Genomic DNA, 57,121 nt, shown 5'->3' on the forward strand with positions numbered 1-57,121 from the left:
GCCGTGCCCCGCACCTCCCCGGCCGCGGCCGTCAGACCAGCCGGTCTGACGGCCGCGGCCGCCGAGTCCGGGCGTTGAGGTCGTTTTCTTGCCGGAGGACGGGTAACGCGGCGGTGTAGGGCTAGTCGTAGGCCCTGACTACTCCTGGAAGGACGCTCGATGCCCACCGCGCTCGCGCATCGTTCCCATCTGGTGCTGGACAGCCCCGTCGGTCCGCTCACGCTCGTCGCGACCGGCGGCGCCCTCTCCGGGCTCTATATGGAGCACCAGGCGTACCGGCCGGCGGAGGAGGTGTTCGGACGGCCGGCGGCCGATCCCGGGACCGCGCCGTTCGGCGCCGCGGCCGAGCAGCTCGCCGCCTACTTCAAGGGGCGGCTGACGAGCTTCGACCTGCCGCTGCTGCTGCACGGGACGCCGTTCCAGCGGCGGGTCTGGGCCGCGCTGCGGCGGATCCCCTACGGCGGGACCGTCACCTACGGACGGCTCGCCGCGCTGATCGGAAGCCCCACCGCCTCGCGGGCCGTCGGCCTGGCCAACGGACGCAACCCGATCGGTGTGATCGTCCCCTGCCATCGCGTCGTCGGCTCGTCCGGCGGCCTCATCGGCTACGGCGGCGGCCTCGACCGCAAGCGCTTCCTGCTCGACCACGAGTACGGGACGCTGGCGGGGAGCGCGGCCGCCGTGGAGCCGGAAGGGCTCTGTCTCTCATGGTGACCACGGATCGGAAGGCGCCGCCGGAGGATCCGGCGGCGGTGCGGGTGCTGTGCGCGCTGGAGGGCGGCCGGGTGCTGCCGGTCAGCGCGATCTCCGCGGACAGCGGGATCCCGGTCGCCGCCGTGCGGGGCCGGTTGCGTGAGCTGGGCGACGCGGGCCTGGTGACCGAGGTGCGGCACGGCGACTACCGCTACTACCGGCTGTCCGGGCCGGGCGCGGCGGCGCTCACCGGACGGCGGGCGGGGACGCCGCCGCCCGCGTCCCTGCGGGTCGGGACGCGGGCCTACGCGTTCCGGCAGGCGCGGAGCTGCTACGGCCATCTGGCGGGACGGCTCGGCTGCGCGCTGACCGGCTCCCTCATCGAGGCGGGTCACCTGGCCGGGCACGACGGGACGGTCGATCTGGAGCGGCTCGGCGCCGCCAGGACGGTCGCGGGCGCGCTCGACCCGATCGGGTACGCGCTGACCGCGTCGGGTGCCGCGCTGTTCCGGGGGCTCGGCGTCAGGCCGCCGGTCGACCGGGCGGTCCGGTGCTGTGTCGACTGGTCGGAGCAGCGGCACCATGTGGCCGGGAGCGTGGGGCGGCTGCTGCTGGCCCGGTTCGTGAACCTCGGCTGGCTGGTGCCCGGCGGGCCGCGCCGGGTGCTGGCGGTGACCGCGGAGGGGCGCCGGGCGTTCGCCTCCCGGTTCGGTGTCGAGACCCCGGTCGGGTGACGACGAGCGAGGGCCCGGCGGATCGGTGATCCGCCGGGCCCTCGTCGCGCTCAGGTGCCCGTGCTCAGGTGCCCGTGCTCAGGTGTCCACGGTGACGCCGTAGGTGTCGAGCCAGGCGTTGAGCGACAGCGGCACCTCCAGGTCGATGCGGGTGATCTGCGTGCTGTTCTGGGTGATGGGCCCCTCCAGCCGCCGCCGGACGCGGTCGGCGTCGAGCAGGGCCATCACCGGGCCGTCGGCGGCGACGACCTCCGCGAGCTTGTCGCGCAGGTTCTTCTCGTAGCCGGAGTCCTGCGTGCTGGGGTAGGGGGCCTTCACGCGCTCGACGATCGAGTTCGGCAGGACGTCCCTGGTGGCGGCGCGGAGCAGGCTCTTCTCCCGGCCGTCGAAGGTCTTCATCGCCCACGGCGCGTTGAAGACGTAGTCCACGAGCCTGTGGTCGCAGAACGGCACCCGCACCTCCAGGCCCGTCGCCATGCTCATGCGGTCCTTGCGGTCGAGCAGGGTGTTGAGGAAGCGGGTGAGGTTGAGGTAGCCGATCTCCCGCATCCGCCGCTCCAGGCCCGTCTCGCCCGGCAGGACCGGCACCTCGGCGAGCGCGTCGAAGTACGCGGCGCGCCGGTAGCCGGGGATGTCGAGGGTGTTCAGGAGGCCGCCGTCGAACAGCGGCGTCCCGTCGTAGAACGGGCCTGGGGTGGAGGTGAGCCAGGGGAAGGTCTCGGCCGTCAGCACCTCCGGGTCGTGGAACCAGCTGTAGCCGCCGAACAGCTCGTCGGCGGACTCGCCGGACAGCGCCACGGTCGAGCGCTCGCGGACGGCGCGGAAGAGCAGCAGCAGCGAGGGCCACAGGTCCCCGTACCAGACGGGCGGCAGGTCGGTGGCGGCGAGGACGGCCGCGCGCACGCTCGGGCGGCTCAGGTCGTCGCTGTCGAGAAGGATCTCGGAGTGGTCGGCCGCGACGTGCTCGGCCAGGTCGCGCACGAACGGCGCGTCGGGCGTGCTCCGCAGCGGGTCCGGGACGAAGCTCTCCGCGGCGCCGACGAAGTCGACCGAGAACGAGCGGACCGGTCCGGCCCCCTCGGCGGCCAGGGCCTTCGCGGCGAGCGCGGTGACGGCCGAGGAGTCCAGGCCGCCCGAGAGCAGGCTGCACAGCGGCACGTCGGAGATGAGCTGCCGGGTGACGATGTCCTCCAGCAGATCCCGGACGGTCCGGACCGTCTTGTCGAGGTCGTCGGTGTGCTCGCGGGCCTCCAGGGCCCAGTACCGGTGCTTGGTGAGCCCCTCGCGGCGAACCTTGACGAAGTGGCCGGGGCGGACCTCGTGCATTCCGGTGAAGATGGCGTGCTCGGGGGTCTTGACCATGTCGAGCAGCTCGCGCAGGCCATCGGTGTCGATCCGGCGGGGCACGAGCGGGTTGGCGATGATGCCCTTCGGCTCGGACGCGAAGATGACGCCGTCGCCCGTCTGGAAGTAGTAGAGCGGCTTGACGCCCATCCGGTCGCGGACGAGCAGCAGCTCCTCGCTGCGGAGGTCCCAGATCCCGAACGCGTACATGCCGTTCAGTTTCTCGACGAGGCCCTCACCCCATTCGAGATAGGCCCGGAGCACCACTTCGGTGTCGCTTTTCGTGTGGAAGGCGTGCCCGCGCGAGGCGAGTTCCGAGCGCAGCTCCCGGTAGTTGTAGACCTCGCCGCTGAAGGTCAGCACGGCCAGTTCCCGGCCGTCCTGCTCGGCGACCATCGGCTGCCGGCCGCCCTCCAGGTCGATGACCGACAGGCGGCGGTGCCCGACCCCGCCGTGCCGGTCGACCCATATCCCTTCGTCGTCGGGGCCACGGCAGTCCATGGTCCTGGTCATGAGTTGCAGGGTCGCACGCTCCAGCGTGAGATCCCGGTCGAATCCGGCCCAGCCCACGATGCCACACATGCGCGATCTCCTCTTCTGTTCCAGCAGGTCATGCGGCGGATGAATCGGGCACACGAAAGTGCCGATGATTTCGGATGATGTTCGTTGGAACGAATGGCCCCATGGCGCCGGGCCCCTTCGGAGACGGGCACCAAGCTAACCCATCGGTGCCCGCTCCGGCATCCGTGTGCTCACGCGTTCTCCGGCCATGGGACACGTTTCGCGAAGTGCATCCACACCGTGACGACCATAAGGACGGCGGCCATTCCGCCGAGCACCATGACGGTCGAGGGAGAGGTGTGGTCCACGGTTATGCCGCCGACCAGCGCACCCGTGGAGAGCGTCGCCTGGAACGAGGCCGTGAAGAGCACGGACGCCGCCTCAGGCGCGTGCGGCGCGGATTTGAGGAACCAGGTCTGCGAGCAGACCGGGATCGTTCCGTAGCCGATTCCCCAGATGACGAGCAGGACCAGGGCACCGGCGTCCCATCCGCCGAGGACGGGCAGCAGCAGGGTCGCGCAGGCGATCATCGCGGTGGCGGCGCCGAACGTGGCGCGCGGATAGCGGCCGACGATCGAGCCGCCCGCGAAGTTGCCGGCGATGCCGGCCACCCCGTACGTCAGCAGGAACACCGTGATCATGCTGGAACCGACGTGCGTGACCTGCTCCAGGAAGGGCGTGACGTAGGTGTAGGTCCCGAAGTGCGCCATCACCACCAGGAACGTCAGGAGGAGCCCGACCCTCGTGTTGGTGCTGCGGAACATGCCGCGCAGGACGCTCAGGCGGGTGACCTGCTCGGCCGGGAGCCTCGGGACGAACGCGACCGTCGCGGCGAGCACGGCCGAGGTCAGCGCGCCCATGACCACGAAGCTCACGCGCCATCCGGCGAGGTCGCCGATGAAGGTGCCGGCGGGCACGCCGAGCACCGATCCGAGCGGGACGGAGGAGAAGATCACCGCGGTCGCCCGGGTGACCGACTCGGGCGGCACCAGCCGCTCGGCGAGCCCGGCCGCGATCGACCAGAAGCCCCCGATGGTGATCCCGACCATCACCCGGGAGATCAGCATCACCCAGAAGGCGGGCGCGGCGGCGGCGAGGAAGTTCGCGGCGGCGAGCAGCACCATGAAGGCGCACAGCATCACGCGCCGGTCGAGTCTCGCGGTCGCGACCGTGAGCGTCGGCGCCGATACGGCGGCGAGATATCCCGGCATGGTCATCATCAGACCGGCCGTTCCGTCCGAGATCGTGAAACTGGATCCGATCGAGGTCAGCAGACCGATCGGAAGGATCTCGGTGGTGACGATCGAGAAGATTCCCATCATCACCGTGACGACGGCTAGCCAGCCTAGCAACGGCGATCGAGTCGATACGGCGGGGCCGCCGACTGTCGTGGTGGCTGTGGACATGGCATCCATTTCTGTCGTTGTCTCGTCACTGGCCGTACGCATCAGTAGAGCAGCCGCCGCGAAGGCATGTCTGGCAGGTTCGCGACACCAACATCGCGCCCGATCCAATGCGAAAAACGTTTCAGAGCATGGTTGGTCAGGCACTGTTCCCGGCTTCCGGAGAGCCTCTCCGGTCGATGGGCGAAGGCCGCGGGAGATTTCGGCCCTGAAGGGCGAGTGGGGATTTTCCTCAGTTGTTCGCGGCGCGTATGGCTCGCGCGGCGCCGCGTCCCTACTCGCTCGCGGCGTTCGCTTCCTCGCGCGGCGGGTCCGTGCGGCAGAAGTGCGCGAACGCCGCCGCCCGCCGGGTCAGCCGCGCCCCGGCGGCGCGCGCCAGCACGACGCGCATCGGCACGACGGGGTCGCCGATCGGCCGGACCTCCACCGGCAGCCCCTCGTAGCTGACGCCCACCCTCGGCCGCTGGATCAGCAGCGAGTACCCGGCGCCGCGGGCGACCAGGCTGCGCACCATCTCGAAGCTCGCCGTGCGGTGCCGGATCGCCGGGTCCACCCCCGCCCCGGCGAGCAGCCCGGTGAAGTAGTCCATGCTCGGCGGCACGTCCAGCATGACCATGTCGTGGCCGGCGAGGTCGGCCAGCGCGACCGTGTCCCGGCGGGCCAGCGGGTGCGCGGGCGGCAGCAGCACATGCGGGCTGGCCTCGTACAGGACGTCGTACTCGATGTCCTGCCGGATGCTCGTCTCATACAGCACCGCCAGTTCGCAGCGCCCGTCGAGCAGGAGCTCCTGGAGCTCGTCGAGCGACCCCTCGGCCAGGTCGACCGTCACGTCCGGGTGGACGGCGCGGAAGTCCTCCAGCAGGCGCGGCACCAGGAACGGCGCGATCGTGGTGAAGCAGCCGACCTTGAGCCGTCCGGCGAGGGTGCGGCCCACCGCGGCCATGCCCGCCCGCAGCTCGTCGGAGCAGGCCAGCAGCGCGCGGGCCTCGGGCAGCAGCAGCCGCCCGGCCTCGGTCAGCGTCAGCCCCTTGGCCTTGCGGCGGAGCACGAGCGCGACCCCGAGCTGCCGTTCCAGCTCCGATATCCCCATCGAGACCGCCGACTGCGAGACGTGCAGCCGGCCGGCCGCCGCCGTCATCGTGCCGGACTCGGCGGCGGTCACGAAATAGTCGAGCCGGCGCAGGCTGATCCGTTCTGTCATCACGGCCTCCGGCCCCCGCGGGGGCGGGTATTCGCATTACCGGGGTTCAATGGAACCATTATGCGCTTTTCGGCTCCCGACGGCTGAAACATACTGGCCCCATCGAGCCGAGGAGGGTTCTTCATGACGAGCGCCGAAACTGCCTCGTGTCCCGTACATCAGAACTTCGATCCGCTGGAGGAGACCTATCTGGCCGATCCGTATCCGACCATGTCCGCCGTACGGGCCGAGGTCCCGGTGTTCTATTCACCGGAGGTCGACATGTGGGTGGTGACCCGCTACGGCGATATCGAGTCCGTGTTCAAGGACCCCGGGTCCTACTCCGCGTCGATCGGGCAGCGGCCGGTCTTTCCGCTGACCGACGAGGCGCGGGAGATCGTGCGGGGCGGCTTCCACGCCACGCCGGTGATGTCGGACTGCGATCCGCCCCGGCACACGCGCATCCGCAAGCACAACATGAAGGGCTTCTCGGCCCGGCGCACCGCCGTGCTGGAGCCCAAGGTGTGGGCGAAGGCCACCGAGCTGGTCGACGCGATCGAGCCGGGCCGGGTGGACCTCGTCTCGGCGGTGACCTACCCGCTTCCCGCATACATGATCTTCACCTTCATCGGGTTCCCCGACGCGGACATGGACATGCTGAAGCGGTGGTGCGGCAACCGCATGCTGTTCAGCTGGGGGCGGCCGAGCCCCGAGGAGCAGAAGGACATCGCGGGCAACATGGTGCGCTACTGGCGCTACTGCGAGGAGTTCGTCGCGGACCGCGCGAAGAACCCGCGCGACGACTTCACGAGCGACCTGGTCCGGATCCACCGGGACGACCCGGAGGCCGTGTCGCTGGAGGAGATCGTCAACGTCGCCTACGGGCTGAGCTTCGCCGGGCACGAGACCACCACCAACTACACCAGCAACATCATCCGCAGGCTGCTCACCCACCGCTCCCAGTGGGAGGACGTCTGCGCCGACCGGGAACTGGTCACCGACGCCATCGAGGAGGGGCTGCGGTATGACAGCAGCATCATCGCGTGGCGGCGGATCACCACGCGCCCGGTCACGCTGGGCGGCGTGGACATCCCCGAGGGCGGGAAGATCATGCTGCTGCTCGGGGCTGCGAACCGCGACCCGGAGGTGTTCCACGCTCCGGAGAGCTTCGACATCCACCGCGACGACTCCCGGTCCCACCTCGCGTTCGGCAAGGGGATCCATTTCTGCCTGGGCGCCGCGCTCGCCCGCATGGAGGCGCGCATCGTGCTGGAACTGCTGGCCGAGCGCGCACCGGGGATGACGCTGGTGGAGGAGCAGGAGTACACCTTCCCGGCCAACATCTCCTTCCGGGGTCCCCGGCGCCTGCTGGTCGACTGGCCCGCCGCCACCTGACCGCCCGCGCCGCTCCGAGCACGCCCTCCCGCGCGTCCCACCCCCCGTGGCGCCGGGAGGGCGTCCCGCGTGTTCCCGACAATGGCCGCCGACCGGCCCCCGAAAAACGTGCGCTTTTGTTCAGGCCCAATCACCGGGGCCCAAAAGATTGGGCGCAGGTACACAAATCAAGAGGGCATGTATAAGCTTTGAATATGCCAACTGTCGCCCTGGCGATCACCGATCGTATTTCGCTGGTCGACGTCGCCGCGCCGTGCGAGATATTCGGCGTCGACCGGTCCGACCTCGCCGATCCCTGGTACGACTTCACCGTCTGCGGCCCCGCGGGCGCCCGGGTCGGCGACTGGTTCCACCCCGCCTCCCCCGCCTCGCTCGACGGGCTCGTGAGCGCCGACACCGTGATCGTCCCGGCGTCCCACCGGCTCCGCGAGAGCCCGCCGGCCGACCTCGTGGCGGCCGTGCGCGCGGCGTACGAGCGGGGGTCGCGCGTCGCCTCCATCTGCACCGGCGCGTTCGTCCTCGCCGCGGCCGGGCTGCTGGACGGGCGGCGCGCGACCACCCACTGGATGCACACGGCGGCGCTGGCGGCGCGGTGTCCGCGGGCGCGCGTCGACCCGGACGCGCTGTACGTCGACGAGGGCCGCGTCCTCACCTCGGCGGGCAAGTCGGCGGGGTTCGACCTGTGCCTGCACCTGGTGCGGCTCGACCACGGGGCGACGGCGGCGAACGACGTGGCCGGGCAGCTCGTCCTGCCGCCGCGCCCGGACGGCGGGCGGGCGCGGCCGATCCAGGCGGCCGGCGGGGAGGATCCCGTCCTGTCCGCCCTTGAGCCGTGGGTGGCCGCGCACCTGCACCGGCCGCTCACCGTCGGGGACCTGGCCCGCCAGGCGAACATGAGCACCCGCCACCTGACCCGGAAATTCAACGCGATCACCGGAATGACGCCGCTGCAATGGCTGCTGGCCCGGCGGATACGCCGGGCCAGGGAACTCCTCGAAACGACCGACGAGTGCGTCGAGCAGATCGCGGACCGGACGGGAATGGGCACGGCGGCCACCCTGCGACGCAATTTCAACCGCGCTGTCGGCGTGCCGCCCGACACCTATCGGCGCACGTTCCGCACCGGCCCTCAGGTCGCCCGGAGATTCGGGTGAGGTGACACGGGACGCCGGCTCCCCCGCGCCGGGTCGGTCCAGATCTCGGCCAGTGCCCCGGTCTCCAGCCGCCGCTCGGCCCGGCCGTGCTCGCCGGGGTCGAACGCCGCGGCCCCCGGTTCGGCCAGCAGGGCGAACGCCGCGGCCGGGGCGCCTTCCGCCGCCAGCCCGTCCGAGCCGATGATCAGCAGCTCCCCCACGACGGCCAGGTCCGACGCGATCGGCGACGGGTGCCGCGTGCGCGCCTCCGCCGGAGTCCCGAGCATCGCCTCGTAGAGCGCGACGGACCGCTCGAACGCGGCGCTCGGCGTGACCAGCCGCGCCATCAGCCGCACGCCGGTCGGGCGCGGTGCGGGCCCGCCGGGCGGCCGGGGGCGCTCCCCCGGCCTCGGCCGGTGCTCGACCAGCTCCGCGATCGCCCCGTCGGCGAACCGGACGCGCGCCCGCGCCCCGGGAACGATCGCCTCCCGCGGTTCCAGGACGATCCCGCCGTTCGCCCGGACGAGCCGGAGCGCGCCCGCGAGCGAGGGCACGATCAGCGAGTACGCCGTCCGCCGCTGCATCGGGGTGAACGGCCGCTCGCTGGCGATGAGCAGGAGGCCGCCCACCGCCGCGAGCTCCAGCCCGCCGAAGTCGGGGATGGGCATGCGCAGGTCGGCCCGCGCGCCGAGAAGGCGCTCGTAGCGGCCGATCCGGTCGTCGAGCGCGGCCGCGTCGATCAGCGATCGGGCGAGCAGCCTGGGCCTGTCCAGGACGGAGGAGTCGGGGCGGGTGCGGAACCAGCGTTCGGGGAGCGTCATCTCCGGTCCTCCTTCTCGCGGGGCGCCCGGCCGCCGGTCGGCACGCCGCCGAGCCATGGCTCCGCCCGCAGCCCCCACCTCGCGCACTCGTCCGTGACGAGGCGGTGCAGGGACGCGGCGTCGCCGAACCGGTCGGGCATCCCGGTCGCGGTCATGATCATCTGCCCGCCCGTGTCGAGCAGGCACAGCGAGGCGCGCAGCCTGGCCTTCCCGGGGACGATCCCCGGGACGTTCACGGTGCGCAGCGCGACGCCGTCCGCCCGCTGCCCCGCGAAGCGCGCGACGCCCTCGGGCGCGCGGCCGAAGTTGGAGGCGACCGCGTCGGTCTGCTGCGCGCCCGGGGCCTTGAGCCGGTCGGCGTACCGGCCGGGCAGCAGGTGCCACAGCGGTTCGGGGACGAGGGTCGCGCTGCGCTCCCCCGAGCCCTGGAGCAGGGTCCTGGTGTCGCGCCGCGTCCGCGTCAGGTCCCCGTGCCCCGGCTCACCGGCCGGGACGCTCAGCGGGACCACGACCAGGGCGTTCGCGCGGCCGTCGCCGTCCGGGCCGCGCAGGCTCATCGGGATCCCGATGTCGATGGACGAGCGGCCCCGGAGCGGGACCCGGGCGCGGACGAGGTTGGCGGCGATCTCCACGAACAGGCTGTTCACCGTGCCGCCGTGGGCGTGGGCGCGTTCCTGCCACTCCCCCGCGTCCATCGCGAGGATCGTGGTCGCGAAGTAGCGCGGCTCCGCGCCGCCGGCGGGGCACGGCGGCGCCGGGGAGCCGCCGCGCAGAGCGCTCATCACGCGGGCGCGCGCGGAACCGTCCGCCAGCAACCCGGCGCTCCATCGCGTGGACTCCACCGCTGCCCGGACCGCCAGCCCCAGCACGTCGCCGACGTCGCCGCCGCCGAGGCGCGCCGCCGGCGAACTCCGAGGAGCCGGGCCCGGGGGCGGGGCGGCCAGCGCGTTGAAGATGCCCAGCCCGTCCGAACGGAAATGCGGCACGGTCAGCGACACCAGGCCGCCGCCGCGGTACGGCGCCGCGGCGAGCCGCCACAGCGCGTCGGAGCCGGCGGGCAACGGCACCCGGGCCTGGGCGTCGATCCAGTCCATGACGTCGGCGTCCGCCAGCGGTCGCGGATGCGTCACCGGCTCCTCGGCGTTGTGCGCGTGCACCCACCTGCGGCGCGCCCCGGGGACGCGGGCCGGAACCGCCTTCCGGCTCAGCAGGCCCAGGTCGAGGCGGTCCCATTCGGCGCGCAGCGCGGAGCCGCTCACCTCGGCGGGGAACCTCCAGAGCACCTGGACGATCCTGGACGAGCCCAGCCTCTCGCCCGCCTGGAACAGCATCTCGTCGGTCGGGTTCAGCCGGTAGGTCGGGGCGCCGGGCATCAGGCGATCACCTCCCGGATCCGGGCCGCCGCGCGTTCCCCGATCACCGGGGCCGTCTTGAAGGCCCCGCCGTTCCATCCGGTGGCGGTGACCAGGCCCGCGGGCTCCGGCCAGGCGGTCACGGCCCCCTCGCCGCCGGGCGCGAGCGCGTCGTGGGCCATGACCCCGCCGCAGACCCCGGCGTCCGCGAGCGCCGGGCACCGCCGCGCGACGACCGCCCGGACGCGCTCCTGCTCGGCGGGCGGCGTTCCCCGCGTCACGGTCACCGGCACCCCGGTCACATGCGAGACCACGCCCGCGAGCACGCCGCCCCGGCCGGTTGCCTCATCGCTCCACCGACGCAGCCACGCGCCGGTGGTGGTGTCCACGACGGCGGGCAGGTCGCCGGGGGCCTCGCGCGGTTCGAAGACGCAGTAGCCGATCGAGCGGCTGCGCAGCGGCAGCCGCACCCCGGCCGTCAGCGCCAGGTCCGCGCTCGCGACCCCGGCGGCGATCAGCACGGCCGGGGCCGCCACCGGGCCCGCCGTCGTCCGGACGCCGCGGACGCGGGATCCGCGGATGTCCACCTCCGTCGCCCGCACCCGCTCCAGGACGGTCAGGCCGTCCGCCGCGTCGCGGAGCATCGCGCGTGCGACGGCCCGCGCCGGCAGCCAGCCCGCGCTCGGCTCGTAGACCCCGGCGAGGTCCGGCGACACCGACAGGCTCGGGAACCGCTCGCGGATCTCCGCCGCGTCGTGGACCCACGCGCTGTGCCCGGCGTCGCGGGCGGCCTCCACCCCGGCCAGCACCCCGGCCCGCACCCCGGCGAGCGCGCCGCCCGCGCCCGCCGGGACCAGCGTCAGCCCGCCGTGCCGCCGGACGGCCGGCCAGCGGCCGTGCCGCCCGCGCCGCAGGTAGGCGGCCAGGCCCTGGGCGGCGGCCCGCGCCCGGTCGCCGCCGCCCGGGTCGAAGGCCCGGACGAGCCCGCCCGAGACCCCGCTCGGGCCGTCCGCGATCCCGGCGGCGTCGATCAGGACGACCGACAGGCCCGCCGCGACGAGGCGCTCGGCGGCGGCGAGGCCGATGATCCCGCCGCCGACGACCGCGACGTCCGCCGAGGCGGCGGCGCCGGGGCCGCTCATCGGAAGACCTCGGCGACCATGTGCTCGGGTATACGGGCGTCGCGCACCGAACGCCGGCCGCCCGCACCGGCGCTCATGCCCGAGGGGTACCGCATGAGCGACCCGGCGATGTCGGCCGCCCGTGCCGACAGCACGGCCAGCGCCCCCGCGTCGCCCATGCCGTGGCTCGCCTCGCACAGCCCGTTGAGGAAGAGGCGGAGCGGGCGGCGGCCGCGGCCCCGCCCGGCGAGCTCGACCGAGTAGTCGCGCGCGACGACCGGGACGCCCTGGTCGTCCAGCGGCAGGCGGTCCGCCACCCCTTCCAGGAGCGGGTGGTAGCGCTCGTCGCCGGGCCCGGCCCCGAAGTCGCGGAACCCCGTCGCCAGGATGACGGCGTCGGCGTCGCACGTGCTCTCGGTCCGGTGGTTGACGTCCCGCACGAGGAGCCGGTGGCCGCCGCGCAGCCGCGGGCGGACCCGCGCGACCTCCGAGAACGGCATCAGCCGGAGCCGGTCGGCCCCGGTCAGCTCGTTCTCGTACTGGGCGGCGGCGAGCCGGTCGATCACGTCCTGGTCGCAGGCCGCGTAGTTGACCGTCCGCAGCTCGGCCCGGATCCGCCGCTTGGTCTCGGCGGGGAGCGGATGAAAGTAGTCGACGAACTCCGGAAGGAAGACGCGCCTGCTGTAGGGGCTGGTGTCCTTCAACCGGAACCCGATGCCCCGGTGGATGGAGGTGACCTGCGCGACGTCGGGACGGCCCAGCAGGTCGAGCACGATCTCGATCGCGCTCTGGCTGGCCCCGACCACGACGACGCGCAGCCCGCCCGTCCCGCGCGCCCGCGCCGCCAGGCCCTTCACGGACGTGAGGTAGCGGGTGGAGTGGAAGACCGTCGGCCCCAGGGCGTCCTGGAACTCGGCGGGGACGCGCGGGGACCGGCCGGTGCCGAGGACGAAGGTCTCGCCCAGCAGGCACCGGCCGCTCCCCGTCTCCACGCGGAACACCTCGCCGTCGCCCGACCGGGCGAGCGACAGCCGCACCGCGGGCTCCCCGTAGTCGACCGACCCGCGGAACGACTCGGCGACCCACGCCAGGTAGCCCGCGTACTCCCGCCGCAGCGGGAACTTGAGGTTGAGGTGCAGGTAGTCGGTCAGCTTCCCGCGGCACGCCAGATAGTTGACGAACGAGTGGCGGCTGTCGGGCCGGCGCGGCATGGCGAGGTCCCGGAACGGGTTGTTCTGGATGTCGGTTCCGGAGAGGAGCTGCTCGTCCTGCCACTGGAACCCGCGGGCCCGCTCCACGAAGCGGACCGTCCCCGGGTATCCGAACTCCTCCAGCGCCACCGCGAGCGACAGGTTCGCCGGCCCGAAGCCGGCGCCCACCGCCGAGTGGACGTGGTCATCCGTCATCGTTCACACACCTTCGGCTCGTCGTGCCCGCCGCGGCGGCGGGACGGGCGGTTCGGGGACGGCTCGGCCCGCGGGTCGGCCCCGCGGATCAGTCCCACAGCGCCTTCGGGGGCCGCGCGCTCGCGCCGGCCGCCACCGGCTCGGCCGGGGCGGTGCCCGCGCCGACCGTCTCGACCACCCGGTTCTCGTCGTCGACGAGGACGACCCTCGGCTGGTGCTCCTCGACCTCGGCCTCGTCGTACTGGGCGTAGCTGATGATGATGACCTTGTCGCCGCGCTGGACGAGGCGCGCGGCGGCGCCGTTCACCACGACCTCGTTGGCGCCGGGCTCGCCCAGGATCGTGTAGGTCTCGAACCGGGCGCCGTTGTTGATGTTCACCACGTGGACCAGCTCGTGCACGCCGATGTCGGCGATCTCCAGCAGTTCCGGGGAGACCGTGAGGGAGCCGACGTAGTTCAGGTCGCTGTCGGTCACGGTCGCACGGTGGATCTTCGAGTGCATGAAGTTGCGCAGCATGTTCTCTCCTCGGATCGGTTTCTTCGTGCGGATGGGCGGTGTGGTCAGCGGCGGGCGAGGGAGATGCCCCGGAAGCGTCCGGAGGGGGGCTCGGCGACGTCCTCCAGCAGCGGGGGCGGCTCCGGCGGCGGCGCCCCGGCGAGCGGGTCGCCGGGCGAATCGGCGGTGCTGGTCTCGAAGGCGGTCGCGACCCCGGCGGCCAGGTCAGGCGTCACCGGCCAGGCGAGCACGCGGAGCGCCCAGAGGAACATCAGCGCGCCGGACACCTCGCTCGGGTCGTCGGTCCGCAGCCGCGCGCCGCGCAGCGCCAGCACCTCCAGGTGCAGCGCGAGCGCCTCGGCGGCGCGGCGGATGCTGAACGTGTCGAGCGCGTAGGCGCTCTCGAACCGCCGGACGGACGCCTCCAGCGCGCTGCGCCACCAGGGCGAGGGCGGCGCGTCGATCCTGCGCCCGGCCAGCCGCTCGTTCAGCGCGGCGTCGATCACGGCGAGCGGCTCGTCGAAGCGGGTCTTGAGCGTCGCGGCCGCCACCTGCTCGGTGAACTCCGACTGCTGGAGCTCCGGGCTGGTCAGCGCCAGGACGAAGCGGGCGCGGTCGCGCCCGGCGCCCGCCAGGTAGTCGCCCGCCCAGACGACGTCGCCTTTGCTGGTCGAGAACTTCCGGCCTTCGAGCAGGAAGTACTGATTGGTGATCGTGCGGGTCGCGGGCCGCTCGACCGGCAGGCCGTGCTCGACGGCGAGCAGCGACAGCGCGAGGTAGACGAACGCGTTGTAGAAGCCGTTGTCGATCCCGATGAACTGGACCAGTTCGTCGCAGGCGCCCGCGCGGGACTCCCGTCCGGCGATCGCGTCCCGGGTCTCGCGGGCCCGCCGGAGCCAGTAGAGGTGGCCGACGTAGATCTCGGGCCAGGCGTTCACGGTCTGCGGGGGCGCGTCCGGGCCGTCCCAGTCGACGGAGATCCCCCAGTCGCCCGGATAGGTGACCGGGATGGCGGGGAGCCGTCCGGCGAGGGTCTCGGCCACCACGCCCCGCAGGTCGGGGCGCTGGGCGGCGCCCTCCGGCGACGCGTAGAAGCCGGTGATCATCGAGCGGTACCGCTCCAGGTCGAGCACCCAGATCGGCACCCGCTCGCGTGGCGGGGCCGGGCCGCCGTCCTCCACCGGCAGCAGCGCGCCGGGAAGGTTGTAGAGCCCGCACGCCTCGCAGACGCCCGCCCTGGCGTGGGCCAGGCAGGAGGGGCACCGGCCGGTGACGAACGCCTCGGCCCGGTACTCGCCGCTCTCCGCGTCGTAGGGCAGTTCGACCTCGCGCCGGTCGAACGCGCCCGCCTCCCAGAGCGTCGTGAAGAAGGTGCGGACGAAGGTCTCGTACCGTTCGTCCGGCCGCTCGAAGAGGTCCACGTCGACGGCGGCGGCGCCGAGCGTCCCGCGCACGCCGGCGAGCGCCTGCCGGATGAGCGCCTCGGGGGTCGTCCCGAGCCGCCGCGCCGTCGTGACCACGTAGGTCTGGTTGTCGTCCGTGCTGGACGCGAAGGCCACGTCGTTCCCGAGGATCTTCTGGGACCGGGCGCAGACGTCGCTCGCCAGGACCGGCCCGGACAGGTGCCCGAGATGCAGGTCCCCGTTCGGGGTCGGCGGGGAGAACGTGACGTCGACCCGGCGCGGCCCGCCGTCGGAGGCGCCCCTCGGCTCAGCCATGGTCCGCGCCCTCCGAGCCGGGCTCCGGCTGGAGCCAGTAGATGCTGACGAACGTCAGCGCCTCGGTGTCGCTCCCGTTGGTGACGACGTGGTCGTTGCCGTTCGGGACGTAGATGACGTCGCCCGGCTCGACCGGACGGCTCTCCGCGCCGATCCGCACCGTGCCCGACCCGCTCGTGAAGATGAACGTCTCGTCGGTGGCGTGCCGGTGCTCGGTGCTGGACTCCAGCGGCCGGATCGAGCACAGCGTGCTGTTCCACGGCGGGACGACCACCCCCTCCCACGGATACAGCTGGCGGATGTCGCAGCCGTTCTTGCGGATCTGCCGATCCCCGGTCTCGGTGCGCACGTACATGCGGGTTCTCCTTCTGGTCGCGGTCGGACGCCGCTCGGAGGCGGGCGGTATCAGCGGAGGGCGAAGATGCGTTCGAGCACGTCGTCCTCGAACGACTCGGGCGGCACCTCGAAGGGCCCCTTGAAGGTCGCGAGGCGGGACCCGGCGAGCACCGGGTCGGTGGGCCAGGACTTCGCGTAGGCGAGGCGGCGGGCCGCGCCCTCCGGGGTGAACGTCATGTTGATCGTCGTGCGGACCCGGCCGGACGCCCGGAGCCTGCGCATCCGCACCTCGCGCTCGCGGCCGTAGGGGGCGAACGCGCGCGGCGTCCAGTCGCGCTCCGTGCGGAGGACGTCCCAGACGACCCGGGCGTCGCGCAGCGCGACCGAGAGCCCCTGGCCGATGATCGGGTCGGTCCAGCCCGCCGCGTCGCCGATCAGCACGGCGCCCGGGACGTAGGGGACCTCCGTCCACGAGTCGTTCATCGGATAGAACGCGCACGACTGGGACGCGCGGGCCGCGCCGAACATCTCGCTTCCGGGGATGCAGCGGAACTGGAACGCCTTCAGGAACGCCTCGCGCCGGTCCGGGCCCGCGAAGCGGCCCTTCTGGGCGACGTCGTGCAGCAGGTACAGGCGGGCCTTGCCACCCGACCGGGGGAAGACGAAGTAGAGCAGGTCCCCTTCCGTCCCGATCGAGGTGATGTGCACCGGCCAGGCGTCCAGGTCCTCGACCAGGAGCCCGCCGCCGAGCGAGTTCGGCGGCGTCTGGGTCAGCGGGACGCCGAGCTGCCGCCGCACGGTGGAGGTCCGCCCGTCGGCGCCGACGACCAGCCGGCAGGGCGCCTCGTACTCGGCGCCGCCGTGCTCGTACCGGACGCTCGGGGCCGCCCCGCCGGTCACCCGCACGTCCCCGACGCCGCGCACGACGGTCGCGCCCGCGGCCTCGGCCGCCGTCGCGAGGGCCTCGCACGCCTCGGGGTGGCCGACGTCGAGGACGCCGCGGATGCCGGGGAGCATCTCGTCCAGCTTGAGCGCGTTCCCCAGCGCGACGTCCGGGTCCACGACCTCGTCGAACCCCACGAAGCGGTTCACGTAGGTGCCGCCCGCGTCGAGGACCGCCTGTTCGAGCCCGAGGCGGATCAGCTCCAGGACGCCCCAGCAGTTGATCACCTCGCCGCGGACCTTGTCGCGGTAGACCACCTGCCGCTCCAGCAGGAGAACCCCGTGCCCGTCCCTGGCGAGCACCGCCGCCAGGGCCGAGCCCGCGATTCCGCCGCCGACCACGACGACATCGACGCGTTTGGCCTTCACCATTGGATCCCCTAAGCGATGTGGGCGGGGACGCGGGCCGGCCGTCCGGTCGGGATCACCTCGATCTCCGCTGGGCTGCCCCGCTCCTTTCCCGACCATCGTCACAAGGGCGGATGATTGGCGGGAGGTCGCACATGGACATCGGGCGAACAATTCTGGCCACCGCGCTGCTCGCAAGGGTTTGAGATCGGCGACCTTTGCCAGGCTGTGATCTGCGCGCCGGTGACCCTGGGTACACCGGGGCTCGGCTCAGAGAATGGTCGTGCCCCTCACGACAGAGGACCGCGGACGGCGTGGTGCCGTCCGCGGCCATTGGCGGGTCGTGCCGGGTTGTCAGCGGCGCGCCGGGCGCGTGTTCCGCCTGGGGGAAAGGGGGCGGCTCAGTGACTTGCTCAGTTCTGCCAGGCGCTTCCACTCCGTCACGCGCTTCGCCGCGATGGCACGTACCAAGGGCGCACTGTGCGGAGGGATGTTGTTGATGATCGTCCGCCACCGTTCGAGCTCGACCTCCGTCGCGATCAGCATCCGGAGCAGCTGCCGCCCGGACTCGGTGCCGCGGAACGCCGGGTCCCGCGTCAGCTTCCGCAGCACCGCCTCGGTGTCCTCCGGAAGGGACTCGGCGGACTCGGTGGACTCGGCGAACCCGGTCGCCTCCGCGGTCGCGGGGGCCGGCGCCCCGTCCTGGAGGGCCGGCGCCTCGCGCTCGGGAGCCGGCGCCTCGTCCGCGCCGGTGTCACCGGGCGGCGGGACGCATCCGCCGCGCCCTTCGGGCACGGGGTTCTCGCCCCGTTTCAGCCTTTCCCGCACGTCCCGGGCGGTGCTCACCGAGACCCCCGCGGTGGCGGCGAGTTCGCGGAGCGACATGCCGGAATCCTCCGACAACCGGTTCGCGATGGTCCGGCGCCCTTCCGCGCTGCTCACCGGGCGCAGCCGCCCGTCGCGGCCGATCCGGGCGTCCAACTGCGGAATTTCCCCACTCGCGTGGCGGCGCAGCTTGCCGACGGTCTTGGAGCTGATACCGGCCCATTCGGCCACCGCGCGGTCGGACCAGTACGGATGCGAGGTCATGATCCGGATAGCGGCGCTCCGGCGCTCGGCCAGCGTGAGCGGCAGGCCGTGCCCGACGTTCAGCCGCACCGACAGGATGAAGGCGTCCTCCTCCGAGCCCTCGAACATCCGCGCCTTCATCGTCGTTCGGCCGCGCCGGGCGGCCGCGCGCAGCCGGTGGACGCCGTCGATCACACGCATCGTCCGGCGGTGGACGAGAATGGGTTCCAGCTCGCTCTCCGTCTCGGCCAGCACCCGAATGTGCGCGGCGTTCTCCCGGCGCATGCGGGGCGAATGCGACGGCGACAGTTCCGTGATCGGAACATCCTGCGTCGGGAGTGAGCTAAGAAGGCCGATTAAGCCTGCCGGGGTCATGACCTGGCCCGTCGACAGAGCCGCCTCGGGAAGCGCGACGTCCACTGACCGCTCCTTGCATGGGAACCATTAGCAAAAGAAGACCACACGACCGGTTTTCTTTCAAGAAGCGAATATGTGACTCACACCACAGCGGGGTATTATGATCAATATATGCGCTGGTCAAGCACGCCATGCGAACGCGAAATAGTTTCGGTCACGCATTTATTCGTACCAACTAAATCCGACCAGTCGGTTAGCATTCCCACCGACTCCGAACGCCTCGCGCACAAGTGCGGAGCACTCACCGTGACCACCGGGTCGGCCCGCCGGGCGCACCGGTGCGGCGCGGGACCCGCCGCGCGGCCGGGCGGGAGGGCCGACGCCTCGCGGCAGAGGGGGGTGACCATGGCGCCAGTCCGAATCTGAGGTGCCTTCCCGGCACCTGACCGAGCCCCTATTCTCAAGCATTGACAAAGCGTCCACTGACTCTGTCAGTCCCGGGCCTTTTAGGAGGCCACCACCTTGCCCCAGCAACAGCGTGCGATACGCACCCGCCAGGTGATCCTGTCCGCCGCCGCGAAGGTGTTCGAGGAGCGCGGATACACCGCCGCGAGGTTAGGGGAGATCATCGAACGGGCGAACGTGACCAAGGGGGCCGTCTACTTCCACTTCCAGTCGAAGGCGGAGCTGGCGCTCGCCGTCATGGACGAGCAGCGACGCTTCGTGCCCCCGTCGGCGCCGCGCCCCTCGCCGCTCCAGGACACGATCGACCTGACCCACCGGGTCGCGCGCGACCTCCAGGAGAACGTGGTGCTCCGCGCCGCCGTCCGGCTCGTGATCGAGCAGGGCTCGTTCACGATGCCCAACCCCTCGGCGTACCTGATGTGGGTCCGGTCGCTGCGCGGGCTGCTCGACGCGGCCCGCGAGAACGGCGACCTGCGTCCGGAGGTGGACCTCGACGACGTCGCCGACCTGGTGGTCGGCGCGCTCACCGGCATCCAGCTGATGGACCAGGTCCTCACCGGCCGCAGCCTGTTCACCCTGAAGATCACCAACCTGTGGCGCTACCTGCTCCCCGGCCTGACCACCCCGGAGCGGCTGGCCGCGCTCCGCCCGGAAGGCTCCCTGCCCGCCGAGCCGTAATAGCTTGTGCGGATGGGGCAGTCCCGGTTTCCGCGCGGCCGCAGGGCCGACGCGATCGTCGCCGCCGCGGCGTTCGCCCTGGACCTCGCCGAGCTGCTGATCCGCGCGGTCGGCCACGCCCCCTCCGGCCGGATGCTTCTCGTCGCGGCCGGGCTGGCCGCGGCGGCGGCGGCGCTGACGGCACGGCGGCGCCACCCCGTGGCCACGCTCGTCATCGTGGTCGCCTTCGACCTGCTGCGCGGCGCGCTCGCCGGGTCGTGGAGCGACTCGATCAGCACGGTGTCCCTCGTCGCCCTCTACAACGCGGGCCGGTACCTGCCGGTCGCCCGGGGGTGGGCGGCCGGCGGCGGCGCCGTCGCGCTGCTGGCGGTGCCGGTCACCGTCCGGACGGGCGCCGGCGGCCTGGCCGACGAGCTGCTCACGAACTTCCTGGTGGTCGTCGTGGGCCAGCTCATGGCGGCGCGGGAGGAGCTCACGCGCCGCCACCGCGCGCAGGCGGTCGAGGCGGCCGTGCACGACGAGCGGCGCCGGATCGCCCGCGAGCTGCACGACGTCGTGGCGCACCACATCGGCGTCATGAACGCGCTGGTCGGCGCCGCGCGGACCACGATGACCCGCGCCCCGGAGGAGTCCCGGGAGGCCCTGGAGGCGGCGGAGCGGACGGCGCGGGAGGCGATGGTCGAGATGCGGGAGATGCTGGCGGTGCTCAGGGCCGAGGACGGCACCGACACCGGCGGCGGTGAGCCCGCGACGGCGGGCGGTGTGGCGGCGCTGGTCCGGCGGGCCGGGGAGACGGGCGTCCCGGCCGCGCTGGAGGTGTCCGGTGTTCCGCGCCCGTTGCCGTCGTCGGTCGACCGCGCCGTCTACCGCGTGGCGCAGGAGGCGCTCACCAACGTCCGCAAGCACGCGGGCGGGGCCCGCGCGACGGTCCACCTGCGGTACGCGCCCGACGCGGTCGGCGTGGAGATCACCGACGACGGCCCGGGGAGCGGGCCGCCCGAGGAGGGGCACGGCCTGCGGGGGATGGCCGAACGGGTGGCGCTGTGCGGCGGGACGATGCGGGCCGCGCCCCGTCCGGAGGGCGGGTTCCGCGTCGCCGCGCACATCCCGCTGCCGTCGCCGGCGGACCACGACGCCGGCGCCGCCTCGCCGGGCCGCCCGCGATGATCCGGGTCCTGATCGCCGACGACCAGGCACTGATCCGGGTGGCGTTCCGGATGATCGTGGGCGCGCAGCCCGACATGGAGGTCGCCGGCGAGGCCGCCGACGGGGCGGCCGCGGTCGCCCTGACCCGGCGGCTGCGACCCAACGTGGTGCTCATGGACGTCCGGATGCCGGAGCTGGACGGCATCGAGGCGACCCGGCGGATCATCGACGCCCTGCCCCGCACACGCGTGCTCGCCGTGAGCACCTTCGACCTGGACGAGCACGTCGTCGCGGCCCTGCGCGCGGGCGCGTCGGGCTTCCTGCCGCTGGACGTGTCGCCGGAGGAGCTGACCGAGGCGATCCGGATCGTCCACCGGGGGGACGCCGCCGTGGCGCCGCGCCTGCTGACCTACCTGATCGGCACGTTCATCCGGACGGCCCGGCCGCGCCCCGCCGCCGTACCGCCCACGCTCGCGGGCCTGAGCGCGCGTGAGCTGGACATCCTCGTCCTCATCGCGCGGGGGTCGTCCAACGCCGACATCGCCGGGGCGCTGTCCATCTCCGAGTCCACGGTCAAGAACCACGTGACGAGCGTGTTCGGCAAGCTGCGGATACGGGACCGCGCGCAGGCGGTCATCGCCGCCTACGAGGCGGGGCTGGTCACTCCGGGCGACGGCGCGAAGGCCGCCGGCGGCGGGCGGCCGCCCGCCTCGTCCGCCCGACCAGAGGACTAGGAACCCGGTCCTAGCGCGCCGCACGGGATCGTCGGGCAGGCCGAAGCGGTGCCGGGACCGCGACACCTACGTTTCGATCCATGGACTCTGCGAAGAACGGCCGCCTTCCCCGGCGGACGCTGTGGCGCGCGACCGCCGCGGCCGCCGCGGTGCTCTCCGTCGTGGTCGTCGGGCTGGTGGGAGCCCCGCCGACGCGGGGACGGGCGGCGGCGGCGACCACCGTGCAGGGGGAGTCGCCGGTCAGGACGAACATCCCGGTGGCGGAGGACGGCCGGGCATCGGGCGGCGCCTACCTCAAGCTGGACACCACCCGGAGACCGCCGTCCGGCGGGTGGTACGCCACCTACCGCGTGAACGCCCCGGCGGACGGTGCATACCGGATGGAGGTGGCGGCCACCTCCCCCGTCGAGCAGTGGGGGCAGCAGGCGTGGGGGTCGTACTTCGACCTGTCGGTCAACGGGGCGCCGTTCGCGCAGGCCGCCTGGTCGCAGCCGCGCTGGACCGGCTCGCCGCACGCGTGGGGCGACCTGTACCGGCTGCGGCTGGACGACGTGGAGCTGAAGCGCGGAGCCAACACGGTCACGTTCAGGGTGGACGGGGCGGTGGCGGCGGCCCCGGCCGTCCGGTACCGGCTGCTGCTGGACGCGTTCACGCTGGCGCGGACGGACCTCGCGCTGCGCGAGGTGGGTTCGGCCACCCCCGGCAACATCGGCGTCTACCGGGACGGCGAGCGCGCGGACCTGCTCCTGCGCCTCAACGCCCGCACGCCGACCGCGTGGCCCGTCCGGTACGAGATCCATGACTACTTCGGGCGCCGCGTCGGTGCGGGCACCGCGACGATCCCCGCCGGGGCGGCGTCGGCGACCGTCCCGCTCCCCGGCCTGCCGGCCGGCAACTTCCGGGTGAGCGCGTCGCGGCCGGGGTCCTCCGGCGGCGCGGTCGTGGGCCACCTCGCGCGTCTGCCCGGGCGCAGGCCGGTGACCGGGGAGGCCAACCGCTTCGGCGTGAATGTGTGGGCGGCGGGCGTGGTGCCGCCGTCGCGGCTCGACCCGGTGCTGGCGGCGATGCGGGAGATGGGCGCCGGGCACGCGCGCGACGGCGACGACTGGCCGACCGCCGAACCGTCCCGGGGCCGGTACGTCTCGACCCCCTACGACGCGCTGGTCCGCGCGTACCACGCCCACGGCCTGACGTCGATGGACACGATCACCGAACCCCCCGGCTGGGCGGTGCCGCCGACGTCCGCGCCGCTGCCCGCCGACCTGCGGGACGCCTACGCGTTCGCCCGGCAGCGCGCGGGCAAGACGGGCGCGGCGCGCTCCGACGCGATCCATCTGTCCAACGAGCCGGAGTCGGACGACACCGCGAGCACCGGCGACCAGCAGGCGGCCTACGTCAAGGCCGCCGCGCTCGGTGCGGCCGACCGTCGCGGGCCGCGGCAGGCCACCGTGCTGCCCACCTACTACGTGCCCGGCTACTTCCAGGACCTGGTGCTGCAAAACCAGGTCGCCGGCTACGCCGACTACTGGGCCTGGCAGGCGTACCCGAACGGATACCCGGACCCGGTCAACCCGCGGCTCCCGGCGGAGGACCTCAGGAAGCACCGGGAGTTGAAGCGGCTCCACGGGGCCCGGACGCCGCTGTGGGCGGCGGAGGCCGGCGCGTACATCCGGTCGTCGCCGGACGGGCTGAGCCGGGAGAGCCAGGTCACCCAGGCGCGTTATCTGGTCCGGTCGACCGTGGAGGGCTTCGCCGGGGGCGTGGCAAGGTCCTACTGGTTCAGCGGGACGCCCATCGGCTACCTCTCCGCCGGGGGCGGCGAGGAGGCCGTGTACTTCGGGCTTCTGAGCCCGACGTTCCAGCCTTGGCCCGCCTACAGCGCGCATGCGGCGATGGCCTCGATCCTGGGCGAGGCGGACCATGTCGGCCCCGCGCGAGGGCTGCCGGACGGCGTCACCGGCCAGGTGTTCGCCGCGCACGGGAAGACGGTCACCGTGGTCTGGGCGGACAAGCCCACCCGGGTGGACGTGCCGACCCCCGGCCGCCGCGTCGAGATCCTCGACATCATGGGCGCACGCCAGGGCGTCGCCACGCCCGCGCGGAACGGGACCGTGCGCGTGGCGGCCTCCCCCGACCCCGTCTACCTGGCCTCGGACGCCGCCGCCCCGAAGACGGCGCCCGCCGCCGCACCGGTTCGCCGCGCGAAGCCGTCGAGGGCCGAGCACATCGTGCTCGCCCAGCGGTTCGCGCCGCGGAACGCCGCCCCGAACAAGAACGGCGACGGGACGGAAGGGCCGCCCCACGGCTACCGGCTGGATCCCGCCACCTCCATGAACCTGGACGTGTACAACTTCAGCGACACGGCCCAGACCGTGACGGTCACCGCCCGCGCGTACGGGGGCTGGAGCGTTCGCCCGTCCACCGGGTCGGCGGCGACGGTGCGGGTGCCCGCCCACGGCCGGGTCAGCGTGCCCCACACCGTCACGGCGCCCGCCGCGGTCCGGCGCGGGGTGGACTATCCGCTGGTCTTCGACGCCACCACGGACGGGCGGCCGGTCACGCCGTCGGTGGGCCGGGTCCAGCGCCCGGCGGCGAAGCCCGGGACGCCGGTGCCGCTGGCCCCCTCGATCACCGATCTCTCGCCCCGGGGCGGGACGACCGTCGCCGGCCCCCGCGTGAGCCTGAGCGCCCGCGTCACCGACGCCCTGTCAGGTGTCGACGCACGGCGGCTCACGCTCCAGGTGGACGGCCGCGACGTGCCCGCGCGGTTCGACCCGTCCACCGGACGCCTCACCGCGTCCGCGCGGCTCGCGCCGGGACGGCATGAGGTCTGGGTCCGCGCGTACAACAGGGCGCACGCACCATCCCAGGCGTCAGCCGCCTTCACCGTCGCCGGGCTCAGGAGGACCGGCTCCTGACCGCCCACGCGCGGACCAGGGTCTGGTCGGCACCCGCCGCGGAGGCGCGCAGCGAGACGAATCCCGACGCGGGGTTCCGCACCGTCGCGACCCAGTCCCCGCCCCTGCGCCGGACGCCCACCGGCTTCCACGTCCTGCCGTCGTCATAGGAGATCTGGAGGGTCGGCCTGGCGTCCGGTGCGCGATCCACCCTCAAGGCCAGCTCCTGCTCGGCCCCGGCGACGGCGGACGCGTCGTCGCCGAGGGGCGTGCGGTACTGGATCGACGGGAGGTGGACGATGCCGTCCCGCACGGAGAACCTCCACTCCGCGTGCTGGCGGGTCGCCAGCGGCGAGTAGGAGGCGGCGCGCACCTCATCGACGGTCAGCGTGTAGTCCCCGGGCGGGGGGACGGGCCACTTGTGGGCCGTGCCGGGCTCGTCGCTCTCGTAGACGACCTGTCCCTTGGCGTCCCGCAGGACGGAGGAGCCGGTCGCTCCCGCGTAGGGCGCCAGGATGCTGCGGCCGTCCCAGGTCGAATGCATGAAGACCGCCAGCGCCGGTTCGCCCCCGCTCCCCCAGATGACCAGCGGGGTGGCCGGGCCGAGTGGGGCCGGGGTCAGGTTCCACTTGTGCGGGCCCGGCTTCGCGAACCGCACGGTCCGGTACCAGAGTTCGGTCTGGTCGAACCCGAAGCCGCAGTCCGGCGTCGTGTTCATCCAGTCGACCCTCCAGTCGATGCCCGGCGTGTAGTACTCGGTCCGCGTGACGGGCCCGGCACCCGCACCGGTGAAGAAGCCGACCCAGCCGCCTTCGGCCCAGGCCGCGGCGGCGTGCCCGCCCACGCAGACGGGGCGGCCCTCCGTCCCGTACCGGACCGCCACCTCGGCCATGTCCGCGGTCCTCACCCGGAACTCGGGCTTCGCCGGCACCCTCCCCTTCTCCTCGGTCACCACGTTGTACACGTACGGGCTTCCGGACTCCGCGCCGTTCCTCGTGATGACCGCCTGGGCGCTGAAGTGCAGGCCCGCCTCGGTGGCGGTCGGCGTGACGTAGCCGTTCTCGATCGGGATCCCCCAGACCGTGACCGTGGGGGCGCCGCCGAGCCGCTGGGCGATCCGGATCATCCCGTCCAGCATGCGGGCGTCCGCGCGGTCCACGGAGACGGAGACCGGCCGGGCCTCCCGGGCGTCCAGCACGAGCGCGGTCGTGCCCTTCACCGCCACGCGGGGACGGTAGACCACGGCGGTGGACGGGCGGCCCTTGGCCTCGGGCGTCTCCACGTACGCCACCACCGCGTACTCGCCCGCCGGGAGCTCCCCTTCGAGGTGCCCGTCGACGAGATCGCCGTAGAACGCGTCACTCCCATCGAGAGGGTGGAAGACCACGACATTCGCGTCGGATGTGGCCGGGGCCTCGCCCCTCCGGTCGAGGACGTCCACGAGCACCTTCACCCCGTTCGCGGTCCGGGACGCGAGCGGCCGCCTCGTCGCGGGCCGGTTCACGGGCTCGGTGACGGCGTCGTTCCGCAACCCCCGCGGGTACCGGTCGCGGACGGACGCGGCCGGTTCCGGCGCGGGTGCCGCCGCCGGTGCCGCCGGTGCCGCCGCCCGGTGCGGAAGCGCGAACGCCGCCGACGACGCGGCCGCCGCGATGAGCGTGATCATGGCGGTGCTCTTCCTGACTGCCAAGGATCTCCCTCTCCATGCGCGCCCGCGCGGGCGCGCGGGTCTCGTCTGGAGGGGTGTCCGGCACCTGGAGATCATTTCTTCCGAAATGCTCGTCCGGGAGCCGGACATTCTCCGACCGTCGGGCACGCGGCGCACCCTCGGGCGCCCGCCGAGAGGAGATGGCTTGGGACACGAACGCTCGGCCCGGTTCGAGGAGCTGTACGCGGCGCACCTCGGACACGTCACGGGCTACGTGCGGCGCCGTACGGGCGACCCCGACGACGCCGCCGACGTGATATCCGAGACCTTCCTGGTCGCCTGGCGCCGCCTCGACGACGTCCCGCCGGGCGAGGAGGCGCGCTTCTACCTGTACGGCGTCGCGCGCCGGACGCTGGCGAACCTGCACCGGGGCCAGCGGCGGCGCCGCGACCTGACGGCGCGGATCGGCCGGCGCCTCGCCGCCGACCTGGCGGCCGCACCGGCCCCGGAGCCGGACCGTCCCGAGATCGGCGCGGCCTTCCGCGCGCTGCCGGACGCCGACCGGGACCTGCTCGGCCTGGCCTCCTGGGAGGGGCTCGACAACGGCCAGATCGCCTCCGTGCTCGGGGTGAGCCGCAACGCGGTCCGGATCCGGCTGCACCGGGCCCGCCGCCGGTTCGCCCGCGAGCTGGAGCGCCGGGGGATCGCCCGCGCGCCCGCCGCCAAGCCCGAGCGCCCCGCACCGGAAACCCCCGTACCGTCCAGAAAGGTAGGGTCCGCATGACCAGCGACCTCGACTCCCTGATCCGCCACGCGGCGCCGCTCTCGGACGCCGAGGCCCTGCGCCCGGTGCGCGATGAGACCCGGCGGGAACTGCTCGAACGGATCACGTTCGCGGAGGCCGGCGAGGCGGCTCCCGCGCCGCGGCCGCACCGCCGCCGCTGGAGGATCGGACTGCCCGTCGCCGTGGGGGCCGCCTGCGCCGTCGCCGTGGCGGCGCTGGTCGTGCGGCCCGGTGGGCACGCTCCGGCGCCGTCCACGAGCGGCGGGCCCGGCGGGTTCGATCCGCGGCCGGTCGCGGCGCTGAGCTTCACCGAGCGCAAGGGCTACATCGACGTCCGGATCAAGGACCCGCTCGCCGATCCGCAGCGCTACCGGAAGGAGTTCGCCGCCCACGGCATGCGGATCGACCTGATCATGGTTCCGGCCTCGCCGAGCTTGGCCGGCACGATCGTCATGCAGGACGACGGGGGCCCGGACAAGCGGCAGATCGTGCCGATCGAGGAGGGACGCTGCGTGACCGGGGGCGGCGGCGACGGGAAGTGCGTCCGCGGCCTGCGCATCCCGACCGGCTACCGCAACACCGCGGGTATCTCGTTCGGCCGCGAGGCCCGCCCCGGCGAGCGGTACGACAGCACCAACAGCGCCTTCGCGCCGGGCGAGGTCCTGCACTGCCTCGACGTCAGGGGCCTCACGGTCGAGCAGGCGGACCGGCGCCTCAGGCAGCGCGAGGTGACCGCCACGATGTTCCACTGGGAGACCGGCACCGAGGGCTACACCGAGGGCCGCGACAAGCTGCCCGGCAACTGGTACGTCACCAACGCCGATCCCTGGGCCCCGGGCCAGGTCATGCTGTCGATCCAGAAGGACCGTCCGGCCGTCAGGGACACCGCTCACGACAGGGCCCTGTTCAAGGGCTGCTGATCCCGCGGTTGTGAAGGATTAGCACGAAAGCGTATAGTCCGAAATCGTGAAATCCGACATCGTGGCTTCCGGGTGGTCGCCGCTGCTCGCGTTGCAGCGGGCCACCCACGCCACCCTCCAGGTACTGTCCGCCGAGCTGGTCGATCTGGACCTGACCGGCTCCGAGATCAACGCCCTGGCGAACCTCGCCGACGGGCGCGGCCGGACCGTGTCCGAACTCGGCGCGGCCGTGGGCAGCCGTCCCACGACGCTGACCAGCGTGCTCGACCGGCTGGAGCGGCGCGGTCACATCACCCGGGGCACCCGTCCCGGAGACCGCCGGGCGGTGCTCATCGAACTCACGCCGTCCGGACGGGCGGCCGCCGCCACGATCCGGGACGCGGTCGCCGACGTGGAGCACCGCGCGCTCGACGGCCTGCCGGACGAGGCGCTCGTCCACCTGCGCGCCGCCCTGCGAGCGCTGACGGAGGTCTCCTCATGAGCACCGCCCCCGCCGACTTCGACGCGTTGATGGCCGAGGTGATGGCGGGCGCCGAGCGGTTCGGCCATCGCGAGCACGTCCATCTGACCTGGTTGGCCGTGCGGCGGGTCGGGACGGTCGCGGCGGTCGGCCTTGTCGGCGGCGGCATCCAGCGCACCGCGCGCTACGCGAACGTGCCCCAGAAGTACCACGCGACCATGAGCCGGGCCTGGGTCGAGCTGGTCGGTCACCACGCGGCCGAACGCGGCGAAGAGGACTTCGGCGTGTTCGTCGGCCGCCATCCCGCCCTGCTCGACAAGCGCCTTCTCACCCGCTTCTACCGTCCGGCGACCCTGGCCTCGCCACCGGCCAGGAACGGCTGGGTCGCACCCGATCTCGCCCCGTTCCCATGGCAGGACGCGAGCCGCGCGGGTTAGCCGTCCCGGTCGCCCCGTCCGGCCCGGTGGACGCGCGGGACGTTCGTCGGCCGGCCTCGGCGGTCGCCGCGCGGTGCCGCGGCGGCCCGCCGAGGCCGGCGGCGGTCATGGCCGGCGGCCGAGGACGGCGAGGGCCCGGTCGAACGCGGAGTCGCGGTCGGCCGCGAACTCGGCCGGGGTGAAGACGGGCGTGCGGATGTGCGGCGGCACCCCGGCCCCGTCGAAGGTCCTCCCGTCCCGGGTGAGGAACTCCTCGTTGGGCACCCAGAGGCTCCAGTCGTTGGGCAGCGGGCATTCCATGATGTCGGAGAAGACGCCCTGGGTGTTCTGCCCGATCCGGACCACCCGTCCGGGCCGCGCCATCAGGGCCTGGGTGAAGGTCTCCCCCGCGCTGTTGGTGGTGTCCGAGGTGAGCAGGGCGATCGGCCCGGTGTAGCGGGGCGCGGCGGCGGGCCTGACCGTGATCGGCTGCGGACGGGTGAACCGGGTGGCGTCGCCCGGGTCGTTGCGGGCCCGCTTGCGGTAGGCGAGGAACGGCCGGTCGGTGAGCCGGGCGGCCAGTTGCAGGCCCAGCGCGTCGTAGCCGCCGGGGTTGTACCGGACGTCGATGATCAGGCCGCGCATCCGGCGCTCCGGGGTGATGATCGCGTCGAGGGCCTGGGCGAGCCGGGCCCGGTCGGCGGCGTAGTCGAAGTCGCTCCCGGTCTCGTACCCGAAGAACCCGGCGACCCGCAGGTAGCCGACCCCGCCAGGCAGCTCGGCGAACGTGAGCTGGCCCGCCGCGTAGTCCTTCCCCTTGCCGCGCAGGTCGCGGCGGTCGATCAGCTCCTTGACGCGGGCACCCAGCTTGCGGGTCGTCGGCTGGGTGCCCGGTCGCAGGCCGGTGAAATTCCGTTCGCCCGCGAAGACACCGGTGTGCGCGTCCCCCAACGGCTCGATCATGTCCCGCAGGATCTCGAAGAGCCGCTCGTCGGTGGTGCGCGCGTTCACCATCGGCCGGTACCGCCTCCGCTGGGCGGCCCAGTCGACGTGCCGCTGCCGGAAGAAGGGGTAGTTCTCGGCGAAGGTCTGCCAGAAGACGTCGAACGTCCCCACCGGCCCGGACGGCTGCGGTGCGCCGCAGGTGGCCGGAGCCTTGGCGAGCCTGATCAGGCCGAGGTCCCCGGTGGACCCGACGGAGTGGAGCTTCGCGACGTCCGGCCGTCCACCCGGCCGGAGCGTGATCGTGTTGCCGTCGCTCAGCCGGTAGACGGCGGCGGCCCCGGGACGCGGCGTCCCGACACGGGTCGCCTCGTCAACGGGCAGGCAACTGATGGCGGTCGTCTGGAAGAGCGTCGCCTTGGACGGTTGGACCGACAGCACCATGCCGTAGCCGTCCGTCCGCCAGAGACCCGTCACGGACGCGGCGGGCGACGCGGGCGCGGCCGTCGCCGCGGGCGCGGTCAGTGCGGGGGCGGTGATGAGTGCCAGCGAGAGCGCGGCCGCGAGGGTCGGGGCTCGCATCAGTGGTTCTCCTCAGGTCGGAGGGTTCCAGGGAAGAGGGTTTCCAGGAAGAAAGCGCGGACGGCGTCGTCGTGGTACTCGCGCCGAAGTCCTCACCCCAGCCTCCTGCGCCGCCCCTCCCACCACCAGTGACTAAGGTCGCGCCAACACCCCCACCAACGGCGGGGGTCGCGTTCAGCCCGGGATCGGGATTCTTACCGGGGAGAGGGCGGGCGGGGGTCGGCGCCATTCCTGGGAGAGCAGCACGCTCAGGGTGTAGACGTGCCAGATCTGCTTGGTCCACCGGCCCGGGGAATCGCGGAGCAGGGTGGTGTAGGCGTCGCGGTCGACGATGTCGAACAGGGCCTCCGGGCCGTCCAGGATCTGTTCCTGGAGCAGGTCGCGGAAATTCTGGTCGAAGGAGACCCGCCAGTTGAAGCCGGAGGTCCCGCCGTTGGCGGTCAAGGGGGCGCGGGCCCGCCAGGCGCGCCTGCCGGAGAACAGCGGGCCCCGGCCCCGGTCGAAGCGCCAGCGCTTGCCTTCGGGCGGGATCGCCGCCAGGGGCGGGGCGAGTTCCTGGAGGAGCAGGTAGAAGGGGTATTCGCTGCGCCGCCATTCCGCCGACAGGGCGAGCGCCTCGCGGACGACCCGGTTGTCGAAGAAGGGGTGGTAATAGGGCGTGTTCATGAGCGTCGCGGTGTGCGAGCCGACGATCCACCGGCCGGTGCGGTAGTGCAGGTAGAGCTTGTCGAGGACGTCGAATCCGTCGCTCCTGGCCCGCTCGGCCCACGGCCGGTGCTCGGCGGCGGCCCGCTCGTTGGCGGCGGACGTCATGAACCGCTCGGCCGCGTGGAAGATGAGCCGGACCCGTTTCTGAAGGCCCTCGGCCGAGATGTCGTCCTGGTCGTAAAGGAAACCGCCGCGCAGTGTCTCGCCGCCCGAGCCCGATGTGCGCGGAGCCAGGTCGTACGGCCGATATCTGTTCACGCTCTCATACGCCGAGTTCATGCCCTCGCACATGCGGATGATGTCGTGGGTCCGGGAGAACGGGTGCTGGACATCGACGAAATCCTTGCGCTCCTGGGGGACGGTCAGCTCCACCTCGTGCTCGATCTGGAGCGCCTGAGCGACGCGCGTGCCGAGGACGACGTCCGGGTCGTCCGCGAACCCGTGCGTCGTCGCGGTGAAGGCGACACCGGCCGATCTCAGTACGGCCGCCATCAGCCTGCTGTCGCGCCCTCCCGAGAGGGCGAGCCTCACCGGGTCCTGGTGGCGGGCCAAGGGAGCGGCCGAGGCGACCAGCGCTTCGGCGAGCGGGCGGACGAGTTCGCGCCGCCCCCTGTCATCGCGCGGAGTCTCCCGCGCCGGCGCCGAGGGCTGCCGCCGGACGACGGTCGGCTCACCCGGTACCGCCCGTATCAGCGAACCCGCCGGGAGCGCGTGCACCCCGCGGAAAGGCGTGTCGTCGTTGGCGTGGAAGCCGTGGCGGACGAGGGGGTGCAGCGCCTCCACATCGATATCGACCTCGGGGTCCTCCCGATCGGTCCGCGCGGCCTGGGCCACGAGGTGCACCAGCAGGGCGCGGCTTCCGATGACGCGGAGCCCCCGCGCCTCGGCGTGGTAGACGGGGCAGACCCGGGCCATGGCGGTCGCGGCCTCGGCCCCCTCCGTCCCGGCCCGGAAGATCGAGAAGACGCCGCCCAGTTCCGCGGCGGTCGCGGCGAGGTCGTCCCTGGCGAGCAGGAGGTCCACGTCCCGCTTGGGCTCGGCCAGGTAGCCGCAGTACCCGAGCCGCCACGCCGCGCCGCTGATCACGGTCTCGGGGAGCAGCTCGTGCTCCGGCTCGTTCGTCCAGCCCAGCAGCGCGACCCGGCCGCCGGGCGCCGTCCACTCGACGGCCTTGACGACGTCTGAGGGAACCGGGAACGCCTCATGGATGGCGCGGCGGGCCGCCCGGAACGCCGGCGCGGGAATCCTCTCGCGGGCTTCGCGAGTGGCCAGGACGAGGTAGACGCGCACGCGCCCTCCGCTCCTCGGTGGGACTGAAGCGGAGAATTCACCACGCCCTGGTTAATCAGCGATGAACCATCAACGTCACACGCGAAAACGTTAACGACCTTGAAAGTCCGCCCGGGCACGAATCGCAAAGGAGTTCACGACGATCTCCCGCCAATGCGGTCGGAATCCCCCTCAGCCCTGCCGATCCTCTCGATATCCGAGGCTCGAAACGAGCAAATCAGATGGGCTGTCCATAACAGGCCAGCCGCCCAATACAGCGTTCCTTACCCCCACGCGACGCAACCAACCCAGAACACGAGTTCACGCAACCGTCCCCCGCGTCACCGCCGTTCTGGTGGTCGGGGCAGGGGGCACTCCAGGCGCGGTTCACCGTCACCGAAGGCGTTGTCCACGAACCCGCGGTGGTGCGGACGGCCGGTGCCCGGATGGGCCCGCGAACGGAAGTACGCGCACGGGCGCCCGTTCTGGCGGGTCACGGGTTGCCCTCGGGCTCCAGGGTGCGGGGCGCGGGGCGCAGGCGCGGGGTCCGGCGGATGATGTGGTGGGCGATGCGGCGGCCCGCGAAGTCCGAGCCGTGGACGAAGCGCATGACGGGCCCGAAGGTCGCGGCGGCGGCCAGGCCCGCGAAGTACAGGCCGGGCAGCGAGGACTCGAAGTCGCGGGTCAGCACCGGGGCGCCGAGGCGGGTGTCGACGCGGACGCGGATCTCGGGCGAGAGCATCGTCAGCCGCTGGACGTTCGGGACGAAGCCCGTCGCGGCGATGATGTGGTCGGCCTCGATGACCAGGCGGTCGCCGGTGCGGTCGACGGTGGTCAGCGCGATGCCGTCGTCCTGCTCGACCGCCTTCACCAACTGCCGGCCGGTCGTGACCTGGACGCGCTCGTCCAGGCGGTCGCGCAGCCACCACGCGCCCGCTGGGGGCAGGGTCTCGCGGACGATCCGCTGCCGCCTGCGGTAGGGCAGGTGGCGGACGAGGCCGGGCCGCTCCGCCCACAGCCACGTCCGGTAGCCGGTGCCGAGGCCCGAGCGGGGACCGCCGGCGATCCTCGCGCGGAGCGGGCGGGGCTCCCGCGGGACGGTGTTCCAGTCGAGCGCCCCGCGCCGGGCGACGACGTGCGGGCGGGCGCCCGCGTCGGCCAGCAGGACCGCCGTCTCCAGCGCGGACTGCCCCGCGCCGACGACCGCGACGTCCTTGCCCGCGAACAGGGTCAGGTCGCGGTGGGCGGTGCTGTGCGAGAGCAGCCAGGACGGCATTCCGGACAGTTCATCCGGAATATGAGCGAACGGCCCCACGCCGACGGCGAGGACGACGGCGCGCGTCACGGCCGTCTCGCCCGTGGACAGGGTGACGACGTATCCGGCCGGGCCCCCGCGCTCGACGCTCACGACCTCGGCGGTCTCGATGTCGGGGACGGTCTCGGCCGCGAACCAGCGGCCGTAGGCGATGAACGTGTCGAGGGGTATCGGCTGGCCCGTCCGCCATCCCGGGTGGCGGTCGGTGAAGGCCATGCCCGCCTGCGGCGCGCCCAGGCTGGAGGCGAAGGGCTCGGACTTCAGGAACATGCCCTCCGGCATGTTCTCCTCCCAGAAGCGCATCGGCGTGCCGATGACCCTGACCTCCAGCCCGACGTTCCGCAGGTGCGCGGCCGCGGAGAGGCCGTAGGGTCCGGCGCCGACGATGACGACGTCGCTGGCCGACTCGTTCATTCTCGTTCCCCCGTGTGTGTGTCGTGCGTGTCATGCGGACGGCCCGATCCGCGTTTGCCGAGGCCGCGGCGGGCGGCCGTGAGGACGGTCCGGCGGCCCATAGCGAAGAAGGGCGGCAGGTCGTCCCCGGCGTACCAGGCCAGTTCGTCGGCGCGGCGCAGCGCGCCCCGGGGCGGCGCGTCGCGGCGCAGGGGGCGGCCGAGCGCCTGGCGGAGGTAGTGGTTCTCCACCAGGAGGCGGCGGCCGTAGGCGGGCCGGGGGCGCGGGACGCGGCGTCCCGACTGGTGCAGGTGCAGGACGCGCGCGAGGTCGAGGCCCTGCCGGTCGGCGAACAGCCGGAACTGGGCGCCGATCCGCGGGTTGAAGTCGAGCAGGTGGTAGGCGCCGGTGCGGGGGTCGCGGCGGAAGTCCAGGTCGACGAGGCCGCGGCAGCCGAGCAGCCGGACGGCCCTGATCGCGAGTTCGGTGAGTTCGGGGTTGTCGACCCACTCGCCCGAGACGGTGTGCCCGGCGTGCGGCGGGTGCGCGAGGTGCTTGCGGCCCGTCCCGCCGAAGAGGCAGTCGAGCGCGCCGTCGAAGTATCCGTGGAAGAACCAGTCGCCACCGCCGGGCGGGATGTGCCGCTGGAGGATCAGCGGGCCCGCGTCGTGGGAGGCGGCGAGCAGCCGGTGCGCGTCCTCGCGGGTGTGGACGAGCGTCGTGCTGCGCAGCCCGGGGCCGAGCCGCCACGGCCGGGCCCACTTGGCGACGAGCGGCAGGCCGAACGCGCGGGCGGCGGCGTCGACCTCGGCGGACGTGCCGGGCGTGCGGCTGTCGGGGCACGCGAGCCCGTACCCGGCGCAGGACTCGATGAGGCGCGCCTTGTCGGCGACGAGGCGGGGGACGTCCGGGTCCTGGCGGGGGAGGACGAACGCGGGGGCGAGCGCGTCGGCGTGCTCGGCGACGAAGATCGCGCCCGCGTCGTCCAGGGGCAGCAGCAGCGCCGCCCCGCCGACCCGCTCGCTTATCACCCGCAGGTGGCTGAGCAGCGCGGACGGGCGGTCGACCGGGGGCGCCCACGGGTGCCCCTCGCGCAGGTACCGGGACCGGGACACGGGATTGGCCCGCCCCTCCAGAATCGCGTGCACCGGGACGCCGGCGCGGCCGAGCGAGCGGATCGCCCCGAGCGTGCCGTGGTGGAAGAAATTGTGATTCGTGCGCAGCAGCAGGACGGGAAGCCCCGGGTCAAGACACGGTGATTCCGGGGGGCGCGTGTCGAGGGACGCCCGCGGGTTGTGGCGCACAGTAGCCTTCCTCGTCGTAAGGTAAATTCTCCCGTCGGCCCCTCGGCCGATTCGTTCACGGTTAACGCCAGAGGGCATACGATACGCATGCGAGCTGCGGATATCCATCCAGCGGGGCGGCCATTCCGGCGCCGCCGGCAAAGGCGGGTTCCCTTCTACCCGCTCCCTCCCGTTATGGCCGTGTCCGCGGTCCTGGTCGCGCTCACCGCGTCCAGTCTGGTCACCTGTATCGAGCCCCGCGCGGCGCTGCGGCAGTCGAAATATGTGCCGTTGGGCGCCTTTCTCGGCTCCGGCCCCGAGGGGGTGGAGAAAGTCGCGAGGTTCCAGGAATGGCTCGGCGCGCCGGTGACCGTCGGGCACACCTACCTGCCGGGGGACGGCTGGCACGGCGTGGAGGGCCCCGAGGAGATCCTGCGGCCGTGGGCGCGCTGGCGGCGGGCGGATCCGCGCAGGTCACTGGTGCTCAACGTGCCGATGATGGCGCCGAACGAGGCCCGGCTGCCCTCGCCCGCGCTGCCCGCGCTGCTGCGCGCCGGGGCCTTCGGCATGTTCGACGCGCACTACCGGATCCTCGCGCGGCGCCTCGTCTCGCTGGGCGCCGCCGACACCGTCATCGTGCTCGGCTGGGAAATGAACGGCGAGGCCTACGGGGGCCGCTGCTCGCCCGATCCGGCGGCCTGGAAAGGCTACTGGCGGCGCATCGTCGCGTCCATGCGGGGTGTCGCGGGCGCGGCGTTCCGTTTCGATTTCGCGCCGACACGCGGGCGGGACACGATCCCCTGGACGTACTGCTACCCGGGCGACGATGTGGTCGACATCATCGGATCCGACAGCTACGACCAACCCGAGGGAAAGACTTTCCAGGATTACGTCAACGAACCCTACGGGTTGCAGGCGCAGGCGGATTTCGCCGCCGCCCACCGTAAACCCATCTCCTTCCCAGAATGGGGCCTGTTCCGCAACTCCGACAACCCCGAATTCATCCGCGGAATGCACGACTGGATCGCCGGGCACGACGTCGTCTACCAGACGATCACCGACTACTGCCCGCACGGCGTCTGGCTCTGCGGGCAGAACCCGCGCTCGTCCGCCGCCTACCGGGAGCTGTTCGGCGGCACGACCGCCCCCTCGCCGGCGCCGTCGGCGGACGCGCCCTCGGCGGACGTGCCCTCCCCGAGACCGCCGAACCCGGCAAATCCGGCAACCCCGTCGAGCGCGCCGAATCCGGCGGTGACGCCGCCGTTCACGGTGCCGCCCCCGACGGCGCCCGGCCCGCTTCCGGCCCGGGGCTGACCCGCGGCGACGTCCCGGGTGACGGCGGCGAGCATCGACAGCGTCCCGGTGAGGTCGAAGGCCGCCGACGCCGCGGCCCCCGCGTGCCCCTCCTCCTCGGCGATGCCGGGGCACAGCAGCCGGGGCACGATCGCGGCGGCGAGCGCGCCGGGGTCCTCCGGCGGGACGAGCGCTCCGCAGCCGGGGCGGACGACCTCGCGGATGCCCGGAATGTCCGTCCCGACGAGGCAGCGGCCCATCGCGATCGCCTCCAGCGCCGTCAGCGGCAGCCCCTCCCAGCGGGACGGCAGCGCGACGAGGGACGCGGCGCGCAGCCAGTCCCGGGGGTCGGCGACCGCCGGGACGAACAGCACCCCCGCCGGGGCGCTCCCGCGCAGCCGGTCGCGGTCCTCGCCGTCCCCCACCAGGACGAGCCGCGCGGACGGGCAGCGCGCGAGCACGTCGGGCCATGCCGCGACCAGCACGTCCTGACCCTTCTGCCGGGTCAGGCGGCCGACGCACAGGACCAGCGGCGCGCTCGCCGGCAGCCCGAGCCGGGCCCGCGCGACGAGCCGCGCCGCGCCGTCGGCGGGCCGGAACCGCCGCCGGTCCACCCCGTTGCGGACCAGCCGGTACGGGCCGCGCACCCCCGCGCGCATGCCCTCGCGCAGCTCGCCCTCGCCGACGCAGACGAGCGCGCCGGTGCGGCCCGCCGCGCGCCGCTCCCACAGCTCACTGAACGACGCCTGCCGCCCGGTGGCGGCGAGCCACGACCAGCCGTGCGGCTGGAAGATCGTCGGCACCCGCGGCGCGAGCCGTCCCGCGAGGCCCGCCTTCGAGGAGTGCAGGTGGACGACGTCCGGCGCGAACCCCCGGACGAGCCGCCGCAGCCGCAGGACCTCCAGCAGCGTCGCGGGTCCGGGCGCGCGGCGCGCGTCCCAGCCGAACCAGGGCACGCCGGCGGCGGCGCAGCGCCTCGACAGGTCGCCGCCGACCGGGCAGGCCACGGCGACGTCCCAGCCGCGCCGCCGCTGGTCGCGGACCACCTGGCCGATGTAGACGGCCACCCCGCCCGCGTTCGGCTGGCTGACGTGCAGCACCCGGAGCCGCCCGGAGCCGTCCCCGCCCATGCGGGCGCTCAGACCCCGTTCGCGGCGTTCGCGGCGTTCGCTCGGGAGCGGGACGACGCGTCGTGCGAGCCCTTCCGGCGCCGTCCGCTCAGGATCGCGGCGCCGAGCCCGGCGAGCAGGATCCCGGAGGCGGTCCCGACGGCGACGTCCAGCGGAAGGTTGGGCGAGGTGGGCGCGGCGGGCCTGCCCGCGAGGCTCATCAGCGCGACCCGCACGCCGGTGTCGGCCCGGTGGGACGTGCCGTAGCGGACGAGCGCGTCGGCGGCGGCGTTGGCGAACCCGGCGGCGTCGGCCGCGCTCGCGCCGCTGCCGGTCAGCCGCACGAGCGGCGTCTCCGGCGAGGTGGACGCCTGGATGTGCTCGCGGGTCGCGCCCCGCGCGACCTTCGGCAGCGGCAGCGAGGAGTGGCGGAGCGTCTCCGGGAGCGGGGCGAGCCGTCCGTAGGCCTGCGCGAAGCTGACCGCCGCGGGGCCGCGCGCGCCGCCCGCGCCCTCGTCCACGACCAGTACGTACGCGGTCGCGGTGTAGGTCGCGGGCACGACCAGGGAGTAGCCGAGCCCGCCGAGCGTCCCGGTCAGCACCAGCGCGAGCGCCGGGCCGAACCGCCTGGTGAACGCGGCGACCGGACGGCCGACACGGCGCGCGAGGAACCCGGCCCTCCGCTCGGCGGGCGCGGGCGGCTCCGGCGTGTCGGCGACGGCGCCCTTCGGCTCGATGGCTTCACGCTGCGGCATCACAAGCCCTTCCTCGTGTCGGCTGGCATGGCGGGCGGCAGATCGGGTGGCATGTCGAGTGGCATGTCGAGCGGCATGTCGAGCGGTAGGGCGTCCCGGTAGAGCCGGGCGAGCCGGTCGGCCTGCTCGGCGATCGCGTAGCGGCCGACGACGGCGGGGACGGGCGACCGCCCCGCCACGCCACCGCCCACGCCACCGCCCCCGGCCCCGGACGGCGGGACGAGCGCCCGCGCCGCCTCGGCAAGGCGGGCGAGTTCGCCGGCCCAGGTGCCGGTGTCGGTGGGCAGGCGCACCGCGCCCGCCTCGTGGTCAGGAAGCAGGTCGAGGGGAAGGTCGTCGAGCGCGGGGCAGGTCGTGTACCGGACCGGCAGCCCGGCGGCGAGCGCCTCCAGCACGCCGAGCCCGAACGTCTCCTGGACGGACGGCGCCGCGAGCACGTCCATGGCCGCGAGGACGCCCGGCATGTCGTCGGTCGCCCCGGCGAAGACCACGCGGGCGGCGACGCCGAGGCGCGCGGCGAGCCGGCCGAGCGCCTCCCGCTCGGGCCCGGCCCCGGCGATCAGCAGCCGCGGCGCGCCCGGCATCCGCGCGAACGCGTCGATGAGCAGGTCGAACCGCTTGGTCGGGACGAGCCGTCCGACCCCGCCGACCACGAAATCCGCCCGGCCGATCCCGAACCGGAGCCGGGTCGCGGCGCGGCGCGCGGGGTCGAAGGCGAAGGCGGCGGCGTCGATCCCGTTGGGGACCACCACGATCCGGCCCGGCGGCACGCCCCAGCCGCGCAGGCGGGCGGCGACCGTCGGCGACACCGCCACGGTCATCGACCCGAGCCGCTCGGTCGCCCGGTAGAGGGCGCGGACGCCGCGGGTCGCCGGGCGGCCCTCGATCTGGCCGTCGCCGAGCGAGTGCTCGGTGGCGATCACGCGCGGGGCGCCCGCGAGCCGGGCGGCGACCCGCCCGTAGACGCAGGCGCGGTAGAGGTGGGTGTGGACGACGTCGAACCGTCCGGCGCGGATCAGCCGCGCCAGCCTCGGCAGCGCGGACGGGTCGCGGTTGCCGCGCATGCCGATCGCGTGGACGGCGGTCCCCTCGTCCGCGATGGCGGCGCCGACGGCCCCGGTGCGGGTCAGCGACGCGACCTCGCACTCCGGCGACGGGTCGCCCGACTCCCGCCAGTGCCGCAGCAGCAGCGCGAGCTGGCGTTCCGCGCCCCCGGCGTCGAGCCCGGTGATCACATGCAGGACGCGCGTCGCCCCCGCCGCCCTCGTACGCGGCGCCGCCCTCATACGCGGCTCCGTCGCCGCAGCTCGTGCCGGGCGAGCTTGACGCGCAGCCGGAGCCGCCGGTCGCGGTCGCCGACGTAGGTGCGGGGCAGCGCGTGCCGTCCCGGCTCGGCCGGGCGGATGTCGCAGGCGTAGTCGTAGCCCGCCGCCCGCACCGCCTCGATCTCGCGTCCGGTCGCGACGCCGTAGGGGTAGGCGAACCCGGTGACCGGCCGGTCGAGCACGTCCTCCAGGCTCGCGCGGCTCTCCTCCAGCTCCTCGCGCAGCTCGCAGCCGCCGGTCTCGGTGAGCGGCACGTGGTGCCGCCCGTGCGAGGCGACCTCCATGCCCGCGCCGGCGACGGTCCGGATCTGGTCCACGGTCATCAGCGGCTTGCGCGGCCCGTCGTCCCACGCGTTGTAGGAGCCGATCCGCCCGGACACGACGAACACCGTCGCGCTGAACCCGAACCGCACCAGCGCCGGGACGGCCCGGGTCGCGAAATCGGCGTAGCCGTCGTCGAAGGTGAGCCCGACGAGGCCGCGTTCCTCACCCGCGTCCCGCGCCCGGAGCAGCTCCGCCATGCCGACGCCGTGCAGGCCGCGCGCCCGCAGCCAGGCGAGCTGGCCCTCGAAGCGGCGCGGCGAGACCGTGACCAGATGCGGGTCGTCGCGGTAGTGGTCGACCGAGTGGTACATCAGCACCCAGGGCGCCGGACGGAGCGCCTCCACCGGCCGGGCGGCCCCGGTCACGCTGGTCACGGGTTCCCTCACTGCTCGTCCTCCTCCGGGTCGGCGGGGCGGCGGCGTGCGCGCGGCCCCGCGGTGCTCCATGCGGTGATCCAGGTGGCGATGAGGTCGCGTCCGGCGAGCGCGACCAGCGCGGCGAAGGTCAGGGCGGTCACGGCGCCGCCCGCGAGCAGCGACGCGAACGACGGGCCGAACGCGGCGGCCGCGAGCAGGCCCGCCGCGCAGGCCCCGGCCGCGACGAGCACGAGCCGCGCGACGTCCGCGCCGATCCGGCGCAGCGAGACGGGCGCGACCCGGCGCCGCACCCCGGCCAGCATCAGCACGGCGGCGAGCGTGATCCCGGCGGCGTTCGCGGCGGCCAGCGCGACCGTCCCCCCGGCGGCGGCGAACGCGGCGCCGACGGCGGCGGTCACGGCGAGCCCCGCCGCGAGGACGGCGGCGGGACGCCAGGTCGGGCGGCCGTGCGCGAAGAACGCCCGCGCGGCGAGCCCCACCGTCGTCTGCCCCCACAGCCCGAGCGCGTACACCCGCATGATCGCGGCCGTGCCGCCGGTGTCGGCGGCGGTGAACGCGCCGTGCTCGAACAGCGCCGCGACGATGGCGGGCGCGAACGCGACCAGGTAGGCGGTCGCGCACAGCACCATGCCGCTGACGACGGCGAGGTCGCGCTGGATCTGGGCGGCGACGCGGCGGGTGTCGCCGTCCGCCGAGGCGCGCGCGAGCCTCGGGAACGTCACCGTGACGATCAGCAGCGACAGCACCATCGGGACCTGCGCGACCTTCTGCGCGTAGTTGAGCTGGGAGATCGACCCGGCGGCGAGCCCCGAGCCGAGGAACCGCTCGACGAACACCTGCGCCTGCCGCGTCACCGTGTACACGACGATGGGCACGACGGCCGCGACCCCGAGCCTGATCTCCTTCCCCGTCGGCCGCGCGACCGGCTGGACGGGCCCCGAGCGCAGGCACCGCACGAACGCGGGCGCCTGCACCGCGACCATCAGGACGCTGCCGCACGCGACCCCGATCGCCGCGCTGGTGACGCCGACCGTCCCGGACAGCCCCGCGATCAGCGCGAGGATGCCGACGTTGTAGGCGAGGTAGATCGCGGCCGGGGGCCCGAACCGGTGGTGGGCGCGCAGCGTCGCGCTCATGAACCCGGCGACCCCGAACGTCACGACCGTGACCGCCGTCAGCCGGACGCACAGCACGGCGGGCCCCACCTGCGTGAGTCCGGGCGCGAGCACGCCGACGACCAGCGGCGCGCCGGCCGCGAGCGCCAGCGTGACCAGCGCGAGGCCCGCCACCATGCGCGGCAGCGTCGCGCCGACGAACGGCCGCACCCCGTGCCCGCCCGCGAGCAGCCGCGTGACGGCGGGGACCATCAGCAGCGCCATCGCGTCCTCGATGAGCAGCGGCGACACGGTCTCGGGGATCGTCCAGGCGACGAGGAAGGCGTCGGTGCTGCCGCTCGCGCCGAACAGGTCGGCCATCGCGAGGTCGCGCAGGAAGCCGAGCGCGGTGCCGCCCGCGATCAGCGCGGCCGACAGCGCGGCGGCCCGTCCGACCGAGGCGCTCGGCGCCCGCGCCGGCCGGCGCGTCGCGGTTCCGGTGGCCGTCATCGGCGCGGTTCCGGGCCGAGGGCCCGCGCGGTCGCCGCGCCGAGCAGGATCGCGATGAGCACGCAGGTCGGCCCGCCGAGGTCGGCGTAGAGGAAGTTGGTCAGCAGGAACGTCATGACCCCGGCGCCGATCAGCCAGAACGGGTCGCGGACGCGGCGCCGCGTCCACAGCCCGCCGAGGATCGCCGCGACCAGCGCCGCGAACCCGGCGAACCCCGCGACGCCCTGCTCGGACAGGATCAGCAGGTACTCGTTGTGCGGCGACAGCAGCGGCTCGCGGACGTAGCCGTTGACCGGGTCCTGGGTCTCGCTGCCGGACGACAGCTCGATCGTCGCGTAGGTGTCGCGGTAGGCGGGGAAGTTCTTCACGCCGACGCCGGTGAGCGGATGGTCCTCCCAGATCCGCCCGGCGGCGCCCCACAGCAGGTACCGGTCACTGACCGACTGGTCGGGGGAGGACGTGACCACGCCCGCGATCGACCGCGACCGCGCGACCACCGCCTGCGCCCCGCCGCCGAGGCCCGCGACGACGACGAGCAGCAGCGCGGCGCAGCACACCAGCGTCCGCACCGCGAGCCAGCGGTCGTAGACGACCAGCATCAGCACGGCGGCGGCGCCGAGCGCGAGCCAGGTCCCCCGGCTGAGCGCGCCCGCGAGCGCGACCGCCAGCACCCCGAGCCCGCCGATCGCCGCGAGGACCGCCCCCGGCCCGTGCCGGGGGGCCTCCAGCGCGAACGCGGTGAGGATCAGGACGGCGAACCCGACGATGACCGACAGCGCCATGACGTCGACGGCGCCGAACGTCCCGACCGCGCGGATCGCCCGGCCGTCGATGGTCGCGCCGTGCCCGGTCGTGGTCTGCCAGATGCCGTAGGCGGCCTCGGCGAGCCCGAGGGCGAGCACGGCCGCGCAGACGATGCCGAGGTCGCGGCGGTCCCGGACGAGCAGCACGACCGCCAGCGGCACCAGCACGAAGATCTGGAGGCAGCGCGCGTAGCCGGGCAGGCTCGCCCCGATGTCGGACGAGCACACCGTGCTCACGCCGAGCCCGAGCACCAGCGGCCCGAACGCGAGCGGCGCCGGGCGCGGCACCTCGGCCCGCCGCGTCACCGCGAGGAACACCGCGACCAGGACGAGCCCGGCGCTCGCGACGTCCCCGGCGGTGACCTGGACGCCCTCGCCCGTCCCGGCCCCTCCCGAGGGGAGGCCGACGCACAGCACGGTCACCGCGACCAGCCAGCTCGGCCGCCGCGCCCAGTCCGCCACGGCCGGGTCGGCCCAGAACGGGCGCGCGGCCACCGCGTGCGCGTTCACCCGGGGTCCCGGCAGAGCATGGCCCGCGCGGTCAGCAGCAGGATCCGCAGGTCGGACGCGAACGACCAGTGGTCGATGTAGTGGTTGTCCAGGCGCGCCCGCAGCTCGATGGAGGTGTCGCCCCGGAACCCGTGGACCTGCGCCCAGCCCGTCATCCCCACCGGCACGCGGTGCCGCAGCCGGTAGCCGGGGCAGGTCCGGGAGAACTGCTCGACGAAGTGCGGGCGTTCCGGACGCGGCCCCACCAGGCTCATGTCGCCCCGGACGACGTTCCACAGCTGCGGCAGCTCGTCGAAGGAGGAGCGCCGCAGGAACCGTCCGACGGGGCCGACGCGGTCGTCGTCCTCGACCGTCCAGCGGGTGTCGGACTCCTCCTCGTCCACCGGCTTCAGCGTGCGGAACTTCAGCAGCACGAACTCCTCGCCGCCGAGCCCGACCCGCCGCTGCCGGAACAGCACGCCGGGCCCGCCTTCCAGCCGGACGGCCAGCGCGCACGCGGCGAGCAGCGGCGCCGCGCCGACCAGCAGCAGGCTCGCCACGACGAGGTCGAACACGCGTTTGGCGAGCCGGGCGCCCGGTTCGCGCAGCGGCCAGTCCACCCGCGCGCACGGCAGCCCGGCGAGGTACTCGCGCCGCGCCGCCGCGACCGGCACCACGTCCGAGGGCGGCTGGACGAGCAGCGTCTCGCACGCCAGCCCGAACGAGACGCGCAGCACCGCGTCCAGCTGGCCGGCGCCGATGTCCTCGGCGACGACCATGACCGTGTCGGCGCCGTGGTCGCGGACGAGCGCCGGGAGGTCGGTGGTCCCGCCGAGCACGGGCAGCGCGGCCGCCGCGTCCGGCGGACCGGCCGTGACCTGCCCGACCGGCACCAGCCCGAACTCGCCGCGCACCCGCAGCAGGTGCACGACGTGCGCGGCCGCCGCGCCGGTGCCGACGACCAGCGCGAGCCGCGCGCGGGTGCGGCGACATCGGTAGGTCCGGACGGCGGCGTGCGCGACCGCGCGGGCCCCGAGCGACAGCCCGCACGCGACCACCCCGATCCAGACCACCGTGAACCAGGACGAGCCGGGCACCATCGCCGCGACCAGCACCCCGACGGCCAGCGCGCGGACGAGCACCGGCCGCAGGTCGGCCAGCAGCGAGGGGCTGCGCCTGACCCGGTACAGGCCGCCCGCCGCGTTCAGCCCGACCACCACGACGGACGCGAGCATCGACGCTCCCCCGGCCCGGACCTGGAGGGAGGCCACCGCCGTCGAGGCGGCCCAGGCGTCGGCGAGCGCGAGGCACGCCGGATACAGCCGGGCGAGGACGCGGGACCCGGCCGCGCGGCGGTCGGGCAGCAGGGGCAGGGCGGCGGCGTCACCGGACGTGGGAGAGAGATCCGAGTGGGGCGCCCCCGGATCGAGGGATGCGCTCAGCCCCTGGGCTCTCATTGACTCACCACTTTCCCTACCGCCGATTACGGGGACACACGAGCGCCACGATCAGCATCGCAGCAGTCCGCCGCACAGATCACCGCTCTTTAACGAAGGGCGCCCCAACCTTGAATAGAAGATCAACACAGGCAGGAACCCCAGCCCACAGCTCGTTTCACCGAATCACCCACCTGACACCCGCCGCCGGGCAATCTTCCTTCCAAAACCCTTTACCAGCGCCATTGCGTCCCCCTTTCCGGCGAATGTGAGAAATGCAGCGATCACCCCGTACCGGGCCCGCCGGGGCCGCCCGGCACGGCACGACGCGCCCGGCGGGCCGGTCCGCCGCGTCCGGCGGCGCGGTACGGCGTGTCCGGCGGCGCGCGGTACGGCGTGTCCGGCGGCGCGGTACGGCGCGTCCGGCGGCGCGCGGTACGGCGCGCGCCGGGGCGTCCGACACGTGGCCGGCGACACGGCAGGGCGCCGTACCTGGCGCGACACGGTCATGGAAAGATCCAGGAACCGGTCCCGTACCACGAACCTTCGGGGCACGATGGACGTCACAAGTGATCGGACGCGAAACCCGGCCGCCGGCCGGGCATGAGGCTCGTTCCGTAGAAGATCGTGTCGCGGGTCCCCGCTAGCGCGACCCGCGTTGCTGATGAGGGAGAACGGTGCGAGGTAAGGCCTTGGTGCTTGCCCTGGTCATGGGGCTGGCGGCGGCGTGCGGCGGCAGTGACGGTACGGGCGGCACCACCGCCAAGGGCGGCGAGGAGGGTGCGCCGCGGGTGGCGATCACCCCGGCCAACGGCGACGGCCGCGCGCGTCCGGACGCGGGGATCACCATCACCGCGTCCGGCGGGAAGCTCAGCCAGGTGTCGGTCAAGCTGAAGAGCGCCGACATCCCCGGCACGCTCTCCGCCGACAAGACGAGCTGGCGCTCCACCTGGACGCTCGTCCCCGGCAACCGCTACCAGGTGTCGGCGACGGCGACCTCCCCCAAGGGCAAGGCCACCACCGCGACCAGCGCGTTCCGCACGTCCAAGGCAACCGCAGCGACCACGATCAACAACGTCATCCCGAGCCCGGGCGAGACCGTCGGTACCGGTATGCCGGTCTTCGTCCAGTTCAGCAAGGAAGTCCCGGTCAAGGCCCGTCCCGCCGTCGAGCGCGCCATCGAGATCACCTCGACGACCCCGACCGAGGGCGCCTGGCGGTGGCTGACCGCGGGCGAGTCGTTCAACGGCCTCCCCTCGGTGGTGTTCCGGCCGAAGCAGCCGTGGGCGCCGCGCCAGCGCGTCTCGGTCACCGTCCACTACGCGGGCCTCAAGATCGGCGACAAGGTCTTCGGCGACAAGGACGTGACCCGCTCGTTCCGCATCGGCGACTCCCACACGATCAACGTCAACGCCAAGACGCACAAGCTGGTCGTCAAGAAGAACGGCAGCACGGTCCGCTCGTGGGGCGTGAGCCTCGGCGCGGGCGGCGACCGGCAGGCCGACGGCGTCGACCACCTGCTCACCACCAGCGGCGTCCACCTCACGATGGACCGCAGCCGCCTGGAGCGCATGCGCCCGCCCGGCAAGAAGAAGGGCGACCCCGGCTGGTACGACGAGCAGGTCCCCTGGGCCACCCGCATCTCCAACAGCGGCGAGTACATCCACCAGAACATGGACGACCCGTCCTGCCTCGGAAACCGCAACTGCAGCCACGGCTGCGTCCGCTCCCCCGCCGCCTCCGCGCAGTGGTTCTACAACTGGGCCTACCGCGGCGACATGGTCACCATCACCGGGACCAAGCGCGACCTCCAGTGGACGAACGGCTGGGCCTACTGGCAGCTCCCCTTCACCAAGTGGACCTCGGGCGGCGCCCTCGGCAAGCCGGTGACCACCGGCAAGGCCGCCTGAGCCCGGTGGACTCCTGGAGCGGCCGGCGGGTACGGCTGCGCGGAATCGAGCCCGACGACTGGCAGGCGTTCAAGGAGTTCGACGCCCATTCCGCGGATATGCGCAGCGGCGACATGCTGCACCCGCCGCGCTCCGACGAGGGCTACCGCCGGTGGGCCCTGGACGAGGCGACCCGCCCGCCGGACGGCGACGAGTTCCGGCTGGCCATCGCCACCGCGCGGGACGGCGTGCTCGTCGGGACCGTGAACACCGTGGACGCCGACCCGAGGGCGGGGCGCTTCGGCTACGGCGTCGCGATCGGCCACCGGCACCAGCGGCGCGGCTACGCCCGCGAGGCGATCGGGCTGCTGCTCGCCTTCATGTTCGGCGAACGCCGCTACCACAAATGCGAAGTCGGGATCTACGCGTTCAACGAGCCCTCACTGCGGCTGCACCGCTCCCTCGGTTTCACCGAGGAAGGGCGGCTGCGCGACCACGAGTACCTCGCGGGCGCCCATCACGACCTGGTCCTGCTGGGGCTCACCGCCGACGAGTTCGCCGAGCGCCGCCCGTTCCCGGCGCTTCCCGATGTCAGCGGTGGCTCAGAACGTTGACCACCCTCCCGCTGGGGTCGCGGACGAAGAAGCGCCGCACCCCCCATTCCTCGTCCTGGAGGGGATGGACGATCTCGGCGCCGCTCGCCCGGACGGCGTCGTAGGCGGCGTCCACGTCCTCCACCTCGACGCTCATGTCGGGGACGACCGGCGCCGTCAGGTCCTCGGTCATGACGCTGATCTGCGCCGGCGGGGTGGAGGGCGAGGCCAGTGTCACGATCCAACCGTGGTTCATGACCTCCTCGAACCCGAGCAGGCCGTAGAACTCCCGGCTCTCCTCCACGGCCTCCGACCGGACGTTGGGCACGACACGGCGAACGGTCATTCGGAACTCCATCACGGCAGGGACGGCGGTACGCCTGGGCCCAGCTCACGCTATCGCGGGCGAACGACATCGCCCGCGACGCGCTCGCCCGGCGCACGGCCTACGCGCGGAGGGCCCCGGTGGTCGCGCGGGCCAGGGTGAGGAGTTCGTCGTGGCGGGCGGACGGCCCGGACGTGAGCCGCCCCGCGATCGCGGCGGTGACCGCCGTCCGGAAGCGGGCGACCAGCTCCACACCCTGATCGTCGAGTGACACCCGGGTCACCCGGCGGTCGTCCGGATCGGGGCGCCGCCGGACCAGCCCGCGCCGCTCCAGCCGGTCGACCAGCCCGGTGACGTTGGTCTTGTCGCAGTTCAGCCGGTGCGCCAGCTCGCCGTGGGTCAGCTCGCCGGGGTCCACCAGCGTGAGCAGTTGCGCCTGCTGGGGGGTGAGGCCGAGCTCGCGGCTCACCACGCCCCTGATGCCCTCGATCACGCACGCCAGTTCGAGCAGGGCTCCGGCGACCTCCCGATCGCCCGCTGGACGGCTCATGCGCCGAGACTACTTGACAGTCCATGATGTCCACTATTTAGTAGATGATCTCAACAGTCCATGACATCAACTAATTGGAGCATCATGGGGACGCGGACACCCGACCGGGTCGCGGTCGTGACCGGAGGCTCGCGCGGGATCGGCAGGGCGACCGCACTGCGGCTGGCCGCCGACGGGATGGCGGTCGTCGTGAACTACCGGTCCGACGCCGCCGCCGCGAACCAGGTCGCCGCCGACATCGAGGCGGGCGGCGGGCGCGCCGCGGCGACGCGCGCGGACGTCGCCGAACCTGGCGAGCTGCGCGACCTGCTCGACACGGCCGAGCGGCGCTACGGCGGCCTGGACGTGCTGGTCCACAACGCGGGCGGCTACGTCCGGGGGCCGCTGGCGGAGGCCACCGACGACGACTACGCGCGGGCGTTCGCGCTGAACGCCCGCGCGACCTTCCACGTGCTGCGCGAGGCCGGGCGCCGGATGCGCGACGGCGGCCGGATCGTGTTCGTCTCGACGGCTGCCACCCTCCTCACCCCGCCGGCGCAGGCCCTCTACGCGGCGGGCAAGGTCGCCGGGGAGCACCTCGTGCGCACGTTCGCCCGCGAGATCGGCACGCGCGGCATCACGGTCAACAGCGTCCTGCCGGGCCCGACCGAGACCGAGGGGTTCGCCGCGTCCGAGGCCCCGGTCGACCTGCTCGTCGCCCAGACCCCGCTCGGCCGCCTCGGGAGGCCCGAGGACATCGCCGAGGTCATCGGCTTCCTCGCCTCGGACGCGGCGCGGTGGATCACCGGGAAGAACATCGTCGCCGACGGCGGCCTGTCCTGACGCGCCTGTCCTGACCCGCGCCTGTCCTGACGCGCCTGTCCTTGCGCGGCCCGTCCTGATGGGTCCCGCCGCTACTCCCCGGGGCGGACGAGCCCGTGGTCGAAGGCGAAGACGACCGCCTGGATCCGGTCGCGCAGCCCGAGTTTGGCGAGGACCCGCTTCACGTGCGTCTTGGTCGTCGCCTCACCGACATGGAGGCGGACGGAGATCTCCGCGTTGGTGAGACCGCGCGCCATCAGCAGCAGCACCTCGTGCTCGCGGCCGGTGAGGCGGTCCAGGCGCCGCCGCACCCCGGCGTCCGGCGGGGCGGGGGAGGTGCGCGCGAACTCGGCGAGCAGCCGCCGCGTCACCGAGGGGCCGAGCAGGCCCTCGCCCGAGGCGATGGTCCGCACGCCCTCGACCAGCGTCTCGGGCGGGGTGCGCTTGAGCAGGAAGCCGCAGGCCCCGGCGCGGACGGCGGCGAAGACGTACTCGTCCAGCTCGAAGGTGGTCAGCACCAGCACCCGGGACGCCGGATGCCGGGCGGTGATCTCGGCGGTCGCGGCGACGCCGTCCATGACGGGCATCCGGACGTCCATGAGGACCACGTCCGGCGCGAGCGCGGCGGTGCTCCGGACGGCCCGCACCCCGTCGGACGCCTCCCCGACGACGGTGATGTCGGGCTGGGTCTGGAGCATCATGCGCAGGCCGCCGCGCATCAGCTCCTCGTCGTCGGCCAGCAGCACCCGGATCACGCGACGGTCCGCACGTCGAGGGGGACGCGGGCCTCGACCCGCCAGCCGCCGTCCGGCCGGGGCCCCGCGCGGCACGTCCCGCCGAGCCGGGCGGCGCGCTCGCTCATCCCGGCGAGCCCCCGCCCGGCGGCCGCGGGCGCGCCGGGCGCGGTGGCGCCGTCGTCGGTGACCGTGACGCGCACGCCGTCGCCCGCGCGGGACACCTCGATCCGCACCGCACGGGCGGACGCGTGGCGGACCACGTTGGTGAGCGACTCCTGGACGATGCGGTGCAGCGTCCGGACGACGGGCTCCCCGACCAGGGGCAGGTCGCCGTCCACGACCAGGTCGGCGCGCAGGCCGGGCGGGAGCCCCACGACCAGGCCGCGCAGCGCGGACGCCAGGTCGGGCGGGTCCGGCGGATCGGCGGCGTCCAGCAGTCCGAGGACGCGGTCGAGGTCGCCGAGGGCGGCGCGGCCGGTCTCCTCGATGCTGCCCAGCGAGCGGCGCACGTCCTCATGGGCGTCACCGGAGGCGCCGAGGGACAGCCGGGCCGCGCCCGCGTGGGTGACCATGACCGTGACGGCGTGCCCGACGGCGTCGTGCAGCTCGCGCGCCATCCGGGCGCGCTCGTCGGCGAGCGTGCGCCGCTGGAGCGCCGCGACGCGCTCGGCCTCGTGGGACCGCAGCGCGGTGGCCGCCTCCCAGCGCGAGCGCGCGGCCTCGCCGGCGAGCAGCGCGCCGCCGTGCAGGAGCGCGCCGAGCACGAGGGGCTCGGCGCCCCGCGCGCCGAGGGCGGCGAGCGCCGCCGCGACCGGAGCGGCGGCGAGCCACGCGGCGCGCGGGCGGGGCCGGGTCTGCGCCACCATCGTCAGCGCCAGCGCGGACGCCGCCGACAGGTTCGTCAGCGGCTCCCCGGCGAGCGCCGTCGCCGCGGTGGCCGCCGCCGAGGCCCACAGCGCGGTCGCGGGCGCGAAGCGCCGCCCGGCGATCGCGGCGAACCACACCACGGCGGCGGCGCGGGTGACGAGCGGCCCGTCGAGCACGGAGGCGGTGGCGTCGGATTCCCCGATCGCGATGGTCGCCGACACGTAGGCGACGAGCAGGTCCAGGGCGACCCAGCGCCACCGGCGGTCGGCGGCCCGGTCCGGGCCCCACCGTCGAAGGTCCATGGCGGTCAGCGTACGGAACGCCCGTGATCTGGGGAATCACCCCGGCTGAGGACGACCGGTCCCCCTCCGGGGGGACCAACCCCATCCCGCCCGAAGGACGACCGCGCCCCGCCGCCGTTCCTAGCGTCGCGGCATGATCTCCACACAGGCCCCTCAGACGCGGGCCCCCGGATCCCTGCCGCGACGGCTCGGCGGCGGCGCGCTGGTCCTCACCGGGGCGCTGCTCGCGCCGCCCGCCGCGATCGCCGCGTTCCTCCTCGCCGCCGCGGCGAACGCGCCCCTCCCCGCCTGCGCGGCGGCCGCCCTGTCCGCCTCCGCCCTGGTCGCCGGTGCCGTCGCCCACCTCGGCGGACGACTCGCCCGTACCCGCCGCCGCGGGCTCCTCGCGCTGCTGGTCGCCGCGAGCATGACCGGCATCGTGGCGGTCGCGGGCCACCTGCTGGTCTTCCGCCCGCTCGGCTTCACGGCCGCCCCGCTCCCCGCCCAGGACACCCGCTACTGGCAGCTGTCCACGGGCTCGCGCATCGCCTACACGCGGACCCCGGCGCACGGCCGGCCCCGGCCGGAGCCGGTCGTCCGGCTGCACGGCGGCCCCGGCACGCCCGGCGTGGGCCCGGACGACCTCGACCGCGCCCTGGCCGCGTCCGGCTTCGACGTCTACACCTACGACCAGCTCGGGTCGGGGCGGTCGCAGCGCCTCGCCGACCCGCGCGGGTACACGGTCGCGCGGCAGGTCGCCGACCTGGAGGCGATACGGCGGCGGATCGGCGCGGGGCGGCTGGTCCTGGCGGGCAGCTCGTGGGGCGCCACGCTCGCCGCCGCCTACCTCGCCGCGCATCCGGGCAACGTGGCCCGCGTCGTGTTCACCTCCCCCGGCGCCCTGTGGGCACCCGAGTGGGAGAAGTCCGGCGAGGGGGAGATCTGGGACCGGCTCTCCCCGGCCCAGCGCGAGCGGATGGACGACCTGGAGAACCGCCCCCAGCTCGTCGCGTGGTCACTGCTCATGGCCGTGAACCCGCGCTCCGCCCACGCGCTGCTGCCCGACGCGGACCTCGACCCGCTCTTCGACGAGCTGCTGTCGTCCGTCGGGTCCGCCGCGACCTGCCACCCCGGCCGCCCGCTCCACGAGGCCGTGTCGCGGTCGGGCTTCTACTCCAACCAGATGACCTCCGAGGACGCCCTCAAGGCCCCCGACCCGCGTCCCGCGCTGCGCCGCGCCGCCGCCCCGGCGCTGATCCTGCGCGGCCAGTGCGAGTTCAAGCGGTGGGAGATCGCCCGCGAGTACCGGGACGCGATCCCGGGCGCCCGGCTCGTCCAGGTCCCCGGCGCCGGTCACGTGATCGACGCCGAGCGTCCCGAGCTCTACCGGGACACCGTCGTCGCCTTCCTCACCGGGCGCCCGCTGCCGCTCCCCCCGTACACGGGCCAGGCCGCCCCGCGCTGACCGGCGCGCTCAGGTCGCGGGGGCGCGGATGGCCTCGAAGACGCTGGACAGTCCGCCGTCACCGTGCCCCATGTCGACCGCCCGCCAGAAGAGGTCCTTCAGGGCGGTCGGGCCCGTCGTGTCGATTCCCGCCTCCTGGCCGGCCTCGACGACATGCCCGGCACCGACCGCCTGCATGCGCAGGGTGTTGTCGGCGCCCGGGGACAGGCCCGAATCGACCTCCTCGGTGATGATGCGCAGGTACCCCATGGGCCCGTCCCCCGCCAGCGCGGAGACGAGCGCGGTGCCGAACGGGCGGAACTGCTCCCCCGACACACCCGCCGACCCCACCAGGGCCAGCGCGTGCATGTAGGCCGTGGTCGTGGACCAGAACAGGTACAGCTGCGCCTGGTAGTAGAGCATCGCCAGGCCCACGTCCGTCCCGACGAAGGTGATGTCCCCCAGGGCGCGCAGGGTTTCGCGGTGCGCGTCCAGGGTCTTCTCCTGGCCGCTGTAGAAGACGTAGGAACCCGGCTTGCCGATTCCCGGGGGCGGCACCATGATCCCCCCGGTGAGCAGTTCCGCCCCGTGTCCGGAGGCCCAGTCGCCCGCGCGGCGCAGTTCGTCCGGGCTGCCGGAGCTGAGGTTGGCCAGGACGCGCCCCTTCAGCGCGTGGGTCGAGTCCTTCAGGGAGTCGTACATCGCCGTGTAGTCGGTCTGGCTGATGACGACGAGTTCGGACGCGGCGAGCGCCTCGGCGGGCGTCGCGGCGAGCGTCGCCCCCTTCTCCACCAGCGGGGCGGCCTTGGCCGCCGTCCGGTTCCACACCGTGGTCGGGTGCCCGTGCTCCAGGAACGTGGCGGCCATCGTCGCGCCCATGGGGCCCAGCCCGATGACGGTCACGGGGGTCTTCGGCATCAAGATCTCCTGTGTCTCGTCCGTTCAGTGGGCTTCACCGTGGCCTCCGCCGCTACGGGAACCCTTCGGACCCGCCCGTAGCGGCGGGGTTGTCAGGGATGGTGCATAAGCTGGCGGAATGCGTTTCGGGGTGCTGGGCCCGCTCGCCGTGTGGACCGATGGCCCGGCGGGCGTCGAGGTCCGCGTGCCCGAGGTGAAGGTCCGCCTGCTCCTGGCGATGCTGCTGGCCGACGCCGGGCGTCCCGTGTCCACCGACCGGCTGGTCGACGCGCTGTGGGGGGACCGGCCGCCGCGCAACGCGACCGGCACGCTCCAGGCGCGCGTCTCCCAGCTCCGCAAGGTCCTGGACGGCGCCGAACCCGGGGCGCGGCGGCTGATCGCGGCCCGCCCGCCCGGCTACCTGCTGGACGTCCCGCCGGACGCCGTCGACGCCGGACGGTTCGCGGCGCTGCTCGTCCGGGCCGGGGAGGCCGCCGACCCCTCGGCCAGGGCGCGCCTGCTGGGGGACGCGCTGGCGCTGTGGCGCGGGCCCGCCTTCGAGGGGCTCGACGGGCAGGGCGGGCTCGGCGTCCCGCACGCCGCGACCGCCCTGGAGGAGCGGCGGCTGGTCGCGCTGGAGGAGCATGCCGAGGCCCGCCTTGAGCTGGGCGAGCACGCGGCGCTCGCGGCCGACCTGGCGGCGGAGGTCGCCCGGCACCCGCTGCGCGAACGGCTCCGCGCGGCGCACCTGCGCGCCCTGCACCGCGCCGGACGCCGCAACGAGGCCCTCGCCGGGTACCACGACCTGCGCGAGCGCCTGGCCGAGGAGATGGGCGTCGATCCGGGGCCCGCGCTGGCCTCGCTCTACCGGTCGATGCTGGAGCAGGACCCCTCCGAGGAGGACCCGTCCGGCGAGGAGCGGCCGCGCGTCCCGTCCCGGCTGCCGGTGGCGCTCGGCGAGCTGATCGGACGCGAGGACGCGGTCCGCCGCGCCCGCGACCTGCTCGCCGCCGACCCGCTGACCTCGACCCGCCTCGTCACGCTGACCGGACCCGGCGGCGTCGGCAAGACCCGGCTCGCGTTGGAGGCCGCCGCCCGGTCCGCGGGCGACCACCCGGGCGGGGTGTGGTTCGTCGAGTTGGCCGCCGTCCGCGCCGAGACGGCGGAGGACGTCGCCGAGCAGGCGGCGCGCGTGCTCGGCCTGCGCGAGGACGGCGCGGGCGGCCCGGTCGAGCGGCTGGCCGGGGCCCTGCGCGGGCGCCGGGCGCTGCTCGTCCTGGACAACTGCGAGCACCTCGCCGGGCCCGCCGCCGACCTGGCCGCGCGGCTGCTGTCGGACGCGCCGGGCCTGCGCGTCCTCACGACGTCCCGCGAGCCGCTGGGCGTCCCCGGCGAACAGCTCCAGATCGTCCCGCCGCTGGCGCTCCCCGCCGGCGGGGATTCGGTCGCGGAGCTGCTGGGGTTCGGGGCGGTCCGGCTGTTCGTCGCGCGGGCGGAGGCGGCGGCGCCCGGCTTCGCGCTGGACGCGGCGTCCGCGCCCTGGGTCGTGTCGATCTGCCGCCGCCTGGACGGTCTGCCGCTCGCACTGGAACTCGCCGCGACCCGCGTCCGCGCGCTCGGCGTGCGGGACCTCGCCGCCGGGCTGGACGACCGGTTCCGCCTGCTCTCGGACGTCCGGCGCGGCGGCCCGGCCCGGCAGCGGACGCTCCGCGCGGTGATCGACTGGAGCTGGGAGCCGCTCACCGAACCGGAACGGGCCGCGCTGCGCCGCCTCGCCGTGCACGCGGGCGGCTGCACGCTCGCGGCGGCCGAGGCGGTCGGCGGCGGATGCGCGGACGTGCTCGCGCGCCTGGTCGACCGCTCCCTCGTCGTCCGCGGGGACGACGGCCGCTACCGGCTGCTGGAGTCCGTCGCCGCCTACGGTCTGGAACGCCTCAGGGAGTCGGGCGAGGAGGAGGAGTTCCGCCGCCGCCACGCCGACCACTACACCGCGTTCGCCGAGCACGCGGCCCTCGAACTGCGCGGACACGGGCAGCCGGAATGGCTCGACCGCCTCGACGACGAGGCCGCCAATCTGCGCCTCGCGCTCGACCACGCGGACGGCGGGACCGCGCTCCGTCTCGTGAACGCCCAAGCCTGGTACTGGTTCCTCAGAGGGCGCTCCGCCGAGGCCCGCCGCGCGCTCGCAGCGGCCCTGGCCGCGGCGGGCCCGGCCCCGGCGGCGCGCACGGAAACGGCGGCGGCGCGCACGGAAGCGGAGACGTGGCTGGCGGGCTTCACCATGGCGTCCGGCGAGGCCACCGACTCCGAGGAACTCCGCCGAGCCGCCCTCGCGCACCACGGCGACGAGTACGAGCGCGCCAAAGCGGAATGGTTCCTCACCCACGTCCACTGGGCCTATGGGGACCTGGTCGCGAACGAGAAACGCGTCGGGAGCGCGTTGGCCGTGTTCCGCTCGCGCGCCGACCGATGGCACACGGCGGCGGCGCTCGCGATCCACGCCAAGCAGGCGATGGGACGCGGCGACCTGCGCGCGATGGAGCGCGCCGGCGCCGAGAGCCTCGCGATCTTCACCGGCCTCGGGGACAGGTGGGGGCGGCTGGAGGCGACCGACGTCCTGTCCCGGCACGCCGAGATCACCGGCGACCACGCCGAGGCGGCCCGGCTCCGGCGCGCGGAACTGCGGCTCGCGCGGGAGCTGCGGATGTGGCCCGACGTCGCGTTCCGCCTCGCCGCGCTCGGCCGGATCGCCCTGCTGACCGGCGACCTCGCCGAGGCCCACCACCTGCACGAACGGTCGCTGGAACTGGCGAAACGGCACGCCGCCCCGTCCGCCGCCGAGTTCGCCGAGATCGGCCTCGGCCTCGTCGCCCGGCGGCGCGGCGACCTCGACGCCGCCCAGGCGCACCTGCGGGCCCCGCTCGACTGGCTGCGCGGCATCGGCGGGACGGCCGGGATCGCCTTCGCGCACGCCCAACTCGGCTTCGTCGCCGAGGAGCGCGGGGACGCGGCGGCGGCCCGCGACCTGCACATCGAGGGCCTCGCCGCCGCCCGCGCGACCGGCGACCCCCGCGCGATCGCGCTGGCGCTCGAAGGGCTCGCCGGTGCGCGCTCGCTCGCGGGCGAGCACGCGCCCGCCGCGCGGCTCCTCGGCGCCGCCGCCGCGCTCCGCGCCTCGGCCGGAGCGCCCCTTCCGGCGGCCGAACGCGGCGACGTCGACCGGATCAGCGGAAGGATCCGGGCCGCCGTCGGCGTTTCCACATTCGGAACCGAATTCGACCGGGGCCGCCGCGAGCCCCCCGACGCGGCCGTGCCGCACCAGCACATCGAAGGGACGCCATGACCGAGGATCTCGGGTACGGGTGGCAGAGCGATCTGCTCGACCTGCCCGCCTACCTGAAGCGGGTCGGATACGACGCCGACCCGAGGCCGGACGCGGCGACGCTGCGCGCCCTGCACCGCGCGCACGTCACCTCCATCCCGTTCGAGAACCTGGAGGCCATCCTCGGGCGGCCGGTGGAACTCGGGGTGGAGGCGCTCCAGGCCAAGCTCGTCGACCGCCGACGCGGCGGCTACTGCTTCGAGCACACCGAGCTGTTCGCGGCCGTCCTGGAGAAGATCGGTTTCGAGTTCACCGCGCTGGCCGCGCGGGTGACGATGGGCGCGACGAAACTGCGGCCGACCACGCACGCGCTGCTGCGCGTCCAGATCCCCGGGGAGCCCGCGCTGCTCTGCGACGTCGGCTTCGGCTCCGGCCCGCTCGAACCCCTGGAGTTCCCCGCCGAAGGGGTCAACGAGGTCGAACAGGACGGCTGGGGTTTCCGGCTCTTCGAAGGCCCGCGCGCCTGGGAACTGCACCAGCGCGGCGCCGACGGCTGGGTCCAGCGCCACACCTTCACGCTGAACGAGACGTTCCACATCGACTACGAGCTGTTCAACTACTTCATCTCGACGAGCCCGCACTCACCGTTCACGACACGCGCGTTCACGCAGAAGTTCTCCGTCGACTCCCTGCGCGTCCTGGACGGGACGACCCTCACGACCACCCGTCCCGACGGGCACCAGGAGAAGCGGGAACTGCCCTCCGAACAACTCGGCGCCGTTCTCGCCGAAGAATTCGGCATCGTCCTGGACCCGGCGGACATCGAACGCCTCACCGCATCCTGACCCCGTC

At 74.1% G+C, this 57,121-nt stretch carries 47 protein-coding genes and 1 pseudogene; 19 read left to right on the forward strand and 29 right to left on the reverse strand.

Annotated features, from left to right (window positions below; all coding sequences use genetic code 11):
• Positions 1-159: 159 nt before the first annotated feature.
• Both GNZ18_RS03730 and GNZ18_RS03735 read left to right on the forward strand, forming a co-directional pair.
• Positions 160-714, forward strand: coding sequence for a methylated-DNA--[protein]-cysteine S-methyltransferase (locus GNZ18_RS03730; RefSeq protein WP_156214600.1), 555 nt, complete (start codon positions 160-162; stop codon positions 712-714).
• Positions 708-1,427, forward strand: a complete 720-nt coding sequence (locus GNZ18_RS03735; RefSeq protein ID WP_156214601.1) for a helix-turn-helix domain-containing protein — start codon at positions 708-710, stop codon at positions 1,425-1,427. Before GNZ18_RS03730 ends, GNZ18_RS03735 begins: the two co-directional genes overlap by 7 nt.
• 78 nt (positions 1,428-1,505) lie before the next feature.
• On the opposite strand, the gene asnB is transcribed toward GNZ18_RS03735, so the two are convergent.
• The 3 genes from asnB to GNZ18_RS03750 form a co-directional block, all read right to left on the reverse strand.
• On the reverse strand, positions 1,506-3,353 hold the full coding sequence (asnB, locus tag GNZ18_RS03740; protein WP_156214602.1) for an asparagine synthase (glutamine-hydrolyzing): 1,848 nt from the start codon (positions 3,351-3,353) through the stop codon (positions 1,506-1,508).
• A 170-nt stretch (positions 3,354-3,523) separates the two neighbouring features.
• Positions 3,524-4,654: an MFS transporter gene (locus GNZ18_RS03745; protein WP_246249343.1), complete on the reverse strand. Its 1,131-nt coding sequence runs from the start codon at positions 4,652-4,654 to the stop codon at positions 3,524-3,526.
• Positions 4,655-5,009: 355 nt separating this feature from the next.
• A complete protein-coding gene (locus GNZ18_RS03750; protein ID WP_156214604.1) occupies positions 5,010-5,936 on the reverse strand; it encodes a LysR family transcriptional regulator in 927 nt (308 codons plus the stop codon).
• Between the two features lie 123 nt (positions 5,937-6,059).
• Between GNZ18_RS03750 and GNZ18_RS03755 the strand changes: the two genes are divergently transcribed.
• Complete coding sequence (locus GNZ18_RS03755; RefSeq protein WP_156214605.1) at positions 6,060-7,310, forward strand: cytochrome P450; 1,251 nt, start codon at positions 6,060-6,062, stop codon at positions 7,308-7,310.
• Positions 7,311-7,504: 194 nt separating this feature from the next.
• The gene (locus GNZ18_RS03760) at positions 7,505-8,464 is read left to right on the forward strand and encodes a GlxA family transcriptional regulator (protein ID WP_156214606.1); all 960 of its coding nucleotides are present in this window, start codon (positions 7,505-7,507) and stop codon (positions 8,462-8,464) included.
• On the opposite strand, the gene GNZ18_RS03765 is transcribed toward GNZ18_RS03760, so the two are convergent.
• The 9 genes from GNZ18_RS03765 to GNZ18_RS03805 all read right to left on the reverse strand — a co-directional run bounded on the left by GNZ18_RS03765 (position 8,440) and on the right by GNZ18_RS03805 (position 18,471).
• Entirely contained in the window at positions 8,440-9,264 is an 825-nt protein-coding gene (locus GNZ18_RS03765; protein WP_156214607.1) for a lactoylglutathione lyase, read from the reverse strand. The genes GNZ18_RS03760 and GNZ18_RS03765 overlap by 25 nt on opposite strands.
• Positions 9,261-10,637: a hypothetical protein gene (locus GNZ18_RS03770; protein ID WP_156214608.1), complete on the reverse strand. Its 1,377-nt coding sequence runs from the start codon at positions 10,635-10,637 to the stop codon at positions 9,261-9,263. The genes GNZ18_RS03765 and GNZ18_RS03770 overlap by 4 nt, the downstream gene beginning before the upstream one ends.
• On the reverse strand, positions 10,637-11,758 hold the full coding sequence (locus GNZ18_RS03775) for an NAD(P)/FAD-dependent oxidoreductase (RefSeq protein ID WP_156214609.1): 1,122 nt from the start codon (positions 11,756-11,758) through the stop codon (positions 10,637-10,639). Before GNZ18_RS03775 ends, GNZ18_RS03770 begins: the two co-directional genes overlap by 1 nt.
• A complete protein-coding gene (locus GNZ18_RS03780) occupies positions 11,755-13,143 on the reverse strand; it encodes a SidA/IucD/PvdA family monooxygenase (protein ID WP_156214610.1) in 1,389 nt (462 codons plus the stop codon). The genes GNZ18_RS03775 and GNZ18_RS03780 overlap by 4 nt, the downstream gene beginning before the upstream one ends.
• Positions 13,144-13,231: 88 nt before the next feature.
• Complete coding sequence (gene panD, locus GNZ18_RS03785) at positions 13,232-13,660, reverse strand: aspartate 1-decarboxylase (protein ID WP_156214611.1); 429 nt, start codon at positions 13,658-13,660, stop codon at positions 13,232-13,234.
• A 44-nt stretch (positions 13,661-13,704) separates the two neighbouring features.
• Complete coding sequence (locus GNZ18_RS03790; RefSeq protein WP_156214612.1) at positions 13,705-15,357, reverse strand: class I tRNA ligase family protein; 1,653 nt, start codon at positions 15,355-15,357, stop codon at positions 13,705-13,707.
• Positions 15,350-15,712 (reverse strand): cupin domain-containing protein, encoded by a 363-nt coding sequence (locus GNZ18_RS03795; RefSeq protein WP_156214613.1) that lies wholly within the window; start codon positions 15,710-15,712, stop codon positions 15,350-15,352. Before GNZ18_RS03795 ends, GNZ18_RS03790 begins: the two co-directional genes overlap by 8 nt.
• A gap of 50 nt (positions 15,713-15,762) precedes the next feature.
• Positions 15,763-17,004: an FAD-dependent oxidoreductase gene (locus tag GNZ18_RS03800; protein WP_216651147.1), complete on the reverse strand. Its 1,242-nt coding sequence runs from the start codon at positions 17,002-17,004 to the stop codon at positions 15,763-15,765.
• Positions 17,005-17,337: 333 nt separating this feature from the next.
• On the reverse strand, positions 17,338-18,471 hold the full coding sequence (locus GNZ18_RS03805) for a ParB/RepB/Spo0J family partition protein (RefSeq protein ID WP_312874281.1): 1,134 nt from the start codon (positions 18,469-18,471) through the stop codon (positions 17,338-17,340).
• A 459-nt stretch (positions 18,472-18,930) separates the two neighbouring features.
• Here GNZ18_RS03805 and GNZ18_RS03810 point away from each other — a divergent pair, with 459 nt between their 5' ends.
• The 4 genes from GNZ18_RS03810 (at position 18,931) to GNZ18_RS03825 (ending at position 24,349) form a co-directional block, all read left to right on the forward strand.
• Positions 18,931-19,551, forward strand: a complete 621-nt coding sequence (locus tag GNZ18_RS03810; protein WP_156214615.1) for a ScbR family autoregulator-binding transcription factor — start codon at positions 18,931-18,933, stop codon at positions 19,549-19,551.
• 12 nt (positions 19,552-19,563) lie between these two features.
• Positions 19,564-20,718 carry a sensor histidine kinase gene (locus GNZ18_RS03815; RefSeq protein ID WP_156214616.1) on the forward strand — a complete coding sequence of 385 codons (1,155 nt, stop codon included), beginning with the start codon at positions 19,564-19,566 and terminating at the stop codon, positions 20,716-20,718.
• Positions 20,715-21,431: a response regulator gene (locus tag GNZ18_RS03820; protein ID WP_156214617.1), complete on the forward strand. Its 717-nt coding sequence runs from the start codon at positions 20,715-20,717 to the stop codon at positions 21,429-21,431. Before GNZ18_RS03815 ends, GNZ18_RS03820 begins: the two co-directional genes overlap by 4 nt.
• Before the next feature lie 80 nt (positions 21,432-21,511).
• Positions 21,512-24,349, forward strand: a complete 2,838-nt coding sequence (locus GNZ18_RS03825; protein ID WP_156214618.1) for a carbohydrate-binding protein — start codon at positions 21,512-21,514, stop codon at positions 24,347-24,349.
• Here the strand turns inward: GNZ18_RS03825 and GNZ18_RS03830 are convergent.
• Positions 24,330-26,018: a hypothetical protein gene (locus GNZ18_RS03830; RefSeq protein ID WP_156214619.1), complete on the reverse strand. Its 1,689-nt coding sequence runs from the start codon at positions 26,016-26,018 to the stop codon at positions 24,330-24,332. The genes GNZ18_RS03825 and GNZ18_RS03830 overlap by 20 nt on opposite strands.
• Before the next feature lie 163 nt (positions 26,019-26,181).
• Between GNZ18_RS03830 and GNZ18_RS03835 the strand changes: the two genes are divergently transcribed.
• From GNZ18_RS03835 to GNZ18_RS03850, 4 genes are read left to right on the forward strand one after another with little or no spacing between them, the layout of a single operon-like run.
• A complete protein-coding gene (locus GNZ18_RS03835) occupies positions 26,182-26,760 on the forward strand; it encodes an RNA polymerase sigma factor (protein WP_246249344.1) in 579 nt (192 codons plus the stop codon).
• Entirely contained in the window at positions 26,757-27,680 is a 924-nt protein-coding gene (locus GNZ18_RS03840) for a hypothetical protein (RefSeq protein WP_156214621.1), read from the forward strand. The genes GNZ18_RS03835 and GNZ18_RS03840 overlap by 4 nt, the downstream gene beginning before the upstream one ends.
• Positions 27,681-27,726: 46 nt before the next feature.
• Entirely contained in the window at positions 27,727-28,161 is a 435-nt protein-coding gene (locus tag GNZ18_RS03845; protein ID WP_312874282.1) for a MarR family winged helix-turn-helix transcriptional regulator, read from the forward strand.
• The gene (locus GNZ18_RS03850) at positions 28,158-28,577 is read left to right on the forward strand and encodes a hypothetical protein (protein WP_156214622.1); all 420 of its coding nucleotides are present in this window, start codon (positions 28,158-28,160) and stop codon (positions 28,575-28,577) included. Before GNZ18_RS03845 ends, GNZ18_RS03850 begins: the two co-directional genes overlap by 4 nt.
• A 105-nt stretch (positions 28,578-28,682) precedes the next feature.
• Here GNZ18_RS03850 and GNZ18_RS03855 read toward each other — a convergent pair whose 3' ends face one another.
• The 4 genes from GNZ18_RS03855 to GNZ18_RS03870 form a co-directional block, all read right to left on the reverse strand.
• Positions 28,683-30,080: a S41 family peptidase gene (locus GNZ18_RS03855; RefSeq protein ID WP_156214623.1), complete on the reverse strand. Its 1,398-nt coding sequence runs from the start codon at positions 30,078-30,080 to the stop codon at positions 28,683-28,685.
• 174 nt (positions 30,081-30,254) lie between these two features.
• Positions 30,255-32,078, reverse strand: coding sequence for an asparagine synthase-related protein (locus GNZ18_RS42985; protein ID WP_156214624.1), 1,824 nt, complete (start codon positions 32,076-32,078; stop codon positions 30,255-30,257).
• A 472-nt stretch (positions 32,079-32,550) separates the two neighbouring features.
• The gene (locus GNZ18_RS03865) at positions 32,551-33,786 is read right to left on the reverse strand and encodes an FAD-dependent oxidoreductase (RefSeq protein WP_156214625.1); all 1,236 of its coding nucleotides are present in this window, start codon (positions 33,784-33,786) and stop codon (positions 32,551-32,553) included.
• Positions 33,783-35,069: a carboxylate--amine ligase gene (locus GNZ18_RS03870; protein WP_156214626.1), complete on the reverse strand. Its 1,287-nt coding sequence runs from the start codon at positions 35,067-35,069 to the stop codon at positions 33,783-33,785. Before GNZ18_RS03870 ends, GNZ18_RS03865 begins: the two co-directional genes overlap by 4 nt.
• Positions 35,070-35,699: 630 nt before the next feature.
• On the opposite strand from GNZ18_RS03870, the pseudogene GNZ18_RS43995 reads away from it, so the two are divergent.
• Positions 35,700-35,900, forward strand: a pseudogene (locus tag GNZ18_RS43995) (glycosyl hydrolase); the annotation flags it as partial.
• Between the two features lie 263 nt (positions 35,901-36,163).
• Here GNZ18_RS43995 and GNZ18_RS03880 read toward each other — a convergent pair.
• The 7 genes from GNZ18_RS03880 to GNZ18_RS03910 are packed head-to-tail and all read right to left on the reverse strand — an operon-like array spanning position 36,164 to position 44,584.
• Positions 36,164-37,471, reverse strand: coding sequence for a glycosyltransferase (locus tag GNZ18_RS03880; protein ID WP_156214628.1), 1,308 nt, complete (start codon positions 37,469-37,471; stop codon positions 36,164-36,166).
• Positions 37,472-37,479: 8 nt separating this feature from the next.
• Complete coding sequence (locus GNZ18_RS03885) at positions 37,480-38,205, reverse strand: YveK family protein (protein ID WP_156214629.1); 726 nt, start codon at positions 38,203-38,205, stop codon at positions 37,480-37,482.
• Positions 38,205-39,491 (reverse strand): glycosyltransferase, encoded by a 1,287-nt coding sequence (locus GNZ18_RS03890; protein ID WP_156214630.1) that lies wholly within the window; start codon positions 39,489-39,491, stop codon positions 38,205-38,207. The genes GNZ18_RS03885 and GNZ18_RS03890 overlap by 1 nt, the downstream gene beginning before the upstream one ends.
• Positions 39,488-40,240, reverse strand: coding sequence for a polysaccharide deacetylase family protein (locus GNZ18_RS03895; protein ID WP_308165848.1), 753 nt, complete (start codon positions 40,238-40,240; stop codon positions 39,488-39,490). Before GNZ18_RS03895 ends, GNZ18_RS03890 begins: the two co-directional genes overlap by 4 nt.
• Complete coding sequence (locus tag GNZ18_RS03900; RefSeq protein WP_156214631.1) at positions 40,237-41,835, reverse strand: lipid II flippase MurJ; 1,599 nt, start codon at positions 41,833-41,835, stop codon at positions 40,237-40,239. Before GNZ18_RS03900 ends, GNZ18_RS03895 begins: the two co-directional genes overlap by 4 nt.
• Positions 41,832-43,148: an O-antigen ligase family protein gene (locus GNZ18_RS43535; protein WP_156214632.1), complete on the reverse strand. Its 1,317-nt coding sequence runs from the start codon at positions 43,146-43,148 to the stop codon at positions 41,832-41,834. The genes GNZ18_RS03900 and GNZ18_RS43535 overlap by 4 nt, the downstream gene beginning before the upstream one ends.
• Positions 43,145-44,584 (reverse strand): sugar transferase, encoded by a 1,440-nt coding sequence (locus tag GNZ18_RS03910; protein WP_156214633.1) that lies wholly within the window; start codon positions 44,582-44,584, stop codon positions 43,145-43,147. Before GNZ18_RS03910 ends, GNZ18_RS43535 begins: the two co-directional genes overlap by 4 nt.
• Before the next feature lie 674 nt (positions 44,585-45,258).
• Here GNZ18_RS03910 and GNZ18_RS03915 point away from each other — a divergent pair.
• Together GNZ18_RS03915 and GNZ18_RS03920 are read left to right on the forward strand one after the other, a co-directional pair.
• The gene (locus tag GNZ18_RS03915; protein ID WP_308165916.1) at positions 45,259-46,473 is read left to right on the forward strand and encodes a L,D-transpeptidase; all 1,215 of its coding nucleotides are present in this window, start codon (positions 45,259-45,261) and stop codon (positions 46,471-46,473) included.
• 5 nt (positions 46,474-46,478) lie between these two features.
• On the forward strand, positions 46,479-47,066 hold the full coding sequence (locus GNZ18_RS03920; protein WP_312874284.1) for a GNAT family N-acetyltransferase: 588 nt from the start codon (positions 46,479-46,481) through the stop codon (positions 47,064-47,066).
• Here the strand turns inward: GNZ18_RS03920 and GNZ18_RS03925 are convergent.
• The gene (locus GNZ18_RS03925; protein ID WP_156214634.1) at positions 47,044-47,391 is read right to left on the reverse strand and encodes a VOC family protein; all 348 of its coding nucleotides are present in this window, start codon (positions 47,389-47,391) and stop codon (positions 47,044-47,046) included. The genes GNZ18_RS03920 and GNZ18_RS03925 overlap by 23 nt on opposite strands.
• A gap of 100 nt (positions 47,392-47,491) precedes the next feature.
• A complete protein-coding gene (locus tag GNZ18_RS03930) occupies positions 47,492-47,920 on the reverse strand; it encodes a MarR family winged helix-turn-helix transcriptional regulator (RefSeq protein ID WP_156214635.1) in 429 nt (142 codons plus the stop codon).
• 84 nt (positions 47,921-48,004) lie between these two features.
• On the opposite strand from GNZ18_RS03930, the gene GNZ18_RS03935 reads away from it, so the two are divergent.
• Positions 48,005-48,742, forward strand: a complete 738-nt coding sequence (locus tag GNZ18_RS03935; protein WP_156214636.1) for an SDR family oxidoreductase — start codon at positions 48,005-48,007, stop codon at positions 48,740-48,742.
• Between the two features lie 71 nt (positions 48,743-48,813).
• On the opposite strand, the gene GNZ18_RS03940 is transcribed toward GNZ18_RS03935, so the two are convergent.
• Together GNZ18_RS03940 and GNZ18_RS03945 are read right to left on the reverse strand one after the other, a co-directional pair.
• Positions 48,814-49,476, reverse strand: a complete 663-nt coding sequence (locus GNZ18_RS03940; protein WP_312874285.1) for a response regulator transcription factor — start codon at positions 49,474-49,476, stop codon at positions 48,814-48,816.
• The gene (locus tag GNZ18_RS03945; RefSeq protein ID WP_156214637.1) at positions 49,473-50,627 is read right to left on the reverse strand and encodes a sensor histidine kinase; all 1,155 of its coding nucleotides are present in this window, start codon (positions 50,625-50,627) and stop codon (positions 49,473-49,475) included. Before GNZ18_RS03945 ends, GNZ18_RS03940 begins: the two co-directional genes overlap by 4 nt.
• Positions 50,628-50,760: 133 nt before the next feature.
• Between GNZ18_RS03945 and GNZ18_RS03950 the strand changes: the two genes are divergently transcribed.
• Complete coding sequence (locus tag GNZ18_RS03950) at positions 50,761-52,071, forward strand: alpha/beta fold hydrolase (protein ID WP_156214638.1); 1,311 nt, start codon at positions 50,761-50,763, stop codon at positions 52,069-52,071.
• Positions 52,072-52,080: 9 nt separating this feature from the next.
• On the opposite strand, the gene GNZ18_RS03955 is transcribed toward GNZ18_RS03950, so the two are convergent.
• Positions 52,081-52,968, reverse strand: coding sequence for an NAD(P)-dependent oxidoreductase (locus tag GNZ18_RS03955; protein WP_156214639.1), 888 nt, complete (start codon positions 52,966-52,968; stop codon positions 52,081-52,083).
• A gap of 118 nt (positions 52,969-53,086) precedes the next feature.
• Here GNZ18_RS03955 and GNZ18_RS03960 point away from each other — a divergent pair, with 118 nt between their 5' ends.
• Positions 53,087-56,290 carry an AfsR/SARP family transcriptional regulator gene (locus GNZ18_RS03960; protein ID WP_156214640.1) on the forward strand — a complete coding sequence of 1,068 codons (3,204 nt, stop codon included), beginning with the start codon at positions 53,087-53,089 and terminating at the stop codon, positions 56,288-56,290.
• On the forward strand, positions 56,287-57,114 hold the full coding sequence (locus GNZ18_RS03965; RefSeq protein WP_156214641.1) for an arylamine N-acetyltransferase family protein: 828 nt from the start codon (positions 56,287-56,289) through the stop codon (positions 57,112-57,114). Before GNZ18_RS03960 ends, GNZ18_RS03965 begins: the two co-directional genes overlap by 4 nt.
• The last annotated feature ends 7 nt before the right edge of the window (positions 57,115-57,121 follow it).

The organism is Actinomadura litoris (assembly GCF_009733595.1).
In the GTDB taxonomy this organism is placed as follows: domain Bacteria; phylum Actinomycetota; class Actinomycetes; order Streptosporangiales; family Streptosporangiaceae; genus Spirillospora; species Spirillospora litoris.

Bases quoted from the DNA above. Each gene is read 5' to 3' on its own strand.
- GNZ18_RS03730 (WP_156214600.1), top strand. From the start codon at position 160: ATGCCCACCGCGCTCGCGCATCGTTCCCATCTGGTGCTGGACAGCCCC.
- GNZ18_RS03735 (WP_156214601.1), top strand. From the start codon at position 708: ATGGTGACCACGGATCGGAAGGCGCCGCCGGAGGATCCGGCGGCGGTG.
- asnB (WP_156214602.1), bottom strand. From the start codon at position 3,353: ATGTGTGGCATCGTGGGCTGGGCCGGATTCGACCGGGATCTCACGCTG.
- GNZ18_RS03745 (WP_246249343.1), bottom strand. From the start codon at position 4,654: ATGATGGGAATCTTCTCGATCGTCACCACCGAGATCCTTCCGATCGGT.
- GNZ18_RS03750 (WP_156214604.1), bottom strand. From the start codon at position 5,936: ATGACAGAACGGATCAGCCTGCGCCGGCTCGACTATTTCGTGACCGCC.
- GNZ18_RS03755 (WP_156214605.1), top strand. From the start codon at position 6,060: ATGACGAGCGCCGAAACTGCCTCGTGTCCCGTACATCAGAACTTCGAT.
- GNZ18_RS03760 (WP_156214606.1), top strand. From the start codon at position 7,505: ATGCCAACTGTCGCCCTGGCGATCACCGATCGTATTTCGCTGGTCGAC.
- GNZ18_RS03765 (WP_156214607.1), bottom strand. From the start codon at position 9,264: ATGACGCTCCCCGAACGCTGGTTCCGCACCCGCCCCGACTCCTCCGTC.
- GNZ18_RS03770 (WP_156214608.1), bottom strand. From the start codon at position 10,637: ATGCCCGGCGCCCCGACCTACCGGCTGAACCCGACCGACGAGATGCTG.
- GNZ18_RS03775 (WP_156214609.1), bottom strand. From the start codon at position 11,758: ATGAGCGGCCCCGGCGCCGCCGCCTCGGCGGACGTCGCGGTCGTCGGC.
- GNZ18_RS03780 (WP_156214610.1), bottom strand. From the start codon at position 13,143: ATGACGGATGACCACGTCCACTCGGCGGTGGGCGCCGGCTTCGGGCCG.
- panD (WP_156214611.1), bottom strand. From the start codon at position 13,660: ATGCTGCGCAACTTCATGCACTCGAAGATCCACCGTGCGACCGTGACC.
- GNZ18_RS03790 (WP_156214612.1), bottom strand. From the start codon at position 15,357: ATGGCTGAGCCGAGGGGCGCCTCCGACGGCGGGCCGCGCCGGGTCGAC.
- GNZ18_RS03795 (WP_156214613.1), bottom strand. From the start codon at position 15,712: ATGTACGTGCGCACCGAGACCGGGGATCGGCAGATCCGCAAGAACGGC.
- GNZ18_RS03815 (WP_156214616.1), top strand. From the start codon at position 19,564: ATGGGGCAGTCCCGGTTTCCGCGCGGCCGCAGGGCCGACGCGATCGTC.
- GNZ18_RS03820 (WP_156214617.1), top strand. From the start codon at position 20,715: ATGATCCGGGTCCTGATCGCCGACGACCAGGCACTGATCCGGGTGGCG.
- GNZ18_RS03825 (WP_156214618.1), top strand. From the start codon at position 21,512: ATGGACTCTGCGAAGAACGGCCGCCTTCCCCGGCGGACGCTGTGGCGC.
- GNZ18_RS03840 (WP_156214621.1), top strand. From the start codon at position 26,757: ATGACCAGCGACCTCGACTCCCTGATCCGCCACGCGGCGCCGCTCTCG.
- GNZ18_RS03850 (WP_156214622.1), top strand. From the start codon at position 28,158: ATGAGCACCGCCCCCGCCGACTTCGACGCGTTGATGGCCGAGGTGATG.
- GNZ18_RS03855 (WP_156214623.1), bottom strand. From the start codon at position 30,080: ATGCGAGCCCCGACCCTCGCGGCCGCGCTCTCGCTGGCACTCATCACC.
- GNZ18_RS03865 (WP_156214625.1), bottom strand. From the start codon at position 33,786: ATGAACGAGTCGGCCAGCGACGTCGTCATCGTCGGCGCCGGACCCTAC.
- GNZ18_RS03880 (WP_156214628.1), bottom strand. From the start codon at position 37,471: ATGGGCGGGGACGGCTCCGGGCGGCTCCGGGTGCTGCACGTCAGCCAG.
- GNZ18_RS03885 (WP_156214629.1), bottom strand. From the start codon at position 38,205: ATGCCGCAGCGTGAAGCCATCGAGCCGAAGGGCGCCGTCGCCGACACG.
- GNZ18_RS03890 (WP_156214630.1), bottom strand. From the start codon at position 39,491: ATGAGGGCGGCGCCGCGTACGAGGGCGGCGGGGGCGACGCGCGTCCTG.
- GNZ18_RS03900 (WP_156214631.1), bottom strand. From the start codon at position 41,835: ATGACGGCCACCGGAACCGCGACGCGCCGGCCGGCGCGGGCGCCGAGC.
- GNZ18_RS03910 (WP_156214633.1), bottom strand. From the start codon at position 44,584: ATGAGAGCCCAGGGGCTGAGCGCATCCCTCGATCCGGGGGCGCCCCAC.
- GNZ18_RS03925 (WP_156214634.1), bottom strand. From the start codon at position 47,391: ATGACCGTTCGCCGTGTCGTGCCCAACGTCCGGTCGGAGGCCGTGGAG.
- GNZ18_RS03930 (WP_156214635.1), bottom strand. From the start codon at position 47,920: ATGAGCCGTCCAGCGGGCGATCGGGAGGTCGCCGGAGCCCTGCTCGAA.
- GNZ18_RS03935 (WP_156214636.1), top strand. From the start codon at position 48,005: ATGGGGACGCGGACACCCGACCGGGTCGCGGTCGTGACCGGAGGCTCG.
- GNZ18_RS03945 (WP_156214637.1), bottom strand. From the start codon at position 50,627: ATGGACCTTCGACGGTGGGGCCCGGACCGGGCCGCCGACCGCCGGTGG.
- GNZ18_RS03950 (WP_156214638.1), top strand. From the start codon at position 50,761: ATGATCTCCACACAGGCCCCTCAGACGCGGGCCCCCGGATCCCTGCCG.
- GNZ18_RS03955 (WP_156214639.1), bottom strand. From the start codon at position 52,968: ATGCCGAAGACCCCCGTGACCGTCATCGGGCTGGGCCCCATGGGCGCG.
- GNZ18_RS03960 (WP_156214640.1), top strand. From the start codon at position 53,087: ATGCGTTTCGGGGTGCTGGGCCCGCTCGCCGTGTGGACCGATGGCCCG.
- GNZ18_RS03965 (WP_156214641.1), top strand. From the start codon at position 56,287: ATGACCGAGGATCTCGGGTACGGGTGGCAGAGCGATCTGCTCGACCTG.